The sequence below is a fragment of the Mesobacterium pallidum genome (genome assembly GCF_019966535.1).
Classification (GTDB): Bacteria; Pseudomonadota; Alphaproteobacteria; order Rhodobacterales; family Rhodobacteraceae; genus Mesobacterium; species Mesobacterium pallidum.
The window spans coordinates 1-52,790 of sequence record NZ_JAIMID010000030.1 but is presented as its reverse complement, the minus strand read 5'-3'; the positions used below and the strand labels follow the sequence as shown (position 1 = coordinate 52,790).

General features: G+C 65.9%; 48 protein-coding genes, 1 tRNA gene and 5 pseudogenes. 30 read left to right on the top strand and 24 right to left on the bottom strand.

Annotated features, from left to right (window positions below):
• The first annotated feature begins 341 nt into the window (after positions 1–341).
• Positions 342–417, top strand: a tRNA-Thr gene (locus MF270_RS25995).
• Between the two features lie 477 nt (positions 418–894).
• Here the strand turns inward: MF270_RS25995 and MF270_RS25990 are convergent.
• A pseudogene (locus MF270_RS25990) lies at positions 895–1,540 on the bottom strand (IS6 family transposase).
• Between the two features lie 323 nt (positions 1,541–1,863).
• Between MF270_RS25990 and MF270_RS25985 the strand changes: the two are divergent.
• Positions 1,864–2,733, top strand: a complete 870-nt coding sequence (locus MF270_RS25985) for an NAD(P)-dependent oxidoreductase (protein ID WP_238368559.1) — start codon at positions 1,864–1,866, stop codon at positions 2,731–2,733.
• A 76-nt stretch (positions 2,734–2,809) separates the two neighbouring features.
• Here MF270_RS25985 and MF270_RS25980 read toward each other — a convergent pair whose 3' ends face one another.
• Positions 2,810–3,835: a LacI family DNA-binding transcriptional regulator gene (locus tag MF270_RS25980; RefSeq protein WP_238368558.1), complete on the bottom strand. Its 1,026-nt coding sequence runs from the start codon at positions 3,833–3,835 to the stop codon at positions 2,810–2,812.
• 258 nt (positions 3,836–4,093) lie between these two features.
• On the opposite strand from MF270_RS25980, the gene MF270_RS25975 reads away from it, so the two are divergent.
• The 19 genes and pseudogenes from MF270_RS25975 (at position 4,094) to MF270_RS25890 (ending at position 24,609) form a co-directional block, all read left to right on the top strand.
• Complete coding sequence (locus MF270_RS25975; RefSeq protein WP_238368557.1) at positions 4,094–4,963, top strand: ABC transporter permease; 870 nt, start codon at positions 4,094–4,096, stop codon at positions 4,961–4,963.
• 4 nt (positions 4,964–4,967) lie between these two features.
• Positions 4,968–6,008: an ABC transporter ATP-binding protein gene (locus MF270_RS25970; RefSeq protein ID WP_238368556.1), complete on the top strand. Its 1,041-nt coding sequence runs from the start codon at positions 4,968–4,970 to the stop codon at positions 6,006–6,008.
• A gap of 41 nt (positions 6,009–6,049) precedes the next feature.
• Complete coding sequence (locus MF270_RS28295; protein ID WP_336246065.1) at positions 6,050–6,520, top strand: ATP-binding cassette domain-containing protein; 471 nt, start codon at positions 6,050–6,052, stop codon at positions 6,518–6,520.
• Positions 6,489–6,653: an ATP-binding cassette domain-containing protein gene (locus tag MF270_RS28290; RefSeq protein WP_272490886.1), complete on the top strand. Its 165-nt coding sequence runs from the start codon at positions 6,489–6,491 to the stop codon at positions 6,651–6,653. Before MF270_RS28295 ends, MF270_RS28290 begins: the two co-directional genes overlap by 32 nt.
• 33 nt (positions 6,654–6,686) lie before the next feature.
• Positions 6,687–7,046 (top strand): oligopeptide/dipeptide ABC transporter ATP-binding protein, encoded by a 360-nt coding sequence (locus MF270_RS25960; protein ID WP_238368555.1) that lies wholly within the window; start codon positions 6,687–6,689, stop codon positions 7,044–7,046.
• Positions 7,039–9,087, top strand: coding sequence for an alpha-amylase family protein (locus MF270_RS25955; RefSeq protein WP_238368554.1), 2,049 nt, complete (start codon positions 7,039–7,041; stop codon positions 9,085–9,087). Before MF270_RS25960 ends, MF270_RS25955 begins: the two co-directional genes overlap by 8 nt.
• A 147-nt stretch (positions 9,088–9,234) precedes the next feature.
• Positions 9,235–11,193, top strand: a complete 1,959-nt coding sequence (locus MF270_RS25950) for an ABC transporter substrate-binding protein (protein WP_238368553.1) — start codon at positions 9,235–9,237, stop codon at positions 11,191–11,193.
• A gap of 92 nt (positions 11,194–11,285) precedes the next feature.
• Positions 11,286–12,272 carry an ABC transporter permease gene (locus MF270_RS25945; protein WP_238368552.1) on the top strand — a complete coding sequence of 329 codons (987 nt, stop codon included), beginning with the start codon at positions 11,286–11,288 and terminating at the stop codon, positions 12,270–12,272.
• Between the two features lie 10 nt (positions 12,273–12,282).
• Positions 12,283–13,299, top strand: a complete 1,017-nt coding sequence (locus tag MF270_RS25940; RefSeq protein WP_238368551.1) for a glycerate kinase type-2 family protein — start codon at positions 12,283–12,285, stop codon at positions 13,297–13,299.
• 46 nt (positions 13,300–13,345) lie between these two features.
• Positions 13,346–15,469: an alpha-amylase family protein gene (locus tag MF270_RS25935; protein ID WP_238368550.1), complete on the top strand. Its 2,124-nt coding sequence runs from the start codon at positions 13,346–13,348 to the stop codon at positions 15,467–15,469.
• Between the two features lie 472 nt (positions 15,470–15,941).
• Positions 15,942–17,477 (top strand): annotated as a pseudogene (locus tag MF270_RS25930) (ABC transporter substrate-binding protein).
• Between the two features lie 66 nt (positions 17,478–17,543).
• Positions 17,544–18,500, top strand: a complete 957-nt coding sequence (locus MF270_RS25925) for an ABC transporter permease (protein ID WP_238368549.1) — start codon at positions 17,544–17,546, stop codon at positions 18,498–18,500.
• The gene (locus MF270_RS25920) at positions 18,497–19,441 is read left to right on the top strand and encodes an ABC transporter permease (protein ID WP_238368548.1); all 945 of its coding nucleotides are present in this window, start codon (positions 18,497–18,499) and stop codon (positions 19,439–19,441) included. The genes MF270_RS25925 and MF270_RS25920 overlap by 4 nt, the downstream gene beginning before the upstream one ends.
• Entirely contained in the window at positions 19,441–20,397 is a 957-nt protein-coding gene (locus MF270_RS25915; protein ID WP_238368547.1) for an ABC transporter ATP-binding protein, read from the top strand. Before MF270_RS25920 ends, MF270_RS25915 begins: the two co-directional genes overlap by 1 nt.
• Positions 20,398–20,442: 45 nt before the next feature.
• Complete coding sequence (locus MF270_RS25910) at positions 20,443–21,534, top strand: ABC transporter ATP-binding protein (RefSeq protein ID WP_238368546.1); 1,092 nt, start codon at positions 20,443–20,445, stop codon at positions 21,532–21,534.
• The gene (locus tag MF270_RS25905) at positions 21,524–22,408 is read left to right on the top strand and encodes a cyclase family protein (RefSeq protein ID WP_238368545.1); all 885 of its coding nucleotides are present in this window, start codon (positions 21,524–21,526) and stop codon (positions 22,406–22,408) included. Before MF270_RS25910 ends, MF270_RS25905 begins: the two co-directional genes overlap by 11 nt.
• Before the next feature lie 46 nt (positions 22,409–22,454).
• Positions 22,455–23,405: a D-2-hydroxyacid dehydrogenase gene (locus MF270_RS25900; protein WP_238368544.1), complete on the top strand. Its 951-nt coding sequence runs from the start codon at positions 22,455–22,457 to the stop codon at positions 23,403–23,405.
• 116 nt (positions 23,406–23,521) lie between these two features.
• The gene (locus tag MF270_RS25895) at positions 23,522–23,911 is read left to right on the top strand and encodes an MbcA/ParS/Xre antitoxin family protein (RefSeq protein ID WP_238368543.1); all 390 of its coding nucleotides are present in this window, start codon (positions 23,522–23,524) and stop codon (positions 23,909–23,911) included.
• The gene (locus tag MF270_RS25890; protein WP_238368542.1) at positions 23,908–24,609 is read left to right on the top strand and encodes an RES family NAD+ phosphorylase; all 702 of its coding nucleotides are present in this window, start codon (positions 23,908–23,910) and stop codon (positions 24,607–24,609) included. The genes MF270_RS25895 and MF270_RS25890 overlap by 4 nt, the downstream gene beginning before the upstream one ends.
• A 342-nt stretch (positions 24,610–24,951) precedes the next feature.
• On the opposite strand, the pseudogene MF270_RS25885 reads toward MF270_RS25890, so the two are convergent.
• Positions 24,952–25,326, bottom strand: a pseudogene (locus MF270_RS25885) (ATP-binding protein); the annotation flags it as partial.
• Positions 25,327–25,393: 67 nt separating this feature from the next.
• Between MF270_RS25885 and MF270_RS25880 the strand changes: the two are divergent.
• A pseudogene (locus tag MF270_RS25880) lies at positions 25,394–25,761 on the top strand (transposase); the annotation flags it as partial.
• 188 nt (positions 25,762–25,949) lie between these two features.
• Here MF270_RS25880 and MF270_RS25875 read toward each other — a convergent pair.
• From MF270_RS25875 to MF270_RS25855, 5 genes are all read right to left on the bottom strand, one after another.
• Entirely contained in the window at positions 25,950–27,002 is a 1,053-nt protein-coding gene (locus tag MF270_RS25875) for an ABC transporter substrate-binding protein (protein ID WP_238368541.1), read from the bottom strand.
• A gap of 48 nt (positions 27,003–27,050) precedes the next feature.
• Positions 27,051–28,292, bottom strand: a complete 1,242-nt coding sequence (locus MF270_RS25870; protein ID WP_238368540.1) for a DUF1501 domain-containing protein — start codon at positions 28,290–28,292, stop codon at positions 27,051–27,053.
• A gap of 22 nt (positions 28,293–28,314) precedes the next feature.
• The gene (locus tag MF270_RS25865) at positions 28,315–30,036 is read right to left on the bottom strand and encodes a DUF1800 domain-containing protein (RefSeq protein ID WP_238368539.1); all 1,722 of its coding nucleotides are present in this window, start codon (positions 30,034–30,036) and stop codon (positions 28,315–28,317) included.
• Positions 30,037–30,171: 135 nt separating this feature from the next.
• Entirely contained in the window at positions 30,172–30,990 is an 819-nt protein-coding gene (locus tag MF270_RS25860; RefSeq protein ID WP_238368538.1) for an ABC transporter ATP-binding protein, read from the bottom strand.
• A gap of 1 nt (position 30,991) precedes the next feature.
• The gene (locus MF270_RS25855; RefSeq protein ID WP_238368537.1) at positions 30,992–31,864 is read right to left on the bottom strand and encodes an ABC transporter permease; all 873 of its coding nucleotides are present in this window, start codon (positions 31,862–31,864) and stop codon (positions 30,992–30,994) included.
• A gap of 152 nt (positions 31,865–32,016) precedes the next feature.
• On the opposite strand from MF270_RS25855, the gene MF270_RS25850 reads away from it, so the two are divergent.
• Positions 32,017–33,063 carry a LysR family transcriptional regulator gene (locus MF270_RS25850; RefSeq protein ID WP_238368536.1) on the top strand — a complete coding sequence of 349 codons (1,047 nt, stop codon included), beginning with the start codon at positions 32,017–32,019 and terminating at the stop codon, positions 33,061–33,063.
• A gap of 159 nt (positions 33,064–33,222) precedes the next feature.
• Here MF270_RS25850 and MF270_RS25845 read toward each other — a convergent pair whose 3' ends face one another.
• The 3 genes from MF270_RS25845 to MF270_RS25835 are packed head-to-tail and all read right to left on the bottom strand — an operon-like array spanning position 33,223 to position 35,665.
• Positions 33,223–34,350: a type 1 periplasmic-binding domain-containing protein gene (locus MF270_RS25845; RefSeq protein ID WP_238368535.1), complete on the bottom strand. Its 1,128-nt coding sequence runs from the start codon at positions 34,348–34,350 to the stop codon at positions 33,223–33,225.
• A 32-nt stretch (positions 34,351–34,382) separates the two neighbouring features.
• Positions 34,383–35,351: a PQQ-dependent catabolism-associated beta-propeller protein gene (locus tag MF270_RS25840; protein ID WP_238368534.1), complete on the bottom strand. Its 969-nt coding sequence runs from the start codon at positions 35,349–35,351 to the stop codon at positions 34,383–34,385.
• Positions 35,348–35,665, bottom strand: coding sequence for a cupredoxin domain-containing protein (locus tag MF270_RS25835; protein WP_238368533.1), 318 nt, complete (start codon positions 35,663–35,665; stop codon positions 35,348–35,350). The genes MF270_RS25840 and MF270_RS25835 overlap by 4 nt, the downstream gene beginning before the upstream one ends.
• Before the next feature lie 283 nt (positions 35,666–35,948).
• On the opposite strand from MF270_RS25835, the gene MF270_RS25830 reads away from it, so the two are divergent.
• Genes MF270_RS25830 through MF270_RS25815 form a run of 4 tightly spaced genes read left to right on the top strand, consistent with a single transcriptional unit; the run spans position 35,949 to position 39,197 of the window.
• Positions 35,949–36,956 carry an ABC transporter substrate-binding protein gene (locus MF270_RS25830; protein ID WP_238368532.1) on the top strand — a complete coding sequence of 336 codons (1,008 nt, stop codon included), beginning with the start codon at positions 35,949–35,951 and terminating at the stop codon, positions 36,954–36,956.
• Positions 36,953–37,753, top strand: a complete 801-nt coding sequence (locus MF270_RS25825; protein ID WP_238368531.1) for an ABC transporter permease — start codon at positions 36,953–36,955, stop codon at positions 37,751–37,753. Before MF270_RS25830 ends, MF270_RS25825 begins: the two co-directional genes overlap by 4 nt.
• Positions 37,729–38,445, top strand: coding sequence for an ABC transporter ATP-binding protein (locus MF270_RS25820; protein WP_238368530.1), 717 nt, complete (start codon positions 37,729–37,731; stop codon positions 38,443–38,445). Before MF270_RS25825 ends, MF270_RS25820 begins: the two co-directional genes overlap by 25 nt.
• Positions 38,442–39,197: an ABC transporter ATP-binding protein gene (locus MF270_RS25815; protein ID WP_238368529.1), complete on the top strand. Its 756-nt coding sequence runs from the start codon at positions 38,442–38,444 to the stop codon at positions 39,195–39,197. The genes MF270_RS25820 and MF270_RS25815 overlap by 4 nt, the downstream gene beginning before the upstream one ends.
• A gap of 8 nt (positions 39,198–39,205) precedes the next feature.
• On the opposite strand, the gene MF270_RS25810 is transcribed toward MF270_RS25815, so the two are convergent.
• Complete coding sequence (locus tag MF270_RS25810; protein ID WP_238368528.1) at positions 39,206–39,751, bottom strand: lipocalin family protein; 546 nt, start codon at positions 39,749–39,751, stop codon at positions 39,206–39,208.
• Positions 39,752–39,877: 126 nt separating this feature from the next.
• On the opposite strand from MF270_RS25810, the gene MF270_RS25805 reads away from it, so the two are divergent.
• Positions 39,878–40,675, top strand: a complete 798-nt coding sequence (locus tag MF270_RS25805) for a hypothetical protein (RefSeq protein WP_238368527.1) — start codon at positions 39,878–39,880, stop codon at positions 40,673–40,675.
• Between the two features lie 22 nt (positions 40,676–40,697).
• Here MF270_RS25805 and MF270_RS25800 read toward each other — a convergent pair whose 3' ends face one another.
• Genes MF270_RS25800 through MF270_RS25785 form a run of 4 tightly spaced genes read right to left on the bottom strand, consistent with a single transcriptional unit; the run spans position 40,698 to position 43,242 of the window.
• Complete coding sequence (locus tag MF270_RS25800; protein WP_238368526.1) at positions 40,698–41,294, bottom strand: hypothetical protein; 597 nt, start codon at positions 41,292–41,294, stop codon at positions 40,698–40,700.
• 7 nt (positions 41,295–41,301) lie between these two features.
• Entirely contained in the window at positions 41,302–41,976 is a 675-nt protein-coding gene (locus MF270_RS25795; RefSeq protein ID WP_238368525.1) for a hypothetical protein, read from the bottom strand.
• The gene (locus MF270_RS25790) at positions 41,969–42,724 is read right to left on the bottom strand and encodes a MotA/TolQ/ExbB proton channel family protein (RefSeq protein WP_238368524.1); all 756 of its coding nucleotides are present in this window, start codon (positions 42,722–42,724) and stop codon (positions 41,969–41,971) included. Before MF270_RS25790 ends, MF270_RS25795 begins: the two co-directional genes overlap by 8 nt.
• Positions 42,725–42,732: 8 nt before the next feature.
• Positions 42,733–43,242 (bottom strand): thermonuclease family protein, encoded by a 510-nt coding sequence (locus tag MF270_RS25785; protein ID WP_238368523.1) that lies wholly within the window; start codon positions 43,240–43,242, stop codon positions 42,733–42,735.
• A 64-nt stretch (positions 43,243–43,306) separates the two neighbouring features.
• Here MF270_RS25785 and MF270_RS25780 point away from each other — a divergent pair, with 64 nt between their 5' ends.
• Entirely contained in the window at positions 43,307–44,056 is a 750-nt protein-coding gene (locus MF270_RS25780; protein WP_238368522.1) for a pentapeptide repeat-containing protein, read from the top strand.
• A gap of 5 nt (positions 44,057–44,061) precedes the next feature.
• Here the strand turns inward: MF270_RS25780 and MF270_RS25775 are convergent, their stop codons facing one another.
• The 6 genes from MF270_RS25775 to MF270_RS25750 form a co-directional block, all read right to left on the bottom strand.
• On the bottom strand, positions 44,062–44,793 hold the full coding sequence (locus tag MF270_RS25775) for a hypothetical protein (RefSeq protein ID WP_238368521.1): 732 nt from the start codon (positions 44,791–44,793) through the stop codon (positions 44,062–44,064).
• Positions 44,794–44,797: 4 nt separating this feature from the next.
• Positions 44,798–45,307 (bottom strand): c-type cytochrome, encoded by a 510-nt coding sequence (locus MF270_RS25770; RefSeq protein ID WP_238368520.1) that lies wholly within the window; start codon positions 45,305–45,307, stop codon positions 44,798–44,800.
• 80 nt (positions 45,308–45,387) lie between these two features.
• Positions 45,388–47,139, bottom strand: a complete 1,752-nt coding sequence (locus MF270_RS25765) for a pyrroloquinoline quinone-dependent dehydrogenase (RefSeq protein WP_238368519.1) — start codon at positions 47,137–47,139, stop codon at positions 45,388–45,390.
• A gap of 266 nt (positions 47,140–47,405) precedes the next feature.
• Positions 47,406–47,918 (bottom strand): hypothetical protein, encoded by a 513-nt coding sequence (locus MF270_RS25760; protein WP_238368518.1) that lies wholly within the window; start codon positions 47,916–47,918, stop codon positions 47,406–47,408.
• A 343-nt stretch (positions 47,919–48,261) separates the two neighbouring features.
• Entirely contained in the window at positions 48,262–49,260 is a 999-nt protein-coding gene (locus MF270_RS25755; protein ID WP_238368517.1) for a LysR family transcriptional regulator, read from the bottom strand.
• 192 nt (positions 49,261–49,452) lie between these two features.
• Entirely contained in the window at positions 49,453–50,313 is an 861-nt protein-coding gene (locus tag MF270_RS25750; RefSeq protein ID WP_238368516.1) for an NHL repeat-containing protein, read from the bottom strand.
• 217 nt (positions 50,314–50,530) lie between these two features.
• On the opposite strand from MF270_RS25750, the pseudogene MF270_RS25745 reads away from it, so the two are divergent.
• Positions 50,531–50,729 (top strand): annotated as a pseudogene (locus MF270_RS25745) (hypothetical protein); the annotation flags it as partial.
• A 547-nt stretch (positions 50,730–51,276) separates the two neighbouring features.
• On the opposite strand, the gene MF270_RS25740 reads toward MF270_RS25745, so the two are convergent.
• Together MF270_RS25740 and MF270_RS25735 are read right to left on the bottom strand one after the other, a co-directional pair.
• Entirely contained in the window at positions 51,277–51,750 is a 474-nt protein-coding gene (locus MF270_RS25740) for a DUF3291 domain-containing protein (RefSeq protein ID WP_238368515.1), read from the bottom strand.
• A 664-nt stretch (positions 51,751–52,414) separates the two neighbouring features.
• Positions 52,415–52,669 (bottom strand): hypothetical protein, encoded by a 255-nt coding sequence (locus MF270_RS25735; protein ID WP_238368514.1) that lies wholly within the window; start codon positions 52,667–52,669, stop codon positions 52,415–52,417.
• Positions 52,670–52,790: the final 121 nt, after the last annotated feature.

Genomic DNA, 52,790 nt, shown 5'->3' with positions numbered 1-52,790 from the left:
AGGAACCGCGTCACCCCGGACGCAACAGACGCCAACCGCGACGCCTCAATGAAATCACTCGGGCTGTGGTAGTTCATGTACCGATCCTTCCTGTTTCGCGACCGCGATTCGGCCGAAGCTGTCAGAGTCACGGACCTGCCCTGCCGGCGGTCCGTGGTTGGCGACAGTAATGGACGACGCGGCACTGGACGCAATGCCTTTTCCCGTCGGAATGGTGTCACCCAGCTTTCCAAGTTCAATCACATGCGGATCGTCGCTGTCCAGAGCTGGTCCGCCACCGGGGGACGGGGATGGATTCTGCCTTGCACGGTGGGCGCCTTCCGTTTATGAGGCGCCGCAATGCCCCAATAGCTCAGCTGGTAGAGCAACTGTTTCGTAAATAGTAGGTCGGCGGTTCGAGTCCGTCTTGGGGCACCACTTCCTTAGCTACTCCCTTGAAATGCCTCGGCTTTATCCCTGGATGGAGCGAGCGTAGAACATGGCGGTGCACAAACCAGCGGCCCATACCTTCGTGAAGGACGGCTACTACTACCTTGCGAGGCGCGTCCCGAACGACCTGCAGGTCTCTCGATGACGAGATGCGATGGCTCGTCGCCCTGGTATCGGACAGCCACATTCGCCCTTCGATGGCTCAGGCGTCACGCCGCGCACGACGTCCTGGATGTTGCTCTGCCATGCGGATGTCCACAGTAGGCATGGGCTGCTTGAGGGAAGGTCGAGTAGGACGCGGGACTTCGGCGAAAGAAGAGGCGCATCTCCTCCCTGTCTGATCGAATTAAGTCCGGGAGGCACTGTCAGGTTGTTTTGCCTGGCCGTTCAAGGTGCCGCTCGCGACCGCTTACGTGGATAGTTCGGTGATATGGGCGGCCAGACGTCGAACGGGTCCTGTCTTGCCTAGCGGCAGGACCGGGCGGCGAGGCGGTGACGGCGTGGGCGGAAGATGGCGGCTGTCTGGTCGTGGACCGACAGAAACCGCCGGGCGTGTCGCGGCGACTTGAACCGACCCATGATCTTCTTTCGTCGGCGGGTGTGCCGGTGCGATGCGTCGGCGGCGTTGTTGATCCCCTTGTGCCGGCAATGTGCGACGCCAGGGGCGCGGTTCGTCCTCGCGGCCGGACAGGAACCGAGCTTGTCGGTCACCATCACCCGCGGCAAACTCCAGCGCTTGAAGAGCTCGTGCATGAACGGCCTCGGGGCCGCGGCGCCACTGCACCAGGATGTCCAGCACGCCGCCGGTCGCGTCGATCGCCGGCCAAAGCCGGCGCCTGACGCCGTTGATCTTGAGGACGACCTCGTCGGGATGCCACCTGTCGGCTGGCCGTGGCCGGTCGCGTCGGATCTTCGCGGTGAATTGAGTTCCAATCGTCGCGCACCAGATCCGGATCGCCTCGCAAGAGACGATGCCCCTCTGCTCCGCGAGAAGATCTTCGACATCGCGCAGGTTCAGAGCGAAGCGGTGACAGTCCCAGACGGCTTGGCCGATGGCGGTCCGCGGAAACCGATGGCCCTTACGGCGCGAGAGATCGTCGAGGTCCCACATATGAGCGGCCTATCGGGCCTTCGCAGCACCATCACCCTGACAATGTCCTTCGGATAGAGCACGCCCTTAAACCCGACCAAGTCCACTGCCTTTCACCAACTCACTGACGATGCTGTCATATTCGACGCCACCACGGAACCGGAAACTTTGCGACACCACCGGACCAGCTGCGCGCGGGCCGTCGGCTGACATGGGACGTGCAGGCGCCCAGCGGGGCGGACCTGGCCTTCGCCATGAAATAACACGAGCAAGCAAAACGTTTGCATAACAATACTGCCTAAATTATTACGATCCTACCAAGGGAAGCGTGAGAGGAGGACGGAATGCGAATTGGTTTCATCGGACTTGGCGTCATGGGGCGCCCCATGGCGGGACACCTGATCGCGGCGGGCCACGAACTGGCGCTGAGCCGCGTCAAGCCGGTCAGCGCGCACCTGGTGGAGGCGGGCGGGAAAGCCGCCACCACCCCGGCCGAGGCTGAAAAGGGGGCCGATGCGGTCATCCTGATGCTGCCGGACACACCGGATGTCGAGGCGGTGCTGACCGGCCCCGACGGCGTGATCGGCGCGCTGAAACCCGGCGCCATCGTGATCGACATGAGCTCCATCGACCCGGTGGCGACGCGCCGCTTTGCCGATGGCGTGGCCGAAGCCGGGGCGCTCTGGGTCGATGCGCCGGTCTCGGGCGGCCAGGCGGGGGCCGGGAACGCGGCGCTCAGCATCATGTGCGGCGGGACGGACGCGGCCTTTGCCGCCGCGCTGCCGCTGCTCGAGCTGATGGGCAAGCGGATCACCCATGTCGGCGGCAACGGGGCCGGCCGGACGGCCAAGGTCTGCAACCAGATCATCGTCGGCCTGACCATCGAGGCGGTGGCCGAGGCCATGCTGCTGGCCGGCGCCATGGATGTCGACCGGGCCAAGGTGCGCGAGGCGCTGCTGGGCGGCTTTGCCGATTCCACGATCCTCAAGGTGCATGGCGAGCGGATGATCGACGAAGCCTTCGATCCGGGTTTCCGCATCAACCTGCACCGCAAGGACATGACCCTGGCGACCGAGGCGGCCCGGTCGCTGGGCCTCGCCCTGCCCAACGCCGCCAATGTGCAGCAGCTGATGAATGCCGCCATCGGGCGCGGGGACGGCGATCTGGACCATTCGGCGCTGATCCGAACGCTGGCGGCGATGTCCTCGGCCTGATCGGCGACCTGACCGACGCAGCCCGGGTCGACCTTCGGGCCGGCCCGCCCTGTCGCTCAGAGGTTCGTGTGCCCCGTCACTCGGCCGGCCGCTCGGCGGTGGCGCGCAGGGCCTGCCAGTCGGGTGAGCCGGCCGGACCGCTCGAGTCGCGCTCTACCAGGCTGGCCACAAGATGGATGCGCATGGGCAGCCCATGCGCCGGCGGCGCGGCGGGGGCCTGGCGGAACCGGATCATCTGCACGGCCTGCATGCCGACCTCGCGGTTGGGCATGCGGATGGTGGTAAGGTTGGGCGACACCTGCGTGGCCAGCGGGTAATCGGCATGGCCGACGACCGACACGTCCTCGGGCACGCGCAGGCCCAGGCGCAACAGCTCGGACAGGCAGGTCACGGCCACCCCGTCCGAGCCGCAGAAGAATGCGGTCGGCCGGGCACCGGTGGCCAGGATCCGCTCCATCTCGGGCAGGAACTCGCTGCCAGCATAATCCTCGCTGAAGGTCATCAGGCTGACCCGCACATCGTCACTGACGGCATGGCGCATCCCGTTCAGCCGCCGGGTGCGCCCCGGAAAGCCGGCCTGCCCCTCGACGTAGACGATGTCGCGATGGCCCAGCTTCTCGAGATACTCGCCGACGTAGACTCCGGTTTCCTCGTCCGTGGCCGTCACCTGGTCGATCGCGATCAGCGGCGGCACCTCGTGGGCGCAGGTCACCACCGGCAATCCGGTCGCCTGCGCCGCCTCGAGCACGGCCCGGTCGGCGGTCCCGGCGATGATCAGGCCCAGACTGGTGTCGGCCATCTCGGCCACGCGCGCGGGATCTCGGGTATGCACCAGGTCGATCTCGTAACCCTCGCGCATGGCCTGCATCTCGATTCCGTGGCGCATGTCGATCCACAGCTCGCGGTTCGCGACGGCGGCATTGGGAAAGATCAGCCGCACCACGTGGCTTTCGCTGCGTGCCGCGTTGCGCGGGCGATATCCCTGCCGCGCCGCCGCCTCCTCGACAAGGCGCCGGGTCTTGTCACTCACGCCCGACTTGCCACTCAGCGCGCGCGACACCGCGAACTTCGATAGGCCCAGCTCGTCGGCGATACTCTGCACGGTGGCTTTTGGCATGCCATACCCTCTGATGTTTGTTTGATTGTTAGGTTTTGCCGCGACCGAAGTCAACTGCCCAACGCAAGTCGTCTAACTTTGCTTTGCCCACATACACTTGACTAATTCGTCGGTAGGTCGCAAAACAAAAACATTGACTAACCTAATATTGTTTTGTTTGTTTTGCTAAGGAGGAGTCGGGGACGACTTGTTCATGACGCACATTCGTTATGCGATGCTGCGCCGTGCCGGGAGGCTGGCGCGGTGAGTCTGGTAGACGCGAAACCGCAACTGGACCGGGCAGAGGCGCAAAAGGCGCCGCCGCCGGTCGGAATGGACAGCCAGTGGCGGCTGATCTGGCTGAAATTCACGGATCACAAGCTGGCACTGTGGAGCGGGGTGTTCATCCTGCTGGTCTACCTGATGGGCATCTTCGTGCGGGACGAGGGCGGGTTGCACTTTCAGCCCCATGTCACCGGATTTTCGCAATCGCGCGACCCGAACACGCTGCGCATGGTCTTCGCCCCCGATCCCGAGGCGCGGGTGCCGCTGGGGCTCTTCGTGCGCGGCGCCGAGACCTACCGCCTGTTCGGCCTGATCAAGACCGACCGGCACCTCTTTGGCCCCAAGGACCCGGCGCAGCCCTTCTACCTGATGGGTGCCGACCGGCTGGGCCGGGACGTGTTCAGCCGACTGGTCTACGGCACGCGGATCTCGACCTCGATCGGCCTGGTCGGCGTGGCGATCAGCCTCGTGCTGGGGGTGGCCCTGGGCGGCATCTCGGGCTATTTCGGCGGCTGGATCGACACCGCCGTGCAACGGGTGACCGAGTTCATCATCTCGATCCCGACGATCCCGCTGTGGATGGGGCTGGCCGCCGCCATTCCGGTGACCTGGTCGCCGATCCTGGTCTACTTCATCATCACGGTGATCATCTCGCTGAGCTTTCTCGGCATCGGGCTGCGCCCGCCGGTGGTCAGTTGGGGCGTGCTGCTGAAGGAGGCGCAGAACATCCGGTCGCTTTCCGAGGCGCCCTGGCTGCTGGCGCCCGGCGTCATGGTGATCATGACCGTGCTGGCGCTCAACTGCCTTGGCGATGGCCTGCGCCATGCTGCCGATCCCTACGCGGAGTGAGGACATGAGCGACACATTGCTTTCCGTGCGCGGTCTCAAGACGCAATTCGGCACAAGGGCCGGCGTGATCCGCGCGGTCGACGGCGTGACCTTCGACGTGCACCGTGGCCGGACCCTCTGCATCGTCGGCGAAAGCGGATCGGGCAAGTCGATCACGGCGCGGTCGATCCTGCAGATCGTCGGCCGGCCGGGCAAGGTGGTCGAGGGGCAGATGATCCTGTCGCGCCCCGATAAGTCGGCGGTCGACCTGGCCCAGCTGGACCCGCGCAGCAAGCAGATCCGCCGCATCCGGGGCCGCGACATCGCGATGATCTTCCAGGAGCCGATGGAATCTCTGTCACCCGTGCACACGATCGGCGCCCAACTGGTCGAAAAGATCCGCCTGCACCATCCGGTCACCCGCAAGGAGGCCGAGGACCGCGCCGTCGCCGCGCTGGACCGGGTGCGCATCCCCGGCCCGCGCGACCGGCTCGGCGCCTACCCGTTCGAGCTGTCGGGCGGCATGCGCCAGCGCGTCATGATCGCCATGGCCCTCGCCTGCCGGCCGCAATTGCTGATCGCGGACGAACCGACCACGGCGCTCGATGTCTCGACCCAGGCCAACATCCTCGACCTGATCCGCGAGTTGCAGGACGAAACCGGCATGGCGGTGATGTTCATCACCCATGACCTGGGCGTGGTGGCCGAGATCGCCCATGACGTGGCGGTCATGTACCTGGGCCAGGTGGTCGAACGCGGCACGGTCGACGACATCTTCTACGACCCGCAGCACCCCTACACCCAGGCGCTTCTGGGCTCGATCCCGCGGCTGGGCGCCCGGCGCGAGGATGGCAAGCGGCTGCGCGCCGTGCACGGGATGGTGCCGCATCCGCTGGCCCGGCCCGGCGGCTGCCCGTTCCACACCCGCTGCGACGAGGCGGTGCCGGGCCTCTGCGACGTGCAGGCACCGCGGATCACCGACTTTTCCGCCACGCATGGCGCGGCCTGCCACCTGCGCGATCCGGCCATGGCGGACCTGCCGCGTCGCAAGGAGGCCACGCGATAACCCTGCAATCAGACATCCGCCCCGCCACCGACGCGGCGCCGGTGCTGCTGCGCACGCGCGGGCTCAAGGTGCATTTCCCGATCCGCAAGGGCGTGGTCAAGCGCACCGTGGGCCATGTCCGCGCGGTCGACGGCATCGACCTCGATATCCGCGAGGGCGAGACGCTCAGCGTGGTGGGCGAATCCGGCTGCGGCAAGACCACATTCGGCCAGGCCCTGCTGCGCATCAACGACCCGACCGAGGGGCAGATCCTGTTCCGCGACCGCGACGGGCAGGACCTGGACCTGACCGCGCTCGACAAGGCCGGGCTGCGCAGGACCCGCACCGACATCCGCATGATCTTCCAGACCCCCTTTGCGTCGCTCAACCCGCGCCGCCGGGTGGTGGACATCATCGGCGAGTCACTGCGCAACGCCGGGATGCGGAACGAGACGCAGGTGCGCGACAAGGTCGCCTCGCTGCTGCAGCCCCGAGTACCTGATGCGCTACCCCTACGCCTTCTCCGGCGGTGAGCGGCAGCGCATCGGCATCGCCCGCGCGCTGGCGGTCGATCCGCGCCTCGTGGTGGCCGACGAATGCATCTCGGCGCTGGACGTGTCGATCCAGGCGCAGACGCTGAACCTGCTGCAGGACTTGCAGGAGTAGTTCGGCCTCACCTACCTGTTCATCTCGCACGACATGAGCGTCGTGCAATACATCTCGGACCGGGTCGCGGTGATGTATTCCGGCCGGGTGGTCGAGCTGGCCGAGACCGGCCCGCTGTTCGCCCGCCCGCGCCATCCCTACACCGCCGCGCTGCTGGCCTCCGTGCCGCGGCCCGATCCGCGCAGCGCCCGCGCCGCCCGCAGCGCCCGGATGACCGGGGAAGTGGCCGACCCGGCCAACCGCCCGCCCGGCTGCGCCTTTCACCCGCGCTGCCCATTCGCGACCGACCGCTGCCGCGCCGAGGACCCGATGCCTCGCGCCGTCGACGGTCACCAGGTCGCCTGTCACCACGCCGAAGATCTTATATTGGAAGGGGTTCCCACACATGCGTGACGCAACAACCCGAACGGACACCAAGTCCTGGTGGAAAGAGCCGTTCCGGCTGGTCCAGACCAACCTGCGCCAGCCCGATGCGCTGTACGACCAGCGCGCCCTGGCGCGCGAGACCCGCGAGTTCGGCGCCACGGCGCTGCTTTACAACATCGGCGGCATCTTCGCCTTCTACCCGACCGAGCTCGAGTTGCAGGCGGTGAACCCGATGATGAAGGGCGACGCGCTTGGCGACGCGGTCGAGGCCGCGCATGCCGAGGGCCTCGCGCTGGTCGGCCGGTTCGACATGTCCAAGGCCACCAGGCTGGCCTACGACGCCCATCCCGAATGGTTCGTGCACAATGCCGCCGGCGAGGCGCTGGAATATAACGGCACCTACCAGGCCTGCGTGAACGGCGACTGGTACCAGGATTACGCCTTCCGCATCATGGACGAGGCGCTTGGGCGCTACGACGTGGACGGCGTGTTCTTCAACATGTTCGGCTACACCAATTTCGACTACTCGGGCCGCTATTTCGGCATCTGCACCTGCGACCGCTGCCGCGACCGCTTCAAGCAGATGTACGGCCATGCGCTGCCCGAGGTCGAGAATTTCACCGACCCGGCCTATGCAGACTACCTCGAGTTCCAGGACCGCACCGCGCTCGAGTTGCGCGCCAAGGTCTACGACCATCTGCACAAGATCGCCCCGAAAGTTGCCATGACCGGCCACCGCGGCAAGAGCGACCTGATCCGCATGGAGGTGCAGCGTGCCGTGCACCGGCCGCAACCCGAATGGCCGCACCAATCGGGTGAACAGGCGCGTTGGGCCCGGGCCTATGCGCCGCACAAGAATGCCTCGTCGACCTCGGCCAACTTCGTCGATTTCGCCTGGCGCTTCCACGCCGAGACGGCGGCCTACCACACCCTGCGCATGGCGCAGCAACTGGCCAACGGCATGACGCTGGACCTTTACCTGCTGGGCGTGATGGACCAGGACGACAAGCGGCCCATGGCGGGCGTGCAAGAGCTGTTCCAGTGGCACGCCGGCGTCGAGGACGCCTATCGCGACCTGGGTTCGGGCGCCAGGGTCGGGCTCTACCATTCGCTCAAGACCAACCGCTACGGGCGGCGCGACGCCGGCGGCGAGGACGTGATCAAGGCCGCGTTCTTCGGCACAGGCGCGGGGTTCCGCGGCTATTTCCGTGCGCTCTACGAGGAACGCATTCCCTTCGACTTCGTGCTCGACGAGGCGGTCGAGGGCCGGACGGAAGGGCCCGGCGGGTTCGAGGCGCTGGCTGGCTACGACGCCATCGTGATGCCCGGCGTCACGTGCCTGTCGGACGAAGAGGCCGCCGTGCTGGACGCCTGGGTCGATCAGGGCGGCGTGCTGCTGATCACCGGCGAGACCGGGCAGCTCGATGCCCGCGGGCTGCGGCGCGACGCGCCGGCACTGGCCAGCTTGCCGGTCGAGGGGCCGTTCACCGTCCGCGAGGACATGAAGGGCGCCTACCTGCGCGTCTCGCCCGACGAGATGCCCCTGCCCGACAGCCGCCTCGTGATGCTCGACGGCCGCTTCTGGGAGGCCAAGCTGCGCGATGGCGCCGAGACCTGCATGACCCTGCTGCCGCCGCAACGCTTCGGCCCGCCCGAGTTGTGCTTTCCTGACGAGGAAAGCGATGCGCCCGGCGCCGTCACGCGCGCACATGGCAAGGGCAAGGTGGTCTGGCTGCCCTGGATGCCCGAGGTCCAGTACTACCGCGACAGCCTGCCCAGCCACCGCACCATCATGACCGACCTCATCACCCGGCACATCCCCGGCGCCCCAGCGGTGCTGCAAGGCGCCGGCGCGGTCGAGCTGACGGTGCAGCACCAGGCCGGCCCCGGCAAGTCGCTGGTCCATGTCGTGAACTACGGAGGCCAGCGCAACAACCTCTACGAAGAGGCGCCCGCCCTGCACGGGCTGCGCCTGGGCCTGCGCAACGCGGCCGGTGACACCGTCACCTGCCTGCGCTCGGGCAAGACCCTGCCGCTGGGCGCCGCCGATGGCGACGGGCTGCGCTGAGTCGACCTGAACCCGGTGGGCGATTTCGAAGCCATCCAGTTCCGGGCCGCGACGTAACCCGCGTCCCGGCCACGGGAGGAGCAAGGGTCGCGGCCGCACGCCGGCCGCGACCACACGACGAACCAACGAGTGGGAGGAGACCTCGTCATGACCAGATCCAACCTGCGCACACGCCTGCGCACCTTCGCCGCGGGAGGGCTGGCCGCCGCCAGCCTCGCCCTGCCGGCCGCCGCCCAGCAGGAGCCGCCGATGCTCCAGCCCCGCGTCGACGCGGGCGAGCTGCCGCCCCTGGCCGAACGGATGCCCACCGGCCCGCTGGTCGTCGAACCCTTCGACGAGCTGGGCCGCTACGGCGGCAACCTGCGCTCCAACATGCGCGGGCCGTCGGACATCATGACCCTGGTCCGCACCGTCGGCTACGAGAACCTGACCCGCTGGGACAACTGGCAGCCCGGCGATCCCAGCGACGGGCTGGTGCCCGAGGTGGTGATGAACCTGGCCGAAAGCGTCGACGTGAACGAAGACGCCACCGTTTTCACCTTTCACCTGCGCGAAGGCGTGCGCTGGTCCGACGGTGAACCCTACGACACCGACGACGTCATGTTCTGGTACGACCATGTCTACAGCAACAGCGAGCTGATGCCCGTCAAGCCAAGCTGGTCGGTCGTCGAAGGCCAGCCGCTGGTGGCCGAGAAAATCGACGCCTACACGTTCACCTTCACCTTCCCCAGCTCGCACGGGCTGCTGCTGACCTCGCTGGCGACGCCCGTGATCGACCCCGACCAGGACATCCCCGGCCGGCCGACCACTTACCCCGAGCATTACCTGCGCCAGTTCCACGCCGCGTTCAACGACAACGCCGACCAGGAGGCCCGCGAGGCCGGGATGCAAAGCTGGGTCGACCGGTTCCACAACGTCGCCTCGGCCTATCGCAACCCGGATGTGCCGACACTGCACCCCTGGGTCGTGACCACCGGGGTCGGCCAGGGCACCGGCGAAGAGGTCGTGTTCGAGCGCAATCCCTATTACTGGAAGGTAGATCCCGAGGGGAACCAGCTGCCCTACATCGACACGGTCACGGTCGACCTGACCGCCGACAAGGAGGTCGTGCTGCTGCGCGCGGCGAACGGGGATTACGACTTTCTCGACACCTATATCGGCTTCGTGACGACTCCCGAGAACCGCGGGACCTTCTACGACAACCAGGAGCGCGGCAATTACCACTTCCGCGAGGTGCTGCCGAACCGGGCCAACCTGAACATCCTGTCGCTGAACCAGACCGCCAAGGATCCGGTCAAGCGCGAGCTGTTCCAGCAAAAGAACTTCCGCATCGCGCTGAGCCACGCCATCAACCTCGAAGAGATCATCGAGCTGGTCTACCTGGGCCAGGGGCGTCCCTACCAGGTGGCCGAACGGCCTGAGTCCCCGCTCTTCGACGAGGAAATGGCCACCCAGTACACCGCGTACGACCCCGCACTGGCCAATTCCATGCTGGACGAGCTGGGCTATACCGAGCGGAACAGTTCCGGCATTCGCCTTGGGCCGGACGGCAACCCGATCACCATCGTTCTCGACATCGCGGTGGTGCGGCAGCCCTGGCTCGACTCGGCCGAGCTGATCCGCGGCTACTGGAACGACGTCGGCGTCGAGCTGGTCATCAACACCATCGAGCGCACGGCGCTGTGGGAACGGGCGACCAACAACGAATACGAGGCGACGGTCTGGTCGGCCTCGGGCGGGGCCGACACGCTGTTCAACCCGCGCTACTACTTCCCCTATGACTTCCTGTCGTTCTACGCGACCTCCTGGGGCCAGTACTACGAGGGCAACGCCAACCCCGAAGAGCCGCCCGCAGCCATCAAGACGCAGCAGCAGCTTTATGACCAGATCCTGGCCGAGCCCGATGCCGACCGCCGCACCGAGCTGTTCCGCGAGATCATGGATATCTCAAAGGACCAGTTCTACGCCTTCGGCATCATGCAGCCCACGCGCGACTACGGCATCCAGTCCAACAAGCTGCACAACATGCCGCAGACGATGATGGCAAGCACCATCTACACCTACCCCGGCGCGTCCAACCTCGAGCAGTACTACTTCTCGGAGTGACGCCGACCGGCATCCGCCAACGCGCCCGGCCCGCCACGGGGCCGGGCGCATCCCCCACCCCCTGACATTCCTGATTGCGCGGACGTTTCGACATGCTGGCCTTCCTGACCCGACGCCTGATCTACATGTTCTTCACCATCGTCGCGATCTCGATGATGTCCTTTGCCATCATCCAGCTGCCGCCGGGCGACTTCGTGACCTCGATGGTGGCCCAGCTGGGCCTGCAGGGCGTCAGCGTGCAATCCGAGAGCATGGAGGTCTTTCGCGAACGCTACGGGCTGAACGACCCGGTCTACATCCAGTACTGGAAATGGATCACCAACATCGTGCTGCACGGCGATTTCGGCTATTCGCTGGAATGGCGCCAGCCGGTGTCGCAACTGATCTGGGACCGGCTGGGCCTGACCTTCGTGCTGGCCGCGCTGACGCTGGCCTTCATGTGGATGATCGCCATCCCGATCGGCATCTACTCGGCCGTGCGCAAGAACAGCTTCGGTGACTACCTCGTCACCTTCCTCGGGGTGATCGGCCTCGCCATCCCGAACTTCCTCTTTGCGCTCGTGCTGCTCTTCATCGGTTTTCGCTACTTCGACGCCGATTGGGGCGGGCTCTTCTCAACCGAGTTCCGCAACGCGCCCTGGAGCCTGGCGCGGCTGGGCGACATGATGCTGCACATGATCCTGCCGATCATCGTGCTCGGCTCGGCCGGGACGGCGGCGCTGATCCGCATCCTGCGCGCCAACCTGCTGGACGAGCTTGACAAGCCCTATGTGGAAACCGCCCGCGCCTATGGGCTGGGCGAACGCACGCTGCTGATGCGCTACCCGGTGCGGATCGCGCTGAACCCGCTGATCTCGACCGTGGGCTGGGTGCTGCCGACGCTGGTCTCGGGTGCGACGATCACCGCCGTGGTGCTGAACCTGCCGCTGACCGGGCCGCTGCTGCTGAACTCCCTGCTGTCGCAGGACATGTACCTGGCCGGCAGCTTCATCATGATGATGAGCGTGCTGACCGTAATCGGCACCTTGCTGTCCGACCTGCTGCTGGCCTGGCTCGACCCGCGCATCCGCTACACCTGAAGGCGACCCCATGACCGACGACAGGACCTTCCTGGCCGGGCTTTTCGCCGCCAGCGCAGCGCTGAAACACGCGGTGAGCGGGCTGACCGCCGATGACCTTGTCGTGGCGCTGGTCTGCGGCGGCGGCTCGGCGCTGCTGCCCGACCCGCCGCACGGGCTGACGGTGGCGGACGAGGCGGCGCTGAACACCGCGCTGCTGCGCTCGGGCGCGCCCATCGGGGTGATGAACGCGATCCGCAAACAGGTCTCGGGGATCAAGGGCGGACGGCTGGCTGCGCTGGCCGCCCCGGCGCGGGTGGTGACCCTGGTCGTCTCGGACGTGCCCGGGGACGATCCGGCGCAGGTGGCGTCGGGCCCCACCGTGCCCGATGCCCGCGACCGCGCCGAAGCGCGCGCGCTGGTGGACACCTGGAACATCGCCCTGCCCGAGCGCGTCGCCGCTTATCTCGCCGGCCCCGAAGGCGCCGCGCCTGGCCCGGACGACCCGGTCTTTGCCCGCAACGAGGTGCGCGTGATCGCTTCGGCCCGGCTGTCGCTCGAGGCGGCGGCGGCGCGGGCCGAAGCGGCGGGCGTCACCGCCGCGATCCTGTCCGATGCGATCGAGGGCGAAGCGCGCGAGGTCGGCCGCGTCCATGCCGCCATCGCCCGCGAAGTCGCCCTGCGCGACCGGCCGGTGCGGCGCCCCGCCGTGCTGCTCTCGGGCGGCGAGACCACCGTGACGCTGCGCACCGGCGACGGGCGCGGCGGGCGCAACACCGAGTTCCTGCTGGCCTTCGCGCTGGCGGCCGAGGGCACCGACCTGCTTGCCCTTGCCGCCGATACCGACGGCATCGACGGCAGCGAGGCGAACGCCGGCGCCTTTGCCGATGGCACGACGGCGACGCGGCTGCGCGCCACCGGGTGCGACGGCGCCACGCGGCTGGCACGCAACGACGCCTGGGGCGCCTTCGACGCGCTCGGCGACCTTTTCACCACCGGCCCGACCGGCACCAACGTCAACGATTTCCGCGCGATCCTGCTGCGCTGAAGCGCGCACGGGGCCACCCATAGCCACAGACCAAAGGATGACAGTCATGAACCAGCACCTGCCCACCCCGCAAGCGGACCGCCTGCGTCAGCCCGACTGGTACCGCACCGCCACCCGCTGGTCGCAGCTGACCTTTGTCGAGGACGACCCGATCCGCTACGACCCGGACCTCTGGCTCGAGATCTTCCGCAGCACGCGGTCGAACGCGGTCTGCCTCAGCGCCGGCGGCTACATCGCCTTTTATCCCAGCAAGGTGCCGCTGCATTACGTCAGCAAGGACATCGGCGACACCGACCCCTTCGGCCGGCTGGTCGACGGCGCGCGCGCGCTGGGGATGCATGTCATGGCCCGGGTCGATCCGCATGCGATCCACCAGGACGCCGCCGATGCCCATCCCGAATGGATCGCCGTCGACCGCGACGGCAACAAGCGGCGGCACTGGGCTTATCCCGATGTCTGGGTCACCTGCGCCTACGCCAGCGGCTACAACACCGAGTTCATGCCCAAGGTGATCAAAGAGCTGGCCCGCGACTACGACATCGACGCCGTCTTCGCCAACCGCTGGCAGGGCCACGGCATCTGCTATTGCGATGCCTGCCGCGACCAGTTCCACGCCTTCAGCGGGCTTGGATTGCCGCGCGAGGCCGACGCGGATGACCCGGCCTACCGCGCCTGGTCGGCCTGGAAACGCCAGGTGCTGAGCAAGCTCGTCGTGCAATGGGACGAGGTGGTGCGCGCGCAGCGCCCGCATGCCAGCTTTATCCCCAACATGGCCGGCAACATGCTGATGGAATTCGAAACCGTGCTGATCGAGCGGCACTGCCCCTTCCTCGTGGTCGATCACCAGGGACGCCACGGCGTGCAGCCGGTCTGGATGGCCGGGCGCAACGGCAAGCGGATGCGGGCGGTCTTCCCCGACCGCCCTGCCGTGCTGATCACCTCGGTCAGGCCGGAAGAGCCGCAGCACCGCTGGAAGGACAGCGTCAACACCGCGCCCGAGACCGAGGCCTGGATCACTGACGGCACCGCCCATGGCATGCTGCCCTGGTACACCAAGTTCAACGCCGTGGTGCCCGACCGCCGCTGGATCGCCCCGGTCGAGCGCGCCTTCGCCACCCATGCCGCGCTCGAGCCCGCGCTGGCGCGGACGCAGCCCGCCGCCGAGATCGCGATCCTCGATGCCGCGACCACCCTGCGCCACCACGGCTGGGAGGCGCGCAGCGCCGCCGAGGTGGATGAAAAGGGCTTTTACCACGCGCTGGTCGAGGCCGGCCTGCCCTTCGAATTCCTGTCCGACACCGAACTCGGGGCACCCGGCGCCATCGACCGCTTCCGCCTGCTGATCCTGCCCAACGCGGTCTGCCTGTCGGATGCGCAATGCCAGGCCATCGAGGCCTGGGTCGATCGCGGCGGCCGCCTGCTGGTCGCCGGGGAAAGCGCCACCTGCGACGCCGATGCCACCCCGCGCGACCGGCTTGGCCTCGAGGCGGCGCTTGGCAGCCGGATGACTGCGCGGCCGCGCGGCCCGGTCAAGAACACCTATGTCCATATCGCCGAAGACCATCCGCTGACCGCCGGCTACGACGGCGCCGAGCGGTTCATCGGCGGGCTGCGCCTGATGACGGTCGAGGCGGTGGGCGATGCAATCGCCCCGCTGCTCTACGTGCCCGACTTCCCCGACCTGCCGATGGAAGAGGTCTACCCCCGCGACGCCCCCGTGGCCCCGGCACTCATCGCGCGCGAGACCCCGGCGGGCGGGTGCACGGTGCATATCCCCTGGAACATCGGCGCCACCTTCCACGAGGTGATGGCCGCCGACCACCAGCGGCTGATCGAGAACGCCGTGCGCTGGTGCCTCGGCAAGACCCCCGAGGCCGAGGTGACGGCCGATGGCGTCGTCGACCTCGCCCTGCGCGAGGGCCGGGACGAGACCTTGGCGCTGGTGACCAACCTCACCAACCCGATGATGATGAAGGGCCCGCTGCGCCGTCTCTACCCGGTGTCGAATGTGCAACTGCATATCGTGCCGCCGGTCGGCCGGCGCTGCGGCGGGGCAAAGCTGGTCGCCTCGGGCCGGGCGCTCGAGGTCGCGACCGGCGTCAATGGCCGCCTGTCGATCGCCCTGCCGCCCTTCGAGCTGACCGAGGCGGTGCAGGTCACCTGGGCCTGAGCCGCGCGCGGCGCACACCCGCCCCGCGCCGGCGGACCTTGACCGCACCGCCCGTGCGAGGCAACCAGAACTCCGCCCCGACGACCTGTCGCCCGGGGCGGTCCCGGATGACAGGCCGGCGGCTGGGCTGGCCCGGACTGCGACCGGACGGCCCCGGACCCGCCCCGGCGGGACGTAAACGATTGCGGACTCCGTTAGTTATGTTTGGCTAACGAAAGTGCTGCTCTATCAGCACTTATTCCTATATTTTGGTGACTTAGTTTCTGACATAGGTAGATGTGAAGACGCAAATAAAAACGTTTGGTATAGATCTGTTTTGCCTGTTATCACTGTTTTAGGGATTCGTCCCGGGCCACGGAGGAGCGGCCTGGGCGCCAAGGCCCCGCAGCGCATGGCGCGCCAGGGGATCTGATCGCCAGCCGGCCCTGACTGATCGTCCGGTCCGAAATGCACAGATGGGAGGAAAAGCGACATGACACACCTAAGAACGGGACCCGACACGCCGAACCGCGCGGGCCTAGCCACCCGCGGCGGCCGCCTGCTGCGCGGACTGGCCCTGCCGGCGCTGCTGGCGGCCCTGCCCCTGCACCCCGCGCTGGCGGCGGATGACCGGCTGGACGTCGGCGTTTCGACCGCGGTCAACCAGCTGCTGCCACACCAGGTCTACCAGGGGAACATGCCCTGGATTCACTCGATCTTTGACGCGCTGGTGTTCTGGGACGACGGCCCGCAGCCGCAACTGGCCGAAAGCTGGGACATCTCGGAGGATGGTCGCACCATCACCGTATTCCTGCGCAGCGGCGTGACCTTCCACGATGGCAAGCCGTTCAACGCCGACGTGGTGATGGCCAACCTCGAATAGGCGCTCGATCCGGTCAACCGGGTGACGGGCAACGATTTTCTGCGCACCGGCACCTTTACCAAGCTGGACGACCTGACAGTGCAGCTGGAATTTCCGGAGGCCGCGCCGCAGGTGCTGACGGTCTTTGCCGTGCTGCCGATGATGGACCTCACCTCCGACATCGTCAGCAAGCCCAACGGCACCGGCCCGTTCCGCGTGGCCGAGTTCAGCCCCGCCACCAAGCTGGTGCTCGAACGCTTTGACGGCTACTGGGACAGCGACCGCCTGCCCCAGGTGGCGACGCTGGCCTTCCCGATGTATCCCGACAATGCCTCGCTGATGGCGGCGCTGCAAAGCGGCCAGATCGACGTGCTGGCCTTTCCCGACTTCCGCCAGCTGACCGTGCTGCAAGGCCAGGGGATGAAGCTGGAAAGCCACACGCCGCCCGGTTCGTTCATGTTCCGCACCAACGCGGCCAAGCCGCCGCTCGACAACAAGCTGGTGCGCCAGGCGCTGGGTCACACGATCAACCGCCAGGTCTTTGCCAAGCTGATGACCGGCGGCAACAGCACCGCCAGTTGCAGCCACCTGCCCGCGGGCTCGCCAGCCTATACGCCCGAGGTCGAAGAGGATTGCGCCTATGACCTCGACCGCGCCAAGCAGCTGCTGGCCGAGGCGGGCTACCCCGACGGTCTGACGCTGGAATTCCAAGGCGGCAGCCAGCGCCAGCCCGAGCTGACAGCCTATGCGCCGATCTGGCAGGAAGACCTGGCCAAGATCGGGGTCGAGCTGAAGATCCTCGACCTGTCGTCCTCGGTGCTGTCGGACAACGTGCGCTCGGGCAATTTCCAGATCCAGGCCGATTGGTATCCCTGGGGCGTCTTCGACCCGGCGGTGTTCTTCATCGGCCCGTCCTTCGCGCCCACGAACCTGTCGGGCTACAGCAATGACGAATACCTCGCGCTGCTGAACACGGCCCAGGCCGAGGCGGATACGGACAAGCGGATCGACCTTTACAAGCAGGTGAACCGCATGCTGGCCGAAGAGGATTTCATCATCCCGATCGCCACGCGGCCCTATATCTACGCCGTGCGCCCCGACCTCAAAGGCTTCAAGCTCGACCCGTTCGGCATGGCCTATGTGAACGACGTCGTGGTCTCTGACTGACGGCCGAGGTGACCGGCCGCACGCGCCCGCCGCGTGCGGCCCCATTTCGAAAAGGAGGGCCAGGCCGTGCTTGAATACCTGTTGCAGCGCGCCTTCCAGGGCGTTCTCACCGTTTTCGCGGCGAGCATCATCATCTTTCTCGTGATCCGGCTGGTGCCGGGCGACCCGGCGGCGATGTATGCCGGCGTCGATGCCACGCCCGAAACGGTCGAGGCGATCCGCGAGGAAATGGGCCTGAACGCGCCGCTCGTCACGCAGTACTTCGCCTGGATCGGCGGCACGCTTTCGGGCGACTTCGGTCGGTCCTACGTGGCCAAGGTGCCGGTCTCGGGGCTGATCGCCGCGCGGGTCGAACCGACGCTGGTGCTGCTGATCGGCGCGGTGACGGTGATGACCATCTTCGGCTTTGCCATGGGCGCGGCGGCCGCGATCTCGCGCTCGCGGGCGGTCGATGCGGCGCTGACCGCCATCGCGTCCTTCCTGTCCGGTGCGCCGGTGTTCTGGATCGGGTTGCTGACCATCCTGCTCTTCGCGGTCTACCTGCGCTGGCTGCCGGTCGGCGGCTACGTGAGCCTGGCCGATGATCCCGTCGCCTCGGTCAAGACCATGATCATGCCCTGCCTCGTGCTGGGCCTGGCCATGGCCGGCACGCAGGCGCGCTTTATCCGGGCCTCGTACAAGGAAGTGCTGAACGCAGATTACATCCGGCTCGCGCAGGCCAAGGGCGCCTCGCGCATGCGGGTGATCCGCAAGCACGTCACCCGCAACGCGCTGGTGCCCATCGTCACCGTCTTCGGCGTGGCCATCGCCAACCTGCTGGGCGGCGCCGTGGTGATCGAGACGGTCTTTACCTGGCCCGGCCTCGGGCTGCTGATGATCAACTCGATCAACATGAACGACTATCCCACCGTGCAGGCGATTCTGCTGCTCTACGTGGTGATCTTCGTCATCGTGAACTTCCTGACCGACCTCAGCTACACGCTGATCGATCCGCGCATCCGACTGACCGGAGCCAAGACATGACCGATACCTCTCCGAACGCCATGCACGGCGACATCCGGGCCGTCGACAGCGCCCGCGACCTGGCCGCCAGCCTGCCGCAACGCAGCCCGTTCCGCGAATTCCTCAAGGCGCTGCTGGTGCAGCCCTCGGGCCTGATCGGCTTTCTCGTGACGCTGGCGATCTGCCTGGCCGCAACCTTCGCGCCCTGGGTCGCGCTGTGGAACCCGCTCGAGACGCATTACATGGACGCCCTCGTGGGCCCGAACGCCACCTACTGGCTGGGCACGGACGAGTTGGGCCGCGACGTGTTCAGCCGCATCATTTACGGCGCGCGGCCCTCGCTCAGCGTGGCGGCCATCGCGGTGCTCAGCGGTGGGTCGGTCGGCATCGCGCTTGGCGTGATGTCGGGCTATTACCGCGGCTGGCTGGAAACCGTGTTGATGCGCCTGTGCGACATCGCCTTCGCCTTTCCGCTGATCATCATCGGCGTCTGCACCGTGATCGTGCTGGGCCCGTCGAACTTTTCCGTCGGCATCGCCGTGGGCATCGGCGTCGCGCCGACCTTTGCCCGGCTGGCCCGCGCCAAGGTGCTGGAATCGATGGAGCGCGAATATGTCATGGCCGCCCGCGGCATGGGCGCCACCGACCTCTTCATCATGACCCGCCACATCCTGCCCAACATCGCTGCCCCGCTGATCGTGCAGCTGGCCACGGCCGTCTATGGCGCGGTCATCATCGCCTCGGCGCTCGATTTCCTGGGCATGGGGGCGCAGCCGCCCGCGCCCAGCTGGGGCAACATGCTCCAGGGCGGCCGGCTCTACCTCAGCCAGGCGCCGATCTACGCGCTGGCGCCCGGTGTCGCGCTGACGGTCTTCGTGGTCGGGATCAACCTCTTCGCCGCGGCGCTGACCAATGCGCTCGACCCGCGGATCCGTACCGAAATCCTCGAAGGGAGGCTGTGATGAAGGACATCGTCGATCCGCAGGACGACCTGCACAAACCCGGTAACGTCGTCCTCAGCCTGCGCGACGTGCGCACCGAGTTCCGCGCCGGCGCCGTCACCATCCGCGCCGTCGACGGGGTCAGCTACGACATCCGCTCAGGCGAGACGCTGGGCCTTGTCGGGGAATCCGGCTGCGGCAAGTCGATGACCGCCTATTCGATCATGGGGCTGCTGCCGGGCAGCGGCCGCGTCGCCTCGGGCGTGATCGAGTTCGGCGGGCGCGACCTGGCCAGCCTCTCGGCCTCCGAGATGCGGCACATCCGCGGCAACGAGATCGGTCTGGTGTTCCAGGACCCGATGACCTCTCTCAACCCGACGATGACGATCTACGACCAGGTGGCCGAACCGCTGCGCCTGCACCGCCAGATGACCGAAGCGCAGATCCGCGCCCGGGTGATCGAGACGCTGACGCTGGTCGGCATCCCGCAGCCGGCCGAGCGGCTGGACAGCTACCCGCACGAACTGTCGGGCGGCCAGCGCCAGCGGATCTGCATCGCCGTGGCGCTGGTCTGCCAGCCCAAGCTGCTGATCGCGGACGAGCCGACCACCGCGCTTGACGTGACGATCCAGCGCCAGATCCTCGAGCTGATCGACGAATTGCGCGCCAAGCTCGACATGGCGGTGATCCTGGTGACCCACGACCTCGGTGTCGTGGCAGGCCATACCGACCGCGTGGCGGTGATGTATGCCGGCCAGGTGGTCGAGACGGGACGCACGGACGAACTGCTGCGCGCCCCGCGCCATCGCTACACCGAGGGTCTCTTTGCCGCCCTGCCCGACCGCGCAGCAGGCCGGGGCGACCGGCTTTACGCCATTCCCGGCCGCCCGCCCGAGCTGCACAACCCGCCGCCGGGCTGCCGCTTTGCCCCGCGCTGCGAACATGCCACCGCGGCCTGCAAGAGCGCCCCGCCGTAAGAGCGGCGCTTTTCGCCCAGCCATGTCGCGCGCTGCATCCACCCGGTGCAGGGCCTTACCGTCGCGCCCCGGCGCGGCGCGGCCCACGCGGCAGAGGCCGCCGCGTCCGCTTCCTCCCGGCAAGACGCGGCGGTCAGTCTGCGCCATGTCGTGCGCGAATTCCGCCTGCGCGGCGGATCCTTCCTGAGCCGCGAGGAGACCCGCATCAGCGCCGTGGCCGATGTCAGCTTCGATATCCCGCGCGGCACCACCTTCGGGCTGGTGGGCGAATCCGGCTGCGGCAAGTCCACCCTGTCGCGGATCGTCGCCGCACTGGACCGTCCCAATGACGGCGCGGTCGAGATCGCGGGCGAGGACCTCTTTGCCCTCGGCAAGCGCGCGCTGCGCAAGCGGCGCCGCAACGTGCACCTGATGTTCCAGGACCCCACCGCCTCGATGGACCCGCGTTTTCGCGTGAACGAGGTGCTGCGCGAGCCGCTGATGATCCAGAAGGACGGCGCCCCGCGCGACTGGACCCGCCGCATCCTCGAGCTGATGGAGCAGGTCGGCCTGCCGCCCTCGATGTACGACCGCTATCCGCACGAGCTGTCGGGCGGCCAGCGCCAGCGCCTGGCCATGGCGCGCGCGCTGGCGCTGAACCCGGCGGTGATCGTGGCGGATGAACCGGTCTCGGCCCTCGACGTGTCGATCCAGGCGCAGATCCTCAACCTGATGCGCGACCTGCAACGGGACAAGGGTCTGACCTACCTGTTCGTCTCGCACGACCTGTCGGTGGTGCGCTACATGGCCGATACGATCGGCGTCATGTACCTGGGCAAGCTGGTCGAGGTTGGCCCCGCCGAAGAGGTCTACACCCGCCCCCGGCACCCGTACACCCGGGCGCTGATCGACGCCGTGCCCAAGGCCGAGGCCGATTCCAAGAAGGCCTACACGATCTCGGGCGACTTGCCCTCGGCGGCGAACCCGCCATCGGGCTGCCGCTTCCGCACCCGCTGCCCGCTGGCGCAGGACATCTGCGCCCGCGAGGTGCCGCAGCTGGACAGGCAGGAGGGCGCGCAGCGCGTCGCCTGCCATTTCCCGCTGGACGCCCCCCAGACAGACGCAACCGAACCGGAACCCGCAACCCATGTGCACTGACCTTATCGACGTCGACTCCCTGACCGCCCGCCCCGGCGCGAGCACGCGCCCGCGCGGCGGCTACGACCATATCGACGCGGCGGCCACGCTGGCCGCGCTCAGCCTCGTGCGGCACGGCAAGGTGATGCCGCTGAACCTGGCGCTGGACACCAGGACCATCGGCCGGCCCGAGATGGTGCACCATGCCCGCATGCAGAACCAGACCCGCCCGATCGGCGACGGCCGCTTCAACGTGGTCAACGACGACTGGGTCGAGCTGGCGCTGCAATCGCACAGCCATTGGGACGCGCTGGCCCATTGGGGCGTGATCGAACCCGGCGACAGCGGCGTCTTCTACAACAACACCGGGCTCGAGGACACCTACCCCGAGTTCGGCTCCAAGACGCTGGGCATGGCCACCCTGTCGGGCGGCATCGTCACCCGCGGCGTGTTCTTCGACATGGTGCGCTTTCTTGGCGCCGACGAGCAGGGCTACCTGCCCACCGATCGCAACATCGACGCCGCGACGATCAACGCCTATCTCGACCAGCACGGCCTGACCCTGCGCCCGGGCGATGCGGCGATCTTCTACACCGGCTTCCAGAACCGCGTGCGGGCCAATCCCGACGCCTGGCGCGCCGGCACGCCCGGCTTCAACCCGGTCTCGCCCGGCGTGCTGCCCGACACGCTCGACATTTGGGAAGCAGCCCGCACCTTCGCGCTGGTCGCCGACAACCCCTCGGTCGAGCCCAACCCGATGGGCGAGGGCAAGTTGCATGCGGGCGCGCTCAAGCGCCTCGGCATCTACCTCGGAGAGCTGTTCAGCTCGAGGACCTCGCCGATCACTGCCGCGAGACCGGCCAGCATGAGTTCGCCTTTGTCAGCGTGCCGCTGAACATCCCCAAGGCTTTCGGATCCCCCGCCAACGCGCTGGTGATCGCATGAGCGCCCCCGCCCCCACCGTCTTCCTGACCGGAGAGATCGACGACGCTCGCATGGAAGAACTTCGCGCCCTCGCGCCCGGGGCCGAGCTGACCTATTTCGCCGATCCGGCCGAAATGCTGCCCCGCATCGGCGAGGCCGAGGTCATCGCCGGCGCCGTCGGCCCCGAGGCGCTGCCCGCCGCGACCCGGTTGAAATGGGTGCATTCCTGGGCCGCCGGGCCGAATGCACAGGTCTACCCGGCCTTCGTGGACAGCGACGTGGTGCTGACCAGTTCCAAGGGCAACGGCGCCGTGCCGCTGGCCGAACACGCGATGATGCTGATGCTCATGCTCAGCCGCAACGCCATGCGCTGGATCGAGGCGCATCAGCAGGGCCGCTGGGACCGCTTCTTTCACGGTGAGCTGAACGGCGCCACGGTAGGCATCATCGGCACCGGCCATTCCGGCACCGACCTCGCGGCCAAGTGCAAGGCGTTCCACATGACCACGCTAGGCCTGCGCCGCAGCGACCGGCCGGCCGCGCATTTCGACCGGATGTATACCCACGACAGGCTGCACGATTTCCTCGCCGCCTCCGATTACGTGGTGGTCACCGCACCCAAGACGCCCGAAACCACGGGCATGCTGGACGCGGCGGCCTTCCGCGCGATGAAATCCTCGGCCTTCTACATCTGCTTCTCGCGCGGCGGGATCGCCGATGACGACGCACTGTTCCGCGCGGTCGACGAAGGCTGGATCGCCGGCGCCGGGCTTGACGCCCATACGGTGGAACCCTTGCCCGAAGGCGACCGCTTCTGGACCCTGCGCAACACGATCATCACCCCGCACAACGGCGCGACGACCACCCAGACCAAGACCCGCGGCTACGAGATCTTCCGCGACAACCTCGCCCGCTACATGCGCGGCGAAGCGCTGGCGAACATCGTGGACAAGCAGCTCGCTTATTGACCCCCTGGGTGGCCGGACCCACCCGGAACCAGCCACCGCCCCAGCCTTGCGCCGCCCATATGATCTTTACATTCGGTCCATATGGACTATCTTGAAGGTCACGAAGGAGAGCCGCGATGCAACTTGCCGCCCAGACCCCCGCCCCGGCCGAAGTAACCGCCGTCGCCCTCAAGGCCTATGCCCGCATCGTCGAGGCATGGTCGCTGGGCCTGCGCGAGGCGGCGGGGCTGGCGGACATGTCCGAAAGCACCTGGAAACGCGCCCGCAAGCCCGGTTTCGCCGGAGAGCTGACCAAGGACCAGATGCTGCGGCTCAGCGCGGTGATCGGCATCTACAAGTCGCTCGAGCTCTATTTCTCCGAACCGCTGGCGCGCAGCTGGGTCACCCGGCCCAACACCGGGCCGCTGTTCGGCGGCCAGCGCCCGGTCGACAGCGCAATCGACGGCGGGCTGCCGCAGATCCTCGCCATCCGCACCTATCTCGACGCGCTGCGCGGTGGTGCATGAGGCAAATCGACCTGTCGGATCGCGGTCTCACCCGGCTGCTGCCCGCGACCTACCACAAGCCCCCCGCGCTGCGCGGGCTCGTCGATACCGACGACGAGCTGGCCATCCTCGCCGGGATCGAGGGCATGACCAGCGGGCGCCTCACCGCCGAGGCCGGGCGCAACCCGCATCTCGACCCGCGCGAACTGGCCTGGCAGCGGCGGCAGGGCGACCTGCGGATCTACGGCGACAGCCATGTCAACGCGGCCTTCACCTATACGCGGGCGGGCGGCAACCGCTTCAACGACGCCACGCGCGGGGCCTGGTACTGCGCCTGGGACGTGCTCGTCTCGGTCTCCGAGGTCGCCTACCACCGCACGCGCGAGCTGGGCTTTGCCGGCAGCTACCACGACAGCGCGCGCTACGTCGAATTGCTGGCCGATTTCATCGGCAACTTCGACGACCTCACCGGAATGCCGGATCACCCGGCGCTCGACCCCGACCCCGCGCTTGGCTACCCGGCCGGGCAGGCACTGGCGCAGGATCTGCGCCGCGCCGGCTCTCGCGGGCTGGTCTACCCCTCGGTCCGCGCGCCTGCGCCCGGCGGCAACTGCCTTGTCTGTTTCGAGCCGCACGCGATCCAGAACGTCCGCCCCGGCGCCAGCTGGGAACTGACTTGGGACGGCTCGCCGCATTACGTGGTGCGTGCGCTGGCCTGAGCCCGCATTTTCAAGATTTCCGAAAGGGTCGTCACCGATCTTCGGGCCTTTGCAGCGCCGCGCCCGCGTCCGCGCCGCATACTGCGCCAAACACCAGGAGAGACCCCTTGTCCCCGACCTGTTACGCCCCGCATTAAGGCCTGCCCGGCCAAGACCAGCCGCTGACCGACCGCACGATCTTTGCCGATGCCTACGCTGTCAACGGGGGAGCAAAATCCGGCCATGGGGCGGCGCAACAGTCGGCCACTATGGGCATGACTTGCGCCTCGGCAGCCGCGCTCTCCATTTAGTTGGCGGTTGCCGGGGCGCCTTGGTCCGTCATGACCAAATCTGTTACTTGGTTCAGGATTTCTGCCGGGCCTTGCTTTGTGCGAGGCGATAGCTGTCTCCGTTCATCTCGAGGATAGAGACATGGTCGGTCAGCAGATTCGGCAGCGCTTCCGCGAGGCGTTCCGATCCGAAACTTTCCGTCCGTTCGTCGAACGGCAGGTTCGATGTGATCAGGATCGAGCCGGGTTCGACGCGCTGTGAGATCAGTTCGAACAGCAGTTCGGCGCCGGTCTTGCTGAGGGGCACGAAGCCCAGTTCGTCGATGATCAGCAGTTTCTGGTTCACCAATTGCTGCTGACGTCGCAGGAGCTGCCGTTCGTCTCGGGCCTCCATCAGCTCATGGACTATGGCTGCGGCGGTGGTGAAGCGGACAGCCATGCTTCTTTGGGTCTTGTCCCACCGAAGTGGTCCACCCCTTGGGATAGTTTAACCCGTATCATGGAGGGCTACGACGATGGCAGGCAAACGAGATAAGCCCGAAGACATCACAACGAAACTTCGGCGGGTTGAGGTTCTGCAGGAGCAAGGCGCGACGATCGCCGAGGCTGTGCGCCAGATCGGCGTGACGCAGCAAAGGTTCTGCCGATGGCGGAAGCTCTACGGCGGGATGCAGCGTTCGCAGGTTGCGCGGCTGAAGGAACTGGAGAAAGAGAACCAGCGGCTGCGACGAGCGGTGTCCGATCTTGCCTCGTACAGGCTCATCTTGACCGAGGAAGCCAGGGGAAACTTCTGAGCCCTTCGCGTCGCCGAAAGTGTATTGACCATGTGCGCCGGGTACTTGGCGTATCGGAACGCCGCGCCTGCCGCACGCTCGGGCAGCACCATCAACCTGACAATGCCCCGATGACCACCTCCCGGGACATCGTCTGAGGGGGCGGCAGTCCATCCGCCATGCGGTGTCACGGCGCTGGCCTTCCTGCCAAATCGCCTGCCGGATTTTTCGACCCGATTGGGACAGACGCCCCTGCCGAACACCGGCTCACCCCCTTCAGCCAATGGGCGCCGGCGCGTCAGTTCCGGCTGTCGAGGCCCGTCGTCTCGGCCACCCCCATCTTTTCCAGGGCTGCATCGGTGAAGCTAAAATCAATGAGGTCATCCACGCCGATCACCGGAACGTCGCTGAAATCAGGGTTGGAATAGGCGAAATCCATCGACGCCTTGAGCGTGTCCGGCCGCAGGCACCCATTGACACACCACATGGTGCTGTTCAGCCGGGCCGTCTTTTCGATGCTGTCGCGCGACAGGTCCGGGCGTCGTTCGACCGCGGCGTCGATCCAATGCTCGGGATCGGCGGCGAATTCACGCGAGGCATCCATGACCGCATCCGTGAATCGCTGCAGCGCCTCGCGCTTTGCGTCGATGTTGTCTTCGCGCACCACCAGGAATTTCGGCAGGGCCGGTGCGCGCGCGGCGAAGGCATCTGCCGGCAGCAGGACATGCAGGCCCGGCGTATCCTCGACCGCGGCAAAGGTTCCGAATGACACGGTCGTTGCATCCACGCGCTTGACGGCAAGCGCCTGCACGCGGACCGATGGCGCGCCGATGGCGACATAATCCGGCAAGTCAGGGTCGAGCCCGTAACTACGCAGCACGGCCTGGGTGAGGGCGTGGTCCAGCCCGCCGATATCGGAGATCGCGAAACTGTGGCCTTCGAGATCCTCCAGCGACGCGATTTCGGACTTGGCCGCGATCAGGAACGGGATCGCCGCGCCGACAGACAGGAAGCCTCGCACCGGCAGGTCGTTGCCTGCATCGAGGCGAATGGCGGCATCTATGCTGATATGGGCCACATCGACATCCCCCGATTGCAGGGCGGCGGCGGCCAGGGGCGTGCCGTCGAGGCCGATGAAATTGACCTTCACTTCGTGCTTGTCAAAGAACCCCAGGTCCTGGGCCAGCTGGAACACCGACGACGTGGTCGGGTTGAAGACATTGTCGTCGGTGGCAAGCGTGACCGTCAACTCGGGGAAATCCTGCGCGAAGGCCGTGCCGGCCCCGGCAAGCGTGACAATGGCGGCGGCACTCAGCGCGGAGCGGAGTGCAGAGGTGGCAGTTTCGAACATCATGGCTCCCTTGGTTTTCGCCCGGCGTCGCGCGGGCATGCATATCGCTCAGGCCGCTGCCGCGAAGACCGGCAGCGGGTCAAAGTCCTTGTTCAGGATCGATCCGACGGCGCCATGGCCCATCCAGCCGCGAATGAGCGTGGCATAGATGCGGCGGAAATCCGTGGTGTATTTCAGGTTGCCCTGGTCGAGGTCGGTCAGGCTGGGCACACCGCCGTAATGGCCGCCATGGATCGGCTTGCCGATGATGAAGGCGGGGCCGGCGGTGCCGTGATCCGTGCCCTGGCTGGTGTTCTCGGCCACCCGCCGCCCGAATTCGGAGAACGCCATCAGGACGACGTCGTCGCCGCGTCCCAGCCGGTCCATGTCCCGCAGGAAGGCGGCGATGTGATCGGATGTGTAGGACAGGAGCCGTGAATGCAGGTTCGCCTGGTGCACATGCGTGTCGAAGGCGTTGTTGCGGAACGGCACGTAGTAGACCTGCGTCGGGAAATCGGCCGCGATCAGCGCCGCCACCCGTTCCAGCCCCCAGTTGACCAGGCCGTAATCGACGGGCGTCTCGTAGCTGGCCCAGGCGTCGCGCACCAGCCGCTCGGACCGGCTGGCACTGGCGGCGATGTCGAACAGGTAATCAAGCGCGGAATTCTGGCCACCGTTGCCCGGCTTGTCGCCGATGGCGATCGCCTCGGCCTCGGGATGAAAGACGCGGCGGCTGAACCGGTCGGGATCGTCAAAGACCAGCGGCACGTGGTGCTTCGCATTCACGGCCAGCGACTGGTGGTCATCGACATTCACGAGGAAGTTCTGGACATGCCCCTGCGGGTCGATCGCGTCGGCCATGCGGCCCAGCCAGCCATGGGCCTCGCCGCTGTTCGGCGCGCCGGTCTGCCAGAAGGCCATCGACGAGAAATGCGAGAACGAGGGCTGGTCATAGCCGACGCCGTGAACGATGGCCATCTGCCCGTCCTTGTAGAGACGTTCGAACCCCGACATCGTGCGCTGGAAGGCGAAGTGATCGTCGATGCGCAGGGCCTGGTTTTCACGGATGCCGAGGTGCGGGCGGGCCCGGTAATAGGCGTCGTCGGCATAGGGGATCACGGTGTTGAGCCCGTCATTGCCGCCGGACAGCTCGACGATCACCAGTATCCGGCCCTTCGATTCCTGTCCGGAGAGTTTCGACCAGACCGGCGCGGCGGCGATGCCACCGGCCCCCTTGAGGACGATGCTGTCATACCCCGACCGCACGAGGTGCTGTCTTTCTTCGCTTGAAAGCTCTGGAGACTTGGCCATGTGTCGGCTCCTGCGGGAAGGATCAGGTGAGTTGATATTGCGGCGTGCACATGATCGCATGCGCGGCAAGCCGCAGCCCGTACTCGGTAAAGCCCTGCGCCGCGGCCAGGTCGGACGTACCGAGTTCGTCGGTCAGCATCTCAATGATCGCGGTGCGCGACGGCGCGGTCAAAGGCACGCAAAGCAGCCGGGCTGCCAGGAGGTCGACCGCCTCTTCCGTCGTGTTGGCGCCCTCGTCGGCCAGCATGGCCGTCAGGTCGAACTGTGCCGCGGCGCGCGGGATCGGCTTCAGCTTGCGCAACGCCTCTTGCCAGCCCGAAAGGTTGCCGTAGCGCGTGTTGAAGCTTTCCTGGATCCCTGCGGTCGCACTGGGGGCGGCGCCTTCTTCGAGGGTCGCCGCCGTGATCTCGAGGCCCGCGTTGATCTTGTCGTTGGTGCGGCGCACGATGTCGCCGGGGTCGTGGTTCGGGTCGGTGAAGGAGATCATGTCCGGGAACATCACCTCGCGCGCGAAATTGCCGCGTTCGAACAGCAGGCCCGGCGTGATCCAGGCGCGGCCCTCGCTCCAGCCTGCGACGGTCGGGGGATACAGCAGGATCTGGCCGAGCGTCGTGCCGACCGTGTAGGGGTCGGGTATCCCCGGCATCTGCTGCAGACCGAGCTTTCGATAGGTCGAAACGACCAGCTCGGTCGGTGACATGATGCGCGTGGCGACCGAGGCATCGCAGAAAAAATCCTCGGACGCGAAGAGCGTGGCAAGGAACGGGGCGATCTCGTAGTCGCCGTCGCGAAACAGTGCCCCCAGTTCTCGGGCAAAGGCGGGCGAAATCTCCTCGCGCACGAAAAAGCGGTAGATCTTGGAGGCGATGTAGATGGCCGTCTGCTCCTGCTCGAGGATCATGGCGAGGATGTCGTCGCCATCGAACGGGCCGGTCTGTCCGAAAAAGGTCTTTTCGCCGGCATCGTGCAGGGTCTCGTCGAACCGGAACTCGAGGTCATCATTGCCCCACCCGGTGAAGGCGCGGGCCGCCTCGCGTATGTCGTCCTCGGTGTAGTTGCCGACGCCCATGGTGAAGAGTTCCATGACCTCGCGCCCGAAATTCTCGTTCGGGGCGCCCTTGACGTTGTGCGTGGCGTCCAGGAAGACCAGCATCGCCGGGTCCTTGGCCACCGCCGTCAGAAGGTCGCGGAAACTGCCCAATCCGCCGTCGCGCAGCGTGTCGATCTGCAACTTGATCTTGCGGTAATCGCGCACCTTCTCTTCGCCGGTCGCGAAGTGGCCGTGCCAGAACAGCGTCATCTTCTCGGCCAGCGGATGGCCACTGCGCAGCATCCGGTCGAGCCACCAGAAGGCCACGCGGCGCGTTTCCAGCATGCTGGCCCTGCGCCAGTAAAAGAAACGGTTGGTGGCGGGTTGCAGCGGTCGCGGCCCGCCAGGCTTGACCTTGACCCCCATCACCTCGCCGGTTTCGGCGGCCTTGTCCGTGGTCGCCGGGCGCGATGGGGGAAAATCGGCCAGGCAGGGCTCCCAGAAACCGGATTCCTCGAAATCGGGCAGAACCAGGCCGTCGGCGCGCCCCCGGATCATCAATTCCACCGCTGCGCCAGGCGTCATGGCGGCGAGTGCTGCGATCTCAGACGGGGTGCCGCCAAATCCCGCGCGCCGCATCAGATGCGCGGCGCGCTCGGCGTTCCAATGCGCGGCGCTGATCGGCGCCAGGCTCCCCTGCGCAGGTGATCCCATGTCCTGCCCCCCCATGTCTTGCGCCGTCGTCTGGTGTTCCGACGGCCAGTTGGATGCTAGGACGGCGGTCCGTGTCAGACCATTCCCTGCGGAGCTATCGGCGTGATAGACAAAGCTTATGGGCAGCGACCGGGGTCAGGGCTCATCGCCGAAGGCGCCCGTCAGCTCCTCGAGCGCGACGCCCTCGCGGCCCATCGCGTGGATGCGATCCCAGAGCGCGCGGCGCAGGTCGGCATAGGCCGGAAGCCCGCGCGGGTCGGTTTGCCAGCGCGGTTCGGGCAGGTCGACGGGGACCACGGCGTCGATGCGGCCCGGGCGGGGGCGCAACACGATGATCCGCTGCGACAGGATGATCGCCTCGTCGATGTCATGGGTCACAAAGACCACCGCCATCCGTCGCCGGTCCCAGAGCCGCAGCAATTCGCCGCGCAGCGTCTCGCGGGTCATCGCGTCAAGCGCGGCAAAGGGTTCGTCCATCAACAGCACCTCGGGCTCGACCGCCAGGGCGCGCGCAAGGCCGACACGCTGCTGCATGCCCCCCGACAGCTCGTGCGGATAGGCCTCGGCGAATTCGCGCAATCCGACGGCGCCCAACAGGGCCTGTACCCGGGACTTGCGCGCCTTTGGCGCATGCCCCCTCAGGCCGAGGACGAAATCAATGTTCCCCGCCACCGTTCGCCACGGCAAAAGCCGGGAGGACTGGAACACCATGGCCATGTTGTAGGTGGGATCGGGTGGCCGGCCATTGACCAGGACCGTGCCCCGGTCGGGCGCGACAAGCCCGTCGATCAGGCGCAGCAATGTCGTCTTGCCGCAGCCCGACGGGCCGACAAGGCTGACGAATTCCCCGGGCCGGACATCGAAGGACAGATCCTCGATCGCCTGGACCTGGCCGTCCTTGAAGGACTTGCTGACCCCGTTCAGGCTGATGATCGGCGGGCGGGTTTCGGTCATCTCAGCCTCCGTCCTGCATCGCCACGCGCCAGCGGCCCAGCCGCCGCTCGGCCAGCCTGAGCCCGATGGTGATGAGCGAGCCCAGCGCCATCATGACGATCACCACGGCGAAATACCGATCCATCTGGAACCGGTTGCCCGCCTTGATCATCAGCCCGCCCAGGCCGGATTGTGCCATGGTCAGCTCGGCGATCACGGTGCCGACGATGCAGATCGCCGCGCCGATGCGCAGTCCCGACAGGATCGAGGGCAACGCGTCGGGCACCATCACCTGCCAGAACAGTGTCCAGCGCGACGCGCCAAAGGACTGGGCCATCTCGATCAGGTCCTTGTTGGCATTCGAGATGCCGGCGGTCGTGTTGATCAGCACCGGGAAGACTGCCGCCAGCCAGACCAGGGCGATCTTCGCCTCGGCATACAGGCCGAACCAGACGATGATGAGCGGAATGAACGCCGCGCCGGGCGTCGCGTTCACGGCGTTGACATAGGGGTCGAGCACCCGGCCCAGAAACGGAAAGCCACCCAGCAGGATGCCGATCATGATCCCGGACGTCGACGCGAGGATGAACCCCAGCCCCAGCACGGTGAGCGACTCGCCCAGCGCGCGCGGGATCGTCCCGTCCGCCCACATCTCGACGCTTTGCCAGAACACGGCCTCGGGGCTGGGCATGACCAGGTTGCCCGAGGTGGTGTTCAGGATCTTCATGCCGGCGATCAGCGCCAGAAGGATGCAGACCTGCCATGTGGTGGCGATCCGCCGACTGCGCCGCCGCTCGTACCCGGCGCTGCCGCGCGGCGAGCCGGCATTGCGCCGTCTCCGCGTTTTCCCGGCGGCGGCGGGTGCGTCCGTATCCAGTTTGAGCTGATCGGCCATGCCGTCCTTCCGCATTGATCTTTGCCATCGGTCTTCGCGAGGCCATTCGTCAATATACACATCCAACTTTCAGACGACGAATACTGTGTATTGCAAAAGTTGCAGCGCGGCGCGGCTACCATGTCCGGAACCGCGTTTGCCAAGAGTTGGTCATGAAGGACATCTCACTGGATTTCGAGGTCGACCTGGACGGGTCGACCGAGAGCCCGCCCCGCAAGGCCAGGCTGTCGATGACCTTGCAGCAGCTGCGCATCTTTCATGCCTTGGTTCATGCGGACACGATGACCAGCGCGGCCAAGCAGCTTGGCCTGACCCAACCGTCCCTGTCCCAGCAGCTGGGCCGGCTTGAAACGGCCATCGGCTCGCGTCTGTTCAACCGTCGCCCGACCGAACTGGAGCTGACCGAGGCGGGCCGCTACCTGTTGCCACGGGTCGATCAGCTGCTGCGCATCCTGAACGAAACCGAGGACGGCCTGGTGCGCTTCCGCGGCGGCTATCAGCAGGTCGTCAAGCTTGCGGGCATCGATTCCGTCGTGCGCTGTCTGCTTCCGCCTGCGGTGCGCCGCCTGCATGACAGCTACCCCGACGTCAGCCTGGACGTGCAGGAAAGCGCCCCGGCGGACATATTGGAAATGCTCTATGCGCGGCGCATCAATTTCGGTCTCGTCGCCGCAAATTCCCTGGCACAGACGCATGAGCACTTCCTGCAGATACCGATCATCGAAGACCCCTATGTCCTCGTGGTGCCCAAGGCACTGGATCTTGCCAACGTCTCCGACCCGGCCCGGGACCTGCCGCCAACGCAGGCCCGGACCCTGGGCCAGTCGATCCATTTCGTCTTTGGCAGCACCCAGGCGCGCCGCGTCTCGGACTGGTATGACCGGCTGTTGCCGGGGCATCGACCGATCGCCCAATGCCGCAGTTTCGAGACTGCGCTTTCCTTCGTCCGGGCGGGAACAGGCGTCTGCGTCGCACCTGCCCTGACAACGATCGGTGCGTCCGGCTCGCTGGACGAGGTCAACCGGTACCTGATCGACGTGCCCGCGCGGCGGGTTGTCGCGATCCTGCTGTCCCAGCACCGGTCGATGGAGCCGATGGCGGCGCTGATCGACGCGTTGCAAGGGGTCGGCCGGTCGCTCAGCCTGCCCGGAATCCTGCCGACGCCGCCCTTCCTTGCCGATGCCGGCATGTCCGGTTGACGCAGGCTCGGGTCGAGGGCACGCACCGGTATCCGCTAACGGGCGGCGCACGATCCTTTTGTGTGTGAGAGCCAAGATGGACAAGACACGGCAGGTCTTGCCGCGTCTCTAGGTCCGCAATGCACCCGCAGGTCGGTCGACCGAACGCAGGGCACCGTTTCAGTCACATGCAAACTCGCCTTCGTCATAGCCGAGGGAATCAAGCGAATTCACCCGGTGCTCGAACCCGTCCAGCGGCGCCACGCCGATGACCGCGTTGTGCGTCGCAAGCAGGATCGGCATCCGCAACTGGCCGTTCCACGGGCGAAAGCTCATTTGTGCGCCTTTCGATCCGTCGAGCCGCAGCCTCTCGGACCGCAGGAAGGCGTTCACGTCCTCCAGCGTATCGCCGCGCGCCTTGGCATGGCTAGTCAGAACCGCACGGGTCGCGATCCAGGCCGACCAATCCTGCCAGCCCATGCGGCGCCCGCCCTCGGACTGCGATTCAAAGCGCGAATTGACCTGCGGCGCGCCGTAGCGTTCGAAGGCCCAATGCCATTCCAGCGGCACCAGGCCGGTGGCGCCGACGACCGGCCGCGACCGGGCGGTCTGGTATGGCACATACCGCGCGAACTCCCCCACCTCGTCCGCGATGAAGACGGCGTCATAGTCGCGCGTGCCCCCGGTCAGCAGCGAGATGTTGTTCTGTTCGCGCATCGCGGGGTTGGTGGACAGGTCGAAGGTGCGGTCGTCCACGACACGCAGCCGGAACCGCGCAACCGCCTCGACAAAGGCGTCGGCACGGAGGGCGTCCCGCTCTGTCTTGCCGCGCAGGACCAGGAAGCTTTTCCAGTTGTTCGCGACCGCGTGCTGGATCAACGCATCGACGCTCATCCGGTCGCTGGACGCCGTATGCAGCAGGTTGGGATGACACTTGCGGCGCAGCCAGTCGTCAGGGGCGGTTGTGTTCAGCAGCGTGACCGGCGTGTCGGCCAGCGCAGCGGCCAGGTGGTCGATGTCCTCGGCCGGCAGGTCGAGCACCAGGTGTGTCACCCCGTCCGCAACCATGGCCTGCGCGGCGCCGTCCAGTTCGGTCCGGGAGACCGAGGCCGACGACAGCACGACGTCGAGACCGCGGGCATCGGTCACGATCTTCATGTCCGACAGCGCCATCCGCACCGCGGCTTCGACGTCGCCCGTGGGGCGCAGCTCGATCCGCGCATAGGCCATGTCCGCGTCGTAGCGCGGATCGACATCGAGCCGCAGCACCCCGATCCGCAGGTCGGCGGCACCGGCAGCGCCGGACAAGATAAGCGCAAAGAGTGCGGCAAGAAACGGTTTCAATCGTCAATCACCACGGTATGCGGCACCCGGCCCACGGGGATCGAGCGGATGGGGCGGTAGGTTTCCATGTCGATCAGCGTGATGTCGTCCGACAGGCCATTCGCCACGACCGCGATCTTCTCGTCTCTGCTTAGCGCGACGGACCAGGCACGGCGCCCGACCAGGACGTATTCCAGCAGCTCCTTGCTGTGCGCGTCGATGATCGCGACATGGTTGGCGCGCCCCAGGCTGATCAGGCCGATCTTTCCGTCACGGGTCAGGGTCATGCCCACAGGGGTCACGTCCTCGGGCCGGAAGCCGGGCGGCAGGAACTCGAGCACCTCCTTGATCTCTTCGGATGTCCGGTCGATGATGTAGATCTCGCTGGACAGCTCCGCCGAGACCCAAAGCTCGTCGGTATCCGGTGTGATCACAAACCGGCGCGGACGCGTGCCGACGATGATGTTGTTGGTGACGACGCCTTCGACGCGATCGATCACGTGGACCATGTCCGACACCTCGGAGGTCACGTAGAGCGTGTTGGTGTCCGGCACCACGATCACGCCTTCGGGCTCGGCGCCCGTGGGCACGTCGTGAATGGTGATCCGCGCATCCAAGTCGATGACCTCGAGCATCGAGTCTTCTTCGTTCGAGACATAGATCTGTTTCTCGTCGGGCGAGAAATCGAACACCTCGGGGCTGGGCCCGGTGGGAATGCCATCGACGACCTCGAGCGTTTCGACGTCGATCACGTCGATGATGTCGTCATCTCCGCAGGCGACATACAGCAGCGTACGGGCGGCGTTGAGCTTCATGTCCCGAGGGCGGCGCGATGTCTCGATCTTCTTGATCAGGTTGAAATCGGAATCGAAGACATGGATGTCGTGGCTCTTTTCGTTGCTCACGAAGATGCGCCCGGTCTCGAGTGCCGGCGCAATGGCCGGCATCAGACACAGCGCAAGGCTGGCAAGGAGTGTACGCATCATCGCACCACGAACGTGCCGGCGAGGCCGCGATTTTCGTATCCAGCGATCCAGAAGTCGTAATTGCCCGGACGGATCGGCACGAACCAGACGTCGATCGTGCCCTCGTCATCGAACTCGATCGCGTAGATGCCAAAGGGCTGAACCTCAAGGTCCTCGATCACCACCTGGTTGATCCAGCTGTTGCGAAAGAGGTCCGGCGCCAGGATCTGGAATTCCTCGCCGCCGTCGTGCACGATCCTCCACCGGTAGTACTTGCCCGTTTCCAGTTCGAACTCGGACACCGAAAGGGTGAGTTCGGCGCTGTCGATGGCCATGTCCGGCAGCCTGGTCGCGTCAGTTGCAAGATTGCCCTCGGCAAGCACGGATGTCGCAAAGAATATTGCGCCGGCGAGTGACACGCCGTTCTGAAATAATCCCATAAGGTCTGGATCCTCCCTCGATCCCGATCCCCGACAGGTGGTGTCGAGGATCGCCCGGTCAGGCTAGCAGTCCGCGATATTGGGTTTGCAAATACTGGCTATTGCCTCACGCCCCATGGTGGGATGATAGCCTTGCTCAACGGGGCCGAAACCGGCCCCTCAAAGGGAGGATAACCGCATGAACCGTCGTGAAATTCTCAGGCTTTGCGCCGGAGCTTTCGCCACATCCACGGCTGTAGCCACGCCAGCCTGGTCGATCACGATGCAGAACAAGACCGAGACGGTGAGGGTCGGCGTCCTGATGAACGGCACGGCCAGTTGGGAAATGAAGGTCATCCAGGATCTCAAGCTCGACCAGAAGCACAAGTTCAAGCTGGAACTGAAGGACGTGTCCGGCAAGGATGCCAGCCACGTGGCGCTGATGGCAGGAGACGTGGACATCGTGCTGTCGGATTTCGTCTGGGTCGCGGCCTTGCGTGCGGCCGGCGAAGATTTCACCTCGGTGCCCCATTCCTTCGCCGTGGGCGGGCTGATGGTGCGGCCCGACGGGCCGATCCAGTCGATCGAGGACCTGCCCGGAAAGACCATCGGCGTGGCCGGGGGCCCCGTCGACAAGAGCTGGGTCATCCTGCAGGCCTATTACAAGAGCCAGACCGGCGAGACCCTGGCCGACAAGGTCGATGCCCGCTTCGGGGCGCCGCCGCTGATCAACGAATTGCTGACCGAAGAGCAGATCGATGCCTCGCTGAACTTCTGGCATTTCAACGCGCGGGCCAAGGCCGCCGGCGCGAAAGAGCTGATTTCGGTCAAGGACATGATGGGCGCGATGGGGATCACCGACCAGCCGCCGCTTCTGGCCTGGGTGTTCCGCGACGAAACCGCCAAGAAGCGGCGCAAGGCGGTCAAATCGTTTCTCGACGCGTCCTTCGCCGCCAAGAAGATCCTGCTCGAGGACGACGCGATCTGGGACACACTGCGCGACAAGATGGGCGCCGCGGACAATGACGCCCTGTTCACCGCGCTGCGCGACGATTACCGCGCCGGGATCATGCAGGAGTTCAATGACGCCTCGGTCGAGGCGGCAAGGGCCTCGTTCGCGATCATGTCCGAGGTCGGTGGCTCCGACCTGGTGGGGGACGCGACCGAGATGGATCCGGGAACGTTCTGGTCGGGCTTTCGTAAGTGACCGCACCACGGCGCGTGGCCGCCCCGCCCGGCGCCCGACGCCCGGGCGGCGGGACCCTGCTTGACTGGGCATCGATCCCGCTGCTGCTGATCGTCTGGCAGATTGCCAGCATGGCGGCGCAGCACCGGTTGTTCCCCACCCCGATCGACGTCTTCGCCGAGCTTGTCGATCTCGCGGTGCAAAAGTCGTTGCTGACCGACGTGGCCCGGACGCTTGGCCGGGCCGCGGCGGCCTTCGTGCTGGCGATGATCGCGGGGATCGCGATCGGCAGTGTCCTGGGACGGTTCCGATCGCTTGACGGGCTCTTCGGGAACTGGGTGCTGATCGGCCTCAACATCCCCGCCATCGTGGTCGCGATCACGTTCTACATCTGGTTCGGGCTGACCGAATACGCACTGATTGCAGCCGTGGTCGTCAACAAGACGCCGCTGGTCGCGGTCACCATGCGCGAAGGCGTCCGGGCCCTCGATCACGGGCTGGCCGAGCTGGCGCAGGTCTATCGCGTGGGCTTCACGCAACGGGTCCGCCGGTTCATCGTGCCGCAGCTCATGCCCTACGTCCTGACCGCCGCGCGGACCGGGCTGTCGCTGATCTGGAAGATCGTGCTGGTCTTCGAGGTGCTGGGCAGCGACGGCGGGGTCGGCTTTCGCATCGGCATCTTCTTCCAGTTCTTCGACATGAAGGGAATCCTCGCCTACACCGTCGCCTTCATGACGGTGGTGATCGCGATCGAATACGGCGTGCTGCGGCCGCTGGAACACAAGGTGCTTGGATGGCGGCCGGCGCGCAGCTTTTGATCGAGATCGCCGAAAAGGCCTTCGGAGAGACGCTGCTCTTCGAAGGGCTGGGGTTCCAGGTGCCCGCCGGCCAGGTGGTCGCGCTGATCGGGCCGTCGGGCGTCGGAAAATCGACCCTGCTGCGGATGATCGCCGGCATCGACACCGATTATCGCGGCCGCATCGAGGTCGATAGCAAGGCGCCGCCGGATGCGCAGGTGCCCGGTTTCGTCTTTCAGGACCCGAGGCTCCTGCCCTGGGAAACCGCGCTCGGGAACCTGTTGGCGGTCAAGCCGGACCTGCCCGTCGACGCGGGCCGGTCGCTGCTTGCCGCCGTGGGGCTGGCGGCGGCCGAGGATCTGCGGCCCGCCGCGCTGTCGGGCGGGATGCAAAGACGCGTGGCGCTTGCCCGCGCCCTGGCGGTGTCGTCGCGCCTTCTGTTGCTGGATGAGCCCTTCGTGTCGATTGACCGAAAGCTCGCCGGAGAGTTGCAGGCGCTGGTCGCCGGTGTGGTCGACCGGTTCGGCCCCACCGTGATCCTGGTGACACACGACACCCATGACGCCGCCGCGCTGGCAGACCGGGTGATCATGCTTGGCGGTCGTCCGATGTCCGTGATCAAGGACACCCTGCTGGACAGGCCGCGCGCGGACCGCCACGCCGATTGGCTGGCCCGGGCGGTGCGCGATCTTGAAGAGGACATGCGGACATGACCCGACCGACACCCGTGCTCTCGCTGGAAGGCGTGTCGAAATCCTACGGCAGGATCGAAGCGCTGCGGGACGTGAGCTTTTCCATCCAGGCAGGAGAGTTCGTGGGTCTGCTCGGCCCGAACGGCGCCGGCAAATCCACGATGTTCCAGATCATTTCGGGCCTATTCTCGCCGGATGGAGGGACGGTCGAGGTCTTCGGCCGGCGCCATGGCAGGGATTCCGCCGCGATCCTCAGGAGGCTCGGCGTGGTGTTCCAGGTGCGGTCGGTCGATATGGACATGACCATCCGGGCGAACCTCACCCTGCACGGACGGCTCTTCGGGCTCTCGGGCCGTGTGCTGCGCGACAGGATCGACGAATTGACGGACCGTTTCGGCCTTGCCGATCTGGTGGCGCGCCCGGTCCGGCACCTCTCGGGCGGGCAGCAGCGCAAGGTGGAAATCGCCCGCGCGCTGATGAACCGGCCTGGCTTGTTGATCATGGACGAACCGACCGCGGGGCTCGACTCCCCGTCGCGGCGGACCCTGGTTCAGGACATGCGCGCCCTCGCGACGGAAGCCGAGGTCGCGATCCTCTGGGCCACGCACCTCGTGGATGAGATCGAGCACGCGGACCGCGTGATCTTTCTGAAGGCCGGGCAGATCGTGGCCGATGGCACGCCCGGCGCCATGCTGGAACAGGCCGGCTCCGGGAACCTGACCGATGCCTACGCGGTTCTGCTCGGCGCGGGGGAAGACGACGCCGCGCGCTGACCCAGGTGTCAGCGCGCGGTATCCGGCGTCAGGATCTCCGCCGCGACATAGCCCGCCTCGACCAGCTTCGCGATACCCATGTCCAGCATCGCGGGATCCGGGTCGGCGGTCTTGGACCAGACCCAGCCGATCTTGCCGGACGGCGAGCCCAGGACCGCGAGGCTGTCGTCCTCGGCCTGCCACAGCACGGCGATCGTGACCGCGCCAAATTCCCGCAGCCGGACCAGGCGCAGGACGAAGACGCCGGGCACATGCTCCACCAGGATGCCGTCGATGTCGATCACCGGCCCGACGATGCTGACCTTGTGACAGTTCAACTTGAGCGTCAGACGGCTGTCGTCACGTGTCTCGACCTCGGAGGTCACGGCCTTGCAATCCGGCTCCATCGGGCTGGGGCTGCGCGCCACCTCGAACCATTGGCCCAGCAGGCGCTCTTGCACATAGCCTTCGGGCACCCTCATCGGCACGGCAGGGTCGCGCACTGTCTGGGCCGTGGCCGGTGCCGCCCATGCGATACAGATCGCAAGTCGCGCGAGTTTTCCAAGTGGTGTCATGTCGCCCCCTGCCTGCCCGGGTCCAGGGCGCATTGGACGCCCCGTTGTTTCCGATGTACCAAACTTGAAGATCGAATTTTCGAATGTCCATCAGCACTAACATGTGGGTGTCGAGAGGGAGATGTCATGCGGTTCTGGAATCTGTTGTTGTCGATCGGCTTGATCGTGTCCGCTGGCCTCGGGCTGCTGGTTCTGTCCGGCGGCGCGCGAAGTCTGACGGCCACGCCGCTGGAAGCGCGGCTGGTGGTGCAGGACTTCCCGGTTCCCGAGGAGTTCGGCATCGACCCGGAGCGTGTGGCAGGCTTCATGGCCGCGCAATTGTCGGACCGCATGGATCGCGATACCGCGATGCGGTTCACGCTCGACCGTGGCACCATCCGCAAGGTCCAGGACATCGTGTTGCCGCGTCTCATGAATGTGGTCGTGGTCCAGTCGATGATGCGCGACATCCCCGAGTTGTCGGCGATCCTCGACATGGGGTCGTTTCGCCGCACCGTGACGGGCCGGATCACCACGACCGAGGCGGCCGAGGACGTGGTCCTGACGGTGCCCGGCGCGCTGCTGGCCGAGGTGGACGGCAAGAAGGTCGCACTGGGAACGGCGCGGACCGGAATGCAGGTGCTGCTGCTGGGTGACATGCCGGCGGGACAGGCGCATGACGTGCGCATCTGGCTGGGGGAGTCGGCCCTGGGCGACGACCTGGGGCTGACCATGCGGATCGGCGCAAAGGCGGGTGTGCGCGGCCGGGTCCTGATCTGGGGCGCGCAGGGCTGGTTCGGAGCCGACCTCGAAGCGCTGCGCTGGTCGCGCTGGCTGGTCGGCGCCCTCTTGTCCGGGACGCTGATCTTTGGCCTTGCCAGCCTGCTGTTGCCGCTGCTGACCGCGCAGCAGGCCCGGGGCCGCCGCAAGACGCTGCAGACCTGAGCCGCGAGGCGCGCCCTGGCGGTCACTGCGACTTGGTGGGCGTGACCGGAGCCGCTTCGGTGTCGAAACTCAGCATCGACGGGTCGAAGTTGGAAATCCGTTGACCTGCCGTTCGCGCCCCGCCGGGCCGGGTTTCGGACAGTTCCGCCTCGATTTCGCTGGCCAGTTCTTCCTCGGTGGCTTCGCCGACCGCATCCTCTTCCTCGACCGTGCCCTGGATTTGCTCGCCGTCCGAGACCCGACCCAGGGCCTGGTTGACCTTGGCCACGAGATCCTCGGAATAGGGCAATTGGTAAGACCTTGGCGGGCCGACCGGGTAATTTTCGTCGTCGAGTGTCTGTAGCCACAGATAGACGCGGCCCTGTTCGCCCGCGAGGGCGTTTGGCTCGAGGATCTGCGCCCAGAGCATGCGGAAACTCGACGGGATCTGCGAATCCGATGGCAGGCCGCGCAATTCGCCCACCCCCCAGAAGGTCAGCGGGATCGCGGCCGCCGTCGCCACTGTGGCCAGCGACTTCAACACCCAATGCACGCGCGTGAGAAGCAGCAGGTAGGCCAGCAACGCCGCCACCAGGGCGTAGGCGCCGGCAAGGGACAGGATGACGAAGGTCATGCTCATGGCTGGCTCACTGATCCGCCACGGGCTGGCCCGTCCCCGGGTCGATCATGCCCTGCGGCTGGGCCGCGCCGCGCCCCTTGCTGCCGCTGCGGGTCTGTTCGACCAGGCTTTTCGGCACGTTGTTCAGGTTGACCACGTCGTCGCCCTTGAGGGTAAACCGCACCGCGGTCTGCTCGTCCCCGGTGCCCCGGAGTTCCAGCGTCTCGTAATAGACCACCCGGACCGTGGGGTTCAGTTTTTCGACCTTGACCGAAACCGGCAAGGGGTCTGTCCCGTTGGCGATGTAATGCACGACATTGACCACGTATTCACCATCCTCCAGACCGCGAAAGCTGACGATCTCCTGGTTGAGCGGATTGATCACCTCGCGGTCATTGAAGAGGATGACATCCTTGAACATGCCACGGTCGTCCCGATCGAGATGCATGAGCCCGCCTTCGCGCTGATTGTACCACACGACGTTGCCGGCCGGATCCATGACGTATGTGTCGACGTCGTCCGGGTTGTTGTCCGCCCATCCGACCGTGATCATCATCTCGGCCTTGGGGTCGACCTTGCCCTCGTCCGCCGGCTTGTTGATCAGCGCGAAGGAAATGAAGAACATGAAGGTGATGGCCTTCAGCGAGTTGAAGAGCAGCGCCGAAAATATCTCGAACTCCGGTTCAACCTCTTCTTCAAACATCGCCGCCCTCATTGCGATCGGCGCGGGCCAGCAGCGGCAGCAGGGAGGCTTCGGTAAAGCTGACGGTCGTCTGGCTGATGTCGGTCACCAGCGCATCGGCGATGTTGTACTCGAGCCGCAGCAGGATGCCGCCGATCAGCCCGGCGATGGTGGTCAGCAGCGACACGGCCATGCCGGCGATCATTTTCTGCAGAGCGCCCCGCAGGGTGTCGATGTCGAAATTCGACATGTCCCCCATGGAATTCAGCATCATCACGAAACCGACCATCGTGCCCAGCATGCCCAGCTTGTAAAGCAGATCAGTCCCGTAGGTGCCGACCTTGGTGCGCCGCCGGAACTCGGCGCCGAGGCTCATCATCAGCAGGTGGGCATTGCCTTCCATCTCGCCCGGGTGTTCGCGCGACCGGATCACGTCAAGCATGTACTGGTCGATGATCCCTCCGCCCTCGGGGATCTCGGGCACGCTGACCGCGTTTGCCAGCTGCGCCTTGATCCGCATGGCCCGGCGATATTCCCGAGACAATTCGACCAGGATCCAGATGCAATGGAACGAAAACGCAACGTAGAGCACCGCGATCAGCACCGTGATCCGCGACTCGTCGGCGGCAAACAGATAGGTCAGCAACCCGTAATCATAGGACACGATGGCGCCGAGCGTGATCAGCGTCATCAGGAGAACCCACTTCAGCACCGCATCGAAGGCGCCGTCGCGGCCCGGAGTGGTTATGGCATCGGCCAGCTGTACCATGGCGCGCCCTACCTGAATCCGCCGGGGGTTTCGCGGCGGCGGAACAGCCATGGCTCTTCGAACAGCACCCCGACCTGCCACAGGCCGGCGCTCTCGGCGATCGACTCGGCCATCTGCGGCAGGTAATCTTCCGATTGCTCCGTATAGGCCAGCGCCAGCCCGGATTTCACCATTTCCGCGCTCAGATCCTGCCCGCCGCTGGTGCAGACACCGAAATACCGGTGGAAGGGATCGGGCTCACCCTTGAAGGTGCAGCTGACCTCGCCCCGCCCGGCGAGCAGTTGCAGGCGGCGCTTGGCCGCCTCGTGGCAGCCCCAGTAGGTGCCATTGATCCAGCATTGCTGGCGCGGGTCCGGCGCATCGACCCCCCAGAGAATGACACGCTGCTGGCCGAACTTGAGGATATCGGCGTCGATCACCTCGGGAATGCCCGTGATGTCGGGCTCGGCCGTCCGGGCCGAGACCGGCAGCGACACCGCCAGCAGCATTGACAACACCAATGGCCAGAATTTGCGCATGGTGCCTGTCGTCTTAGTATCATTTGGCAAGGCGACATCCTTTCGAATACGGGAGAGACTGGGAATGCGGATCTTGTTGGCGGCGGCAGCGATTGCGATGGCGGGGCCCGTGTTCGGGGACGAGGTCGCCGATCTGATCGCGGGAACGATCACCGAATGCAGGGGCTGCGACCTGCGCGGCGCGAATTTCAAGAAGGCGGACCTCACCGGCGTCGACCTGAGCGGCGCGAACCTCGACGAGGCGAGTTTCCACCGCGCCAAGCTGCGCGGCGCGAACCTGACCGGGGTCTCGGCGGAAGCCACCAACTTCAACCTCGCCGACCTGACGCAGGCCGAGATGGCGAATGGCTCCTTTGCCTTTGCCATGTTCTACGGTGCCCAGATGTCCGGCGTCGATCTCAGCGGGGCCGATCTGACCGAAGCGCGGATGCAGACCGCGCGGCTCACCTCGGCCAAGCTGCAGGGGGCGGTGCTGGACAGCGTGCGCCTGATGGAGGCCGTGGCCAACAACGCCGATTTCAGCGACACCTCGGTCCGGCGCGGCAACCTGAACGGCGCGCGGCTGGGACGCAACCGGTTCGACGGCGCCAGCATCTTCAATTCGGGCTTCGTGAAGGCCGACGTCAGCCGGGCGAGCTTTGCCGGGGCCGAGATCACCATCACCGATTTCTACGCCGCCGACATGCGCGGCGCCGACCTGACCGGGGCCAAGCTGACGGGCAACCGGTTCACCAGCGCCGTGACCGTCGGGGTCGATTTCGACCTGGCGACGACCAAGGGCAACTTCATGGCGGATGGACGGGTCGAGGACTGACATCATCATGGCGCCGTGGTCGGCACATGGGGTGCCAGCACTTCCTCGTAGCGGGTCCGGCTTTCGAAATAGCCCTTGTTGACCTCCTGGGTTTCTTGGCTGAGGCCGCGCTGCCCCTTCTTGCGCAAATAGCTGGCCTCGATCGCGATCCGCGTGGTGCCATCGGGCGAGGTGCCCGTGCAGACCTCGTGGGTAAAGCGGTTGCCGACGGGCTGTTCGCCTTCCTTCATTGGGATGTCTTCGCAGACCAGCGACCAGGTGCCGTAGCGCGCCTTGAAGTTGCCCATCAGGCTGACCGCGGTGCGCCGTTCCATGTCCGTCGCCCGGTCGTCGGTGACGATGCGGCGCCCCTGCACCAGACCCTCTTCGTCCACCAGCAGGGACACGATCACCGGATGGGCGAAGACCGAGGTGCCGCCCTTGAGAAACTTGAACTCGGATTCGAGCGCGCGGGCGATGTAATCCTGTTCGTCGTCATAGCCGAACTCGACTTCGCGCAGGCCGCTCGGCTCGGGGCGGCAAGCCATGAAATCCTGGAACGAGGCGAGCTCCTTTCCCGGAGGTCCGCCGTTCGTGCCGCAGGAAATCGCACCGACGTCGCCGTCAGGCGCCATGGCGACTGGCTGGCCCAGGACAGGGTCCCAGATGTCATAGACGGGCTCCACCTGCACCTGCGCCAGCGCGTCGAAAGCCGTCAGACCGGCAAGGAGGGTTGGGATCAGTAGTCCGCGTTTCATGATCTTACTTGATAATTCTGCAGGCGCCGGCATTCGGGTTCTCGAAGAAGTCCACGCATTCCTCGAAGGTCGGCTTGCCCAGACCTATCACGTCAGCCTCGAGGTAGGCGACGACGTTCAGGATATCCGCTTCGCGCATCGTCTTGCCGCGTATGGGCCGGGAGCCATCGTCTGCGTAGTCACTCATCACCGTTCCATAGCACCGGCCGTCGCGATAGGCGGCCTGGTCGTGAAACGGCATCGGGGTACCGGGGCGGCCGCAGCGGATCACCTCGATCAGGGCCTCGGTGTCCAGAAGGGTGTCGCGCAGGCTTGGGCCCGGCGGATATTTCAGGCTGATGCCCGTCTTGCCGTCGGCGGCCCAGCCATGACAATTCACGCAGCTGTCGGGGCGCGCATAGACCTTCTTGCCGCGCATGGGGTCGCCCACGCCGTCCGTCTCTTGCGCCCATCCCGTCGCAGCCGTCAGCGCAGAAAGAACGAGAGCGGCGGCCAGTCTGCTGATCGCGGTCATGAGGCTGTCCCGAAATTCATATCGGAGAAATGATGGTTTGCCTGGCAACCGGGGTTGCCAGGCAAGACGGGTGTTCAGGATCAGTCGACCGTGAAGACCCAGACCATGTTCGCACCCTGGATGGTCTCCAGCTCGGTGTTGCCGGCCGCGTTGCCCGCGCCCAGGTAACCGCCCATGATGGCCACGTATTGCTTGCCGTCGACCGCGTAGGTCATCGGCGGGGCCCGGAAGGCGGTGCCGACGTTGATCGACCACAGCTCTTCCAGCGAGGTGGCGTCGTAGGCGGCGAACTTGCCGTCGGTCCAACCCGTGTAGATCAGGTCAGGCGTCGCGGTCACACCCGAGTTGTTCGGGTAGGTGGCCTGGTGCTTGGCGACCTGCTGGCCGGACTTGACGTCGATGGCCGCGATGGAGCCGGCCTGCTTGCCGTTCACCACGTAGGTGCCGCCAAGGAACACGACACCGGGCGTCACGTCTTCCGGATCAAGCTCGACGGTCTCGAGGTCCGAGCAGCCTTCGACACCGGCCCCGTAGGCAACGCCGGTTACCGGGTTGTAGGCGGTCGGGTAGTAGTTCACCCCGCCCGTCAGGTGCGGACACTGGGTGACCGTCCCGCTGCCCCGGCGCAGTTCGCCCAGAGCGTAGGTCTGCAGCGCCGCCGAGGGATCGTACTCGACCGGCTGGCCGGTCTTGGGGTCAAGCCCTTCGGTCCAGTTCAGCTCGTTGATGTACTGCGTCGCGTGGATGTAGGACCCGTTGGCCTGGTCAAGCGAGTAGAAGAACCCGTTCCGGCCGAAGTGCGACATCACCTTGCGCTGCTCGCCGTCGATGTCGACGGTCATCAGCAGGTGGGAGCCGACCTCGTCATAGTCGAGGTAATCGCCCGGCGTGTACTGGAAGTGCCACTTCAGCTCGCCGCTGTCGGGGTCCATCGCCAGGGTCGAGTTGGTGTAGAGGTTCGTGCCCGGGCGGTATTCCGGGTCGAACATCGGCACCGGGTTGCCCGTGCCCCAGAACGTCGTGTTCGAATCCGGGTCGTAGGCGCCGGTCTGCCAGATCGCGGCACCGCCGGTCTTCCAGCAATCGGGGTTGCCCGTCTCTTCGCAAAGCCAGGTCTCGGACCCCGGCTCGCCCGGAGCGGGCACCGTGTAGAAGCGCCAGTCCTCTTCGCCGGTCTTGGCGTCGAGCGCGGCCAGGAACCCCCGCGTCGCCCAGTCGCCGTAGGACTGGCCGATGAGGATTTTGTCGTTGACGATCAGCGGCGCGCCGGTAAAGCCCTCGCCCTCGTTCTCGGTGATCTGCTGATCCCAGACGACATCGCCGGTTTCGGTGTCGCAGGCCACCACGCGCCCGTCGTTCAGCGCGCTGATGACGGTATTGCCGTAAAGCGACATGCCGCGGTGGGCCAGCAGGATGCCACGGGTCGGGTCCTTGTCGATCCCCGTATCGCAGACCCACAGGACCCGGCCCGAGTTGCCCGACGAGACGTCGATCTTGTAGGGCGTGCCCCAGGGGTCGCTCACGTACATGAAGCCGTTGTCGACCAGTGGCGTGCCTTCCATGTAGCCCAGGCCAAAGCCGGACGGCTCGAGCCCGCCCAGCGGCACGGCGAAGGCCAGCCGCATATTGGCGACGTTGCTGGCGTTGATCTGGTTCAGCGACGAATACCGGGCACCGTCATAGGTCTTGTGAACCATCAGCCAGTTGGCGGCCTCTTCCTCCGATCCGGCAGCCAAAAGACGTTCCGTGGTCACGCCTTGCGCCGCGCCCATGGTCGCCAGGCTCACGGCAGCAATGGCTGTCGACCCGGCTATCCAGCCTCTCATTTTCATGACTTTCCTCCCTCTAGCGGTTTGCATTCAAAACCAAAGTGTTCCCATGCTTGCATCATCCCGTGTTGGGTTTTCCTATACAGCGCATTGGTGTTTCGCCGCTCGGGGCCGAACGCCGGCCCGAGGGCGGATTTCACGGCGGTTCCGCCGGTGTTCGGGGTGTCATCGCAAGATCCGGTCGGCCGCGCGCAGCAAGAAAAGCGCACCCCTGTCACGGGATGCGCTTTGATTGAAACCTGGTTATGGCGCGGACTGCGCGGGCGTCGTCAGGCCTTCGGGCTGCGCACGAAGAGGAACCGGACAAGGCCCAGGACGGTCAGCACCGCCCCGGCGTAGACGGAAAACCAGAAGCCGTCTCTCAGCTCGGAAACCATCTTGATCTTCTGGCCGGACATCTGGTGCTTGACCGTGGATTCGCCGACGAACACGCTGCCCGCCGCCTCGGCCCTGAGGGTGCCGATGCCATAGGCCATCGCCATGGCGAACATGTACGACAGGCCGACGAAGAGAATCAGCAGCGTCGCCACCGGGATCGAGAACCGGCCGATCGAGATCCGGCGGGTGACAAAGAGACTGGCCGCGAGCATCAGCATGCAGACCGCCAGGTAGCCCCACATGAAGTAGGTGAAATACCAGGGCATGGCCCACATCGACGGATTGGCGTTGGCCCGCACCTGCCCCTTCACCTCGATGCCCCAGGGGCGCATCACGAGGTCATCCTTTCCGGGCAGGACCGCGATATCCGCCCCCCACCACGGCGTGAACCACGAATACAACATGAACGCCGCGCCCGCGACGACCAAGATCCGGAATATCCAAGCAGCCGCGCCGCCATGCGACGCCGCTTGTGTCTCTACCTGAGTCATCTTTCCTCCCTCAACAACTGCCATCCCTCCGATAGCCGGTAGCCGATAATTTTTGCACGCGTTACAATAACTTATCGGATTGATGGCATTTTAGCAGCGTCAATTTTATGTCGTCAAGCGTAGGCGTCCGGCAACCGCCGGGCGAGAACTCCCATCGAAATTTTCACTTGACAGCTTGAAACTGGCTGCGGTCAGCGGCCGGAGAGGTCGGCGTTGGCCCGGGGATCAGTCCCGCACCCGGGCGGGCAGCGGCGGATCAGGCCCGTGCGGGCGTGGGAAGAATGTCGGACAGGGGGCGGATGCTCCGGTTGTTCATCGCCGGGGCAAAGTCCGTGCGGCAATATTCGATGAGGCGGTTGAAGGTCCGCCCGAAATTCGGATGCGACAGCAGATGCTTGCGCATCGCCAGCACCGCGGTGCGTTGGAACCCGTCGATCTGGAACAGCTTGACGTTCTGCAACACGGAGTCGCTGAGCGTGGGCAGCAGAGAACAAATGACATTGGCCGTGCCCAGACCGTCCGCGACAAACTCGATCGCGGTTGCGAAGGTCGGCGCGCGGAAGGTGGGGACGGCCTCGGGAAGATACGTCCGGTACCAGTCCTCGGTGGCCGCACGGGTGGGAATCGCCGGATCCAATTCCACGTATTGGGAAAGCAGCGGATGGATCGGGCGCTTTCCCGTCCGGCTCAACGCGTTACGCAGCTGATCGTCGTCGATCAAAGCGGGCACGGCCCACAGGAACTTTTCGCGCCAGAGCTCTGCGGTGGCAAATGAAGACGCCTCGTTCACCAGCGATTCAGCCGCGATCACGGCCATGTCGATCTTGTGCATGCGCAATTGCTCGACCAGCCGTTCCCCCGTCAGTTCGTAGCTTACCTCGAAGCGCGAGAAATCCGCCTGCTCCCGCGAGATACGTGCCGCGGCCGACAGGAACGGTCCCCGGATCGCAGGGGTCACGCCAAGTCTCATCACCAGGTTCGAGGCGCGAAACGTCTGGTTGTGTTCCTGCAGGATAACGTCGACGTGGTCGATCAGGGTCATCGTCGAGCGGTACCAGAATTCCCCCGCGGGCGTCAGCGAAACCGTGCCAGCCCGGTCACGGCTCATCAGCTGAACGCCCAACGCCTCCTCGAGCTTGGCCAGTTGCTGACTGATCGACGGCTGGGACAAGTCGATCCGGCGACTCGCCTTGGTGATCGAACCAGCCACAACCACAGCGCGAAAAATCTCGAGTTGGCGAAATGTAAGGTCCAAATTGCGTGTCCTGACGATGGGCTAATGTTGAATATAGGTAAGACTTATGCCGCGTGGCAAGCTTTGTGGGCGCCGGAATGGTTGTACCCGTCCCGCAGGTCCGAAAATCCGGGGTCCGAAACGCACAATGGCCGCCGCCGAATGAACGGCGACGGCCTTGCCACGTCCTTGCGGAGCGTGGGGGGAGGACCCCTATTTATAGCGGATCGCGACCACCTTGTTCTCTGGCGAGACGGGAATGACCGCCAGGCCGAGGTCCTGCAGAACCTCCAGGTCTGCGGCCCCGGTGCCGACCAAAGCCACTTCGGTGGCGCTTTCGCCCGGCTTGAGGCTGAGAAGCGCACCCTTGGCATAGTCGGTCAGCAACACGCCATCGGCACCGTCGGATTCGATGCCATCCAACACACCGACAGGACCGTCGGCGCCGTAGGGCGTCATCTCTTTCGTTGCCAGGTCCACCCGCATGACCGGGCCCGGCTTGATGTTCTCGAACCCTCCGGACAGGTCGCCCAGGTTGGCGACCAGAAGCGCACCGTCCACCACCAACAGCCCGTTGGCCCCCGACAGGGCCTTGGCGTCCTGCACGAAAAGCGACAACCCGCCGTTGTCCAGCACGTAGATGGCCGAACCGAAGGTGTCGGACACGAAGATGCGCCCATCCGGCGCGGCAGCCACGTCATTCAGGAACTGCGCGCCTTCGGCCATGAAGCGGTCGGTCACCTGTCCGCTGGCGATGTCGATGGCCAGCAACTGGTCGATGTCCGCGACGTAGAGCGTGCCTCCCGCGACGTCCATCCCCTTGGGGGCATCCAGGCCGGTCACCCAATCCAGCCTGTCCATCGACCCTTCGGCGCTGATTCGGGCGATAAACCCGTCCCCGTCCTTGTTCATCGGATCCACGCCCATGTTCGAGACGAAGAGCATTCCGCTGGCCGGGTCCGCCGCCACCGATTCCGGCAAGGCGAACCCATCCACGGTCCAGGCCACACGGTCCTGGGCCTGCACGGCACCTGCCGCAAGCACCAGGCCAACAGCTATCAGATTTTTCCGCATGGCATCCTCCTTTGCCGCTGCTGCGATTATGGTGAAATCGCGCCGATCGGGCCATCCCGGTTCACCAATTCGATGCATTGCGGATTCGACGGTCATCGACGCACGCCCTGCGACGTCGGCCTGGCCTCGCCCCCTTGCCGCTCCGTGCGATAGCCACGCGAAACCGTCGCAGAGGTACTCCCCCGGTTTCTGCCGGGCCCGGGGTCTGCCTGCATCGATGTCGCGCGAACAGCATGACGCACGGCGCCAAGAGCGGACCGCTGACTCGAGAGATCTCGGATGGTTGACCGACGCGCAGACCGCGCGCTAGGCCCCCCATCTTTTCCAGGCCGCATGGTAGGTCCTGGGTCGATGACAGGCGGGTTCAAAGCACGATGACCGTCATCAATCGCAATGGCTTGCGTTGGCGGGGTGCGTCGAACGAGCGGACCTGACACGTCCCGTTGCCGCTCCGGGTTCTCATCACGCGGCCCGAGCCTCAACGGCCATGGGGCCTGTCCAGCCCAAGTCTGAATGTCTGCGGCGCGGAGGGGAGGAGCCGTTGATGCAGTCGCAGATTGCCATCGCGGCCACCCGAGGGGGTAACCTGACGGCCGGCACGTCAACGCAATGACACTTGGTCAATCGTAGCATGGCTAGTCAGCCCGCCTGCCAAGACACCCCGCCGAATGACAGGGACACATCGTTGTCGGTGACTTGGCTTGCGGAAACCAACAGGGCCAGCGGCCGCGTGCGCCGCGCAGACAGGATTCTGCTGCTGAGCAGTGCAAAATCAATCGCGGAAAAGTCTGCTGTGCAGGGGCCAACCACACAGGTCATCCACGGCATCGTGCCGCACGGCCTGGCAGGCCAAGGTCGGTACCGCGGACAAAGCTCTCGCTTGTCACTTCATCGATACGGACCCAAGAAGTCTGTGGGGAAAGCCCGGTCTATCCATGGCTTGAAGGCACCGACCGGTTTCGATCACGATTTGCCTGGACCAGCTTCCAGCGCGAGTTGCGAGAAGGTGAACACGGCGTCTGACGGGCCCTCGGCGGCAAGTTGGTCGACCTTGCTCCAGGCTTCGGTGATGTCAGGTCTGTGGCCCGACGCGACCCACCACAAAGCGTAACCGCGCGGAGCGTCCTGGTCGAACCACTCGGCACGCCGATTGTAGAAGGCGCCGTGCGAGCCTCGGTACACGAAGGCCCTGAGCGCCTCGGGCGTTTCCCAAACGGAGAAGGACGCGATGATGCGATCATCATCGAACAGCGGCCAGCCTGCCGCCTCCGCCGGTGGTCGCTCATCTCCGAAACGCCAGACAAAGCCGGGACTGGCCTCGGCTCGCGCGTTGACGCGCGGCACAGCCTCGGCAAATGCAGAGATTTGCGGGTCGTCCACGGAGGCACGCAATGTGCCCCAGCTGAAATGGGCGAGGTGGCGGATCGGTGTTGTCATTCCCGAAACCGTACACGCGAGCCACCAACTCTCCAATCGATTCTCACGGCATGCGGATCTCGGGCTTGGATGGTGGCTCACTCCTTCAGGCGTCGTTGCGCCCGAGACCGAACTGGACCGAGCCTGGATATGAACGTGCTGCGCAGTTCCCGGACCGCGCGTTTCCTATCCAACCGATAATCACATCCCATGTCGGCGATGTTCCATCCAGTTGTGTGACCACAGCGCAATCGAAGCTCACGACGGGGTCGGCTTCGGGCTCCAAGTAGACTGCGGGCATTGCCTCGGGACAGACGCCTTGTCGGCCAAGCGCCTGTCGCACCCGGCCGAGGCTGTGCGGAACAGCGGTGGGGACGCCGGCTGCGTGGGCGATCGGAGCGTTTCGGGCGACCGCATTCGTAAGATGGGCAAATCGCATTCACCGAGCCTTCGGGACAGGCGGCTACGGGTCTGCCTGCCGCTGCTCAAGGCGACTGCGTTCGGCCCTGCGTGGCCCGCGTCAGCCCCCTGACGCCGAGTTGGGAGATCATTCGCCTCATAGTGTAGGCCAGCATGTTCAGCGCCATCTCGCTGCGGACGTTCCGCAGCCTGCGTCAGGAAATGGGTGCCGCCCATCCACGCCTTTATCGCGCCGAACGGGTGCGCGACGGTGCAGCGCAGACGGTCATGTCACCGGGCCGCGCCCTGGACGGCTCTCCATGTCATTGACCAGGTCCTCTCGGTCCCAGCGCGAAATCCGGCGCTCGTTGCCTGTTGTGCAATCGCTCCGAAGCAGGCAGGTCTTGCATCCGTTGAACCAGTCTCGCCGGATCGGGATGCCGCGTTCCTCGGTCCTGTAACGACAGACCGCGTCTTCGCCGGCGCAGCAGATATGGACCTCCCGCCCGGCGTCGCAGACGAAGTCCGCCTTCTCATACATGCCCTCGGTGAAGTCTTGTCGCGGTTGTTCACCACCTTGACGTGGGTGCGCGCTACCTTGAAGTGCGACTCCTATTAGAAACCAATGGGTTATCTAATCAGGAGATCGTGCCATGGGAACC

Bases quoted from the DNA above. Each gene is read 5' to 3' on its own strand.
- MF270_RS25985 (WP_238368559.1), top strand. From the start codon at position 1,864: ATGCGAATTGGTTTCATCGGACTTGGCGTCATGGGGCGCCCCATGGCG.
- MF270_RS25970 (WP_238368556.1), top strand. From the start codon at position 4,968: ATGAGCGACACATTGCTTTCCGTGCGCGGTCTCAAGACGCAATTCGGC.
- MF270_RS28290 (WP_272490886.1), top strand. From the start codon at position 6,489: ATGCGCTACCCCTACGCCTTCTCCGGCGGTGAGCGGCAGCGCATCGGC.
- MF270_RS25960 (WP_238368555.1), top strand. From the start codon at position 6,687: ATGAGCGTCGTGCAATACATCTCGGACCGGGTCGCGGTGATGTATTCC.
- MF270_RS25955 (WP_238368554.1), top strand. From the start codon at position 7,039: ATGCGTGACGCAACAACCCGAACGGACACCAAGTCCTGGTGGAAAGAG.
- MF270_RS25950 (WP_238368553.1), top strand. From the start codon at position 9,235: ATGACCAGATCCAACCTGCGCACACGCCTGCGCACCTTCGCCGCGGGA.
- MF270_RS25945 (WP_238368552.1), top strand. From the start codon at position 11,286: ATGCTGGCCTTCCTGACCCGACGCCTGATCTACATGTTCTTCACCATC.
- MF270_RS25940 (WP_238368551.1), top strand. From the start codon at position 12,283: ATGACCGACGACAGGACCTTCCTGGCCGGGCTTTTCGCCGCCAGCGCA.
- MF270_RS25935 (WP_238368550.1), top strand. From the start codon at position 13,346: ATGAACCAGCACCTGCCCACCCCGCAAGCGGACCGCCTGCGTCAGCCC.
- MF270_RS25920 (WP_238368548.1), top strand. From the start codon at position 18,497: ATGACCGATACCTCTCCGAACGCCATGCACGGCGACATCCGGGCCGTC.
- MF270_RS25915 (WP_238368547.1), top strand. From the start codon at position 19,441: ATGAAGGACATCGTCGATCCGCAGGACGACCTGCACAAACCCGGTAAC.
- MF270_RS25905 (WP_238368545.1), top strand. From the start codon at position 21,524: ATGTGCACTGACCTTATCGACGTCGACTCCCTGACCGCCCGCCCCGGC.
- MF270_RS25900 (WP_238368544.1), top strand. From the start codon at position 22,455: ATGAGCGCCCCCGCCCCCACCGTCTTCCTGACCGGAGAGATCGACGAC.
- MF270_RS25895 (WP_238368543.1), top strand. From the start codon at position 23,522: ATGCAACTTGCCGCCCAGACCCCCGCCCCGGCCGAAGTAACCGCCGTC.
- MF270_RS25890 (WP_238368542.1), top strand. From the start codon at position 23,908: ATGAGGCAAATCGACCTGTCGGATCGCGGTCTCACCCGGCTGCTGCCC.
- MF270_RS25875 (WP_238368541.1), bottom strand. From the start codon at position 27,002: ATGTTCGAAACTGCCACCTCTGCACTCCGCTCCGCGCTGAGTGCCGCC.
- MF270_RS25870 (WP_238368540.1), bottom strand. From the start codon at position 28,292: ATGGCCAAGTCTCCAGAGCTTTCAAGCGAAGAAAGACAGCACCTCGTG.
- MF270_RS25865 (WP_238368539.1), bottom strand. From the start codon at position 30,036: ATGGGATCACCTGCGCAGGGGAGCCTGGCGCCGATCAGCGCCGCGCAT.
- MF270_RS25860 (WP_238368538.1), bottom strand. From the start codon at position 30,990: ATGACCGAAACCCGCCCGCCGATCATCAGCCTGAACGGGGTCAGCAAG.
- MF270_RS25855 (WP_238368537.1), bottom strand. From the start codon at position 31,864: ATGGCCGATCAGCTCAAACTGGATACGGACGCACCCGCCGCCGCCGGG.
- MF270_RS25850 (WP_238368536.1), top strand. From the start codon at position 32,017: ATGAAGGACATCTCACTGGATTTCGAGGTCGACCTGGACGGGTCGACC.
- MF270_RS25840 (WP_238368534.1), bottom strand. From the start codon at position 35,351: ATGATGCGTACACTCCTTGCCAGCCTTGCGCTGTGTCTGATGCCGGCC.
- MF270_RS25835 (WP_238368533.1), bottom strand. From the start codon at position 35,665: ATGGCCATCGACAGCGCCGAACTCACCCTTTCGGTGTCCGAGTTCGAA.
- MF270_RS25830 (WP_238368532.1), top strand. From the start codon at position 35,949: ATGAACCGTCGTGAAATTCTCAGGCTTTGCGCCGGAGCTTTCGCCACA.
- MF270_RS25820 (WP_238368530.1), top strand. From the start codon at position 37,729: ATGGCGGCCGGCGCGCAGCTTTTGATCGAGATCGCCGAAAAGGCCTTC.
- MF270_RS25815 (WP_238368529.1), top strand. From the start codon at position 38,442: ATGACCCGACCGACACCCGTGCTCTCGCTGGAAGGCGTGTCGAAATCC.
- MF270_RS25810 (WP_238368528.1), bottom strand. From the start codon at position 39,751: ATGACACCACTTGGAAAACTCGCGCGACTTGCGATCTGTATCGCATGG.
- MF270_RS25805 (WP_238368527.1), top strand. From the start codon at position 39,878: ATGCGGTTCTGGAATCTGTTGTTGTCGATCGGCTTGATCGTGTCCGCT.
- MF270_RS25800 (WP_238368526.1), bottom strand. From the start codon at position 41,294: ATGAGCATGACCTTCGTCATCCTGTCCCTTGCCGGCGCCTACGCCCTG.
- MF270_RS25795 (WP_238368525.1), bottom strand. From the start codon at position 41,976: ATGTTTGAAGAAGAGGTTGAACCGGAGTTCGAGATATTTTCGGCGCTG.
- MF270_RS25790 (WP_238368524.1), bottom strand. From the start codon at position 42,724: ATGGTACAGCTGGCCGATGCCATAACCACTCCGGGCCGCGACGGCGCC.
- MF270_RS25785 (WP_238368523.1), bottom strand. From the start codon at position 43,242: ATGCGCAAATTCTGGCCATTGGTGTTGTCAATGCTGCTGGCGGTGTCG.
- MF270_RS25780 (WP_238368522.1), top strand. From the start codon at position 43,307: ATGCGGATCTTGTTGGCGGCGGCAGCGATTGCGATGGCGGGGCCCGTG.
- MF270_RS25775 (WP_238368521.1), bottom strand. From the start codon at position 44,793: ATGAAACGCGGACTACTGATCCCAACCCTCCTTGCCGGTCTGACGGCT.
- MF270_RS25770 (WP_238368520.1), bottom strand. From the start codon at position 45,307: ATGACCGCGATCAGCAGACTGGCCGCCGCTCTCGTTCTTTCTGCGCTG.
- MF270_RS25765 (WP_238368519.1), bottom strand. From the start codon at position 47,139: ATGAAAATGAGAGGCTGGATAGCCGGGTCGACAGCCATTGCTGCCGTG.
- MF270_RS25760 (WP_238368518.1), bottom strand. From the start codon at position 47,918: ATGTTGTATTCGTGGTTCACGCCGTGGTGGGGGGCGGATATCGCGGTC.
- MF270_RS25750 (WP_238368516.1), bottom strand. From the start codon at position 50,313: ATGCGGAAAAATCTGATAGCTGTTGGCCTGGTGCTTGCGGCAGGTGCC.
- MF270_RS25740 (WP_238368515.1), bottom strand. From the start codon at position 51,750: ATGACAACACCGATCCGCCACCTCGCCCATTTCAGCTGGGGCACATTG.
- MF270_RS25735 (WP_238368514.1), bottom strand. From the start codon at position 52,669: ATGTATGAGAAGGCGGACTTCGTCTGCGACGCCGGGCGGGAGGTCCAT.